The sequence below is a fragment of the Streptomyces sp. NPDC051563 genome, from assembly GCF_044454225.1.
Lineage (GTDB): Bacteria > Actinomycetota > Actinomycetes > Streptomycetales > Streptomycetaceae > Streptomyces.
The window spans coordinates 172,470-230,140 of the sequence record NZ_JBITDL010000008.1; the positions used below are offsets into that span (position 1 = coordinate 172,470).

The following is a 57,671-nucleotide window of genomic DNA, read 5'->3' on the forward strand; positions in this document are numbered from 1 at the left end:
CGGCGTACTGCACCGGCAGCGCCCGCCAGGCGGGGGCCCGGCCGGTGCGCCGCGCCTCGTAGGCCTCGCCCAGGTCCCGCAGCAGCGGGGCGATCGACCAGCCGTCGGTCGCGATGTGGTGGACCAGCAGCACCAGGACCGCGGTGCCGTCCCCCGGCAGGAACAGCCGGGACCGCAGCGGCGGCCGCACCGCGAGGTCGAAGGGCTCCCGGCCGAAGCCCGCGACCAGCCCCTCCACGGCCTGCGGGGAGCACGGCGTCACCTCCAGGGCGGCCGTCTCCAGTGCCTCCCCGTCCACGCCCAGGACCCGCTGGTACGGCTCGCCGCCCTCGGAGCCGTACACGGTGCGCAGCACCTCGTGCCGCCCCGCCACGTCACCCAGCGCCGCCGCCAGCGCCACCCGGTCCGGGACCTCGGCCAGGCGCAGCACCAGCGGTGCGTTGTAGGTCGCGGAGGGGCCCTCGATCCGGTCCAGCAGCCACAGCGCCCGCTGCGCCGCCGACAGCGGGAGCCGCTCCGGCCGGTCCGCGGCGGCCGTCAGCACCGGCCTGCTCGTGGCCGTGCCGCCCAGTTCGGCGAGGCGGCGGTGCAGCGCGGTCGGGGTCGGAGCCAGGAACAGGTCGCGGATGCCGAGTTCCAGGCCGAGCGCCCCCCGGATCCGGTTGACCAGCTTGCTCGCCAGCAGGGAATGGCCCCCCGATTTGAAGAAGTTGGCGTCGGCGCCCTGGGTCTCGCGGCCCAGCACCTCCGCGAACAGCCCGCACAGGATCTCCTCGCGCGGCGACAGGACGTCGCGGCGCACCGGTCCGGCCGGAGCCGGAGCGGCCGCGTCCGGCGCGGCCGCCGCGTGCCGGGCGGCCAGCGCCCGGGATTCCCCGGCCGTCACCAGGTCCAGCTCGCCGAGGAGCCGGTCCGGGTCCTGCGCCGCGGCGGCGAAGGCGCCCAGGGCCCGTACGTACACCTCCAGCAGCAGCCGCGCCGTTTCCTCGTCGAAGAGGTCCACCGCGTACTGGAGGGCGAGGTCGATTCCGTCGGGGGCGCCGTCCGCGGTGTGCCGCTCCGCGCAGTACCAGGTGAGGTCGAACTTGGCCGCGTCCAGGCCGACGTCCTCCAGCCGGCCGTGGATCCCGCCGGCCAGCTCCACCGGTTCGGACGCCCCGGCGCTCGCGTCCACCGTCAGCATCGTCTGGAAGAACGGGTGGTGTCCCAGGGCGCGTTCCGGTGCGAGCCGTTCCACCAGCAGGTCGAAGGGGAGTTCCTGGTGCTCGTAGGCCGCCAGGTCGGCCTCCCGTACCCGGTCCAGCAGTGCGCCGACAGAGGGATCGCCCGACAGGTCCGTGCGCAGGGCGAGGGAGTTGACGAAGAAGCCGACCAGGTCGTACAGGTCCTCGTCGGGCCGCCCCGCGACGGGCGCGCCGATCACGACGTCCTCGCCCGCCCCGGCGGCCGACAGGGCGACCGCCAGTGCGGCGCGCGCCGCCATGGTCAGGCTCGCCCGTTGGCCGCGGGCCAGGGCGAGCAGCCCGCGGTGGCCGGCCGCGTCGAGCCGGGAGGTCACGGTGGCGCCCCGGCCGGAGGGCTCCGCCGGGCGCGGCCGGTCGGCGGGCAGGGCGATGACCTGGGGGGCGCCGGCCAGGACGTCCCGCCAGTGCGCCACCTGCTCGTGGGCGAGGCTGTCGGGGTCGGCGGGGTCGCCGAGCAGCTCGTGCTGCCACTGGCTGTAGTCCGTGTACTGGACCGGCAGCGGCTCCCGGTCCGGTGCCCGGCCCGCCAGGCGGGCCGCGTACGCCTCGGACAGGTCGCGCAGCAGGGGGCGTACGGACCACCCGTCGGTGGCCACGTGATGGATGAGCAGGACGAGTACCGAGGTCCCGTCGCCTGGAAGCAGCAGCCGGGCGCGCAGCGGCGGTTCGGCGGTGATGTCGATCGCCTGCCGGGTGAACGCGGCGACGGCGGCGTCCAGTTCACCGGGCGTGCAGACTCCCGTGGTGAGCCCGGGTACGGCGGAGGCCGCCAGCACCCGCTGGTACGGCTCCGCGTCGGCCCCGGCCGGGAGCACGGTCCGCAGCACCTCGTGCCGCTCCACCACGTCGGCCAGTGCGGCGCCGAGGGCCGCGGTGTCGGGCACCGCGTCCCAGTGCACGACCACGGGGGCGTTGTAGGTGGCGGACGGTCCGTGGAGCCGGCCCAGGAACCACAGCCGGCGCTGGGCGAACGACAACGGGATCTCGGTCATGTCCTGACTGTCCTAACTGTCCTGGCGCGCGGTGGCCGCGTCGGTGCCCGTGTCGGCGGTGGCCGCGACGAGCGTGTCGAGGTGGGAGGCGAGGTCCCGCAGGCGCGGGTTGGCGTAGACCGCCTTCACCGGCAGGGCGACGCCCAGTTCGGCCCGGACCCGCGACACCAGCTTGATGGCGAGGAGCGAATGGCCGCCCAGCTTGAAGAAGTTGTCGTCGGGGCCGATGCGGGAGGCGCCGAGCACGGCCGCCCAGACGCCCGCGATCAGCTCCTGCGAGCGGGTCAGCCCCTCGGCGGCCGGGACGGGCCCGGGGGAGGCGGCGGCCGGGGCGGGCAGCGCGGCCCGGTCCAGCTTGCCGTTGGTGGTGGTCGGGAAGCGGTCCAGGGCGACGAAGGCCGCCGGGAGCATGTAGGCGGGCAGCGCCGCCCCCAGGTGCTCGCGCAAAGCGCCCTCGGTGACAGCGGTGGCTCCGCCGGACGCGGCGCGGTAGTACGCCACCAGCCCGGGCGCCCCGTGCACCTCGTCGAGGAGCACGACGGCAGCCTCCGCGACCCCCTCGACCGCCGTCAGCGCGGCCTCGATCTCCGGGAGCTCGATGCGGTGCCCGCGCAGTTTGACCTGCCCGTCGGCCCGGCCCAGATAGCCGAGCCGGCCGTCGGGCAGCAGCCGGACGAGGTCGCCGGTGCGGTACATCCGCCCGCCGTACGCGGCGTCCGCGCCGGAGTCGGCGGTGAACCGCTCCGCCGTCAGCGCGGGCCGGCGCCGGTAGCCGCGGCCCACGCGCGGGCCGGCCAGGTACAGCTCGCCGCTGCCGCCCTCGGCGACCGGGTTCAGCTGCTCGTCCAGCACCCGCATGCGCAGTCCGGGCAGCACGCTGCCGATGTGGGGCTCGTCGGCGCCGTCGATCCAGCCCGCCGTGGAGTCCACCGTGCACTCGGTGGGACCGTAGAGGTTCACGGTGCGCAGGACGCCCTGCGCCCCCTTCGCCGCGAGGCGCCGCCACAGCTCCAGGCCGACCGCCTCCCCGCCGATGAGGAGCGTCAGCGGGCGGGGTCCGCCGTCCTCGCTCAGCAGGTCGAGCAGCGGCTCGGCGTGCGAGGGGGTGATGTCGAGGTCGGTCAGGGCCTGTTCGTCGACGAACCGGGCCAGCAGCGCCGGGTCGGCGCGGGTCTCCTCGTCGATCATCACCAGGGTGTCGCCGCGGCAGATGCGCACCCACTGCTGCACGGACGCGTCGAAGGAGGGGGAGGCGTTCCAGCCGACCCGGCCGCCTTCGGTGGCCGCGATGCCCGCGCCCTCCAGCTCGGCGAGCAGCGCGGAGGCGGCGGCCCGGCCGATCTCCACGCCCTTGGGGCGGCCGGTCGAACCGGAGGTGTAGATCACGTAGGCGAGGGTGTCGGCGGACACGGCCACCGGGGCGTACGCGGACCCGGCGGTACCGTCCGGCGCGGTCAGCTCGGCCAGGGACAGGTGCGCGGTACCGGCGGCGAGCGGCTCGGAGTCCGGGCCGGCCGTCACGACGAGGTCGGCGCCGGAGTCCTCGACCAGGTAGCGGCGCCGCTCGGCGGGCAGCTTCGGGTCGACCGGAAGGTAGGCGGCGCCCGCGGTCAGGGTGCCGATCAGCGCGGCCACGAGGCCGGCGCCGCGCGGCAGGGCGAGGGCGACCACGCTCTCGGGCCCGATGCCGCGCGCCGTGAGGCGGGAGGCGATCAGCATGGCCTCGGCGCGCAGCGCGCCGAAGGTCAGCTCGCGGTCGGCCGCGACGACGGCGGTCCGCGCGGCGGGGACCAGCGCGAGCCGGTCCATGAGGTCGGCGACGGTGCGCCGGGTGTCCTCCGGCAGGGCGGCGGTGGTACGGGAACGCTCGGGAAGCACGGCGGTCATGGTGGTCACTCCCCGGCGAAAACGGTGGTGGACGGCTGGGTGGCGGGGGCGCAGTCGGCCAGGGCCACCGGCTCTCCCATGGCGACCAGGATCTTGCGGTCGCCCTTGTAGGCCTCGCGGCCGTGGGCGCACAGGATGTTGTCGACCAGCATCAGGTCGCCCTGCTGCCAGGTCTCGCGGACCGTGACGCGGTCGTACACCGCGTTGATCGCGTCGACCTCGGCGTCGGTCAGGCGGGTCCCGTCGCCCAGGTAGGTGTTGAAGGGCAGGCCGTCCTCGCCGTACGTCTCCACGAGCACCTCGCGGATGTCGGGGTCCAGGGTGCGGCTGTTCCAGAAGGCGAAGTGGTTGAACCAGGTCTGCTCGCCGGTGGCGGGGTGGGTGACGATCGCCGAGCGGCGCTGCCGGGTGATCATGGAGTCGTCCTCCTCGACCCACTCGTAGCCGACCGTGTTCTCCTCGCAGTAGGCCTCCGCGACGGCCTTGTCCTCGGTCGCGAACGTCTTGTACCAGGGAAGGCCCGCGAGCTCCGAGTAGTTGCGCACGAGCAGCCAGCCGGCCCGGGCGAACCGCTCCACCAGCTCCGGCGGCAGCAGGCGCAGCGCCTCCCGCATGTCACCGACGGTGGTGGCGCCGCCCTCCTCGGGGGCGATCACGCAGCCGAACAGCAGCACGCCGGGGAAGTCGAGGGTGTAGCTGTTCTCGTTGTGGAGCCGGATGGGCTGCACGGCCGGCAGGTCCGTGGAGGAGAAGACGCCCTCGCCGAAGTCGGTGCGCGGGGTCGCCTTCTCCTTGTAGCCGGCGCGCTGCTGGATCAGCGCGTCGCGGGCGGCGGCGAAGGTCGCCGCGTCCGAGACCGGCAGTCCGCGCAGCAGGACTGCACCCGAGCGGTGCAACTCCGCCTGGATGTCGGCGCGGTGGGCGTTCAGCCAGGCGACGGCCGTCTCCAGGTCGGCGCCGGCCGGGGTCTGGACGACGACGGGCTTGCCCGCCTCGCGGATCGGGCGGATACCGGTGTCGGCCGGGGCGTCTGCGAACGTGGTCATGGAAAGTCCTTAAAGGGGTGCGGAGTTGAAGTCGAGAGGGCTGCGGAGCGAAGGAGGGAGCGGCAGACGGTCAGGCGGCGGAGCCGGCCGTGGCCCGGCCGCCGACGACGGAGCCGGAGCCCGAGCCGAGGACGGGGTCGAGGACGGTGCCGAGGACGGCGAAGAACTCAGCCAGCTGCTCCTGGAAGTAGAAGTGGCCGCCGGGCAGCACGAACGAGGCGAAGGGCTGGTCGGTGATCTGTGCCCAGCGGTCCAGCGAGGCGGCCGGTGCGACCGGGTCGGCGTCCCCGCCGATCACGGTCAGCGGGCAGTCCACGCGGGCCTCGGACTCCTCGCAGCGGTAGACGTCGTCGATCGCGAAGTCGGCGCGGATGGACGGGATGATGATCTCCCGCAGCTCCGGCTCGTCGAGGATGCCGTCGTCGGTGCCCCCGCGTTCCTTGATGGCGGCGACCAGCGCGTCGTCGTCCAGCAGTTCGGGGTGCACCGCGCACGGGTTGGCGAGGAAGGGGGCCCGGCAGGCCGAGGCGACCAGGGCCCGCGGGGTCCGGCCCGCCGCCTGCAGGGCCCGTACCACCTCGAAGGCGACCAGCGAGCCCATGCTGTGCCCGAGCACCACCAGGTCGTCGGTGGTGCCGGCGGGCAGCGAGGCCACGACGGGGCCGGCCAGGTCGGCGATGGTGCGGGGCAGGTCCTCGGCGAAGCGGGCGCCGCGGCCGGGGTACTGGCCGATCAGCAGCCGGACGTCGGCGGGCAGGTACCGGCGCCATTCGGCGTACGCGTGTGCGTTGCCGCCGGCGTGCGGCAGGACCAGCAGCGAGGTCCGCTGCGGGCCCTCGCCCGGGAGGTCCCACACCACGTCGTCGGGCGCGGGCGTGAAGTCCGGGTACGTGTCGTTGCTCATGAGGAACTCCGTTCCTGGTCGGGGGTGCGGCGGCGGAGCGCGGGCCGGGCCCGGCGGGGCGCCGCCGGGGCGGACCGGCGCAGGCTTTCTATGCGCGCGGCGAGGGTGGCGGGTGTCGGGTGCTGGAAGACGTCGCGCAGTGCGAGCGTGACGCCGAGGTCGGCGCCGATCCGGTTGGTGAGGCGGGCGGCCAGCAGGGAGTGGCCGCCGAGGTCGAAGAAGCCGTCGTCGATGGAGAGCGGCGCCGTCGTGTTCAGGGCGTCGGCGAAGTGCGCGAGGACCGTCGCCTCCAGCTCGGTGCGCGGAGCGCGCCCGCCGACGGTGGCGGCCGCCTCGGGGACGGGCAGGGCCCGCTTGTCGATCTTCCCGTTCGGGGTGAGCGGCAGCCGGTCCAGCAGGACCACGAAGGCCGGGACCATGTGGTCCGGCAGCAGCGTGCGCAGCCAGAGCCGGACGTCCTGCCCCGAGAGGCCGGGGGCGGTCGCGACGAGGTAGGCCGTCAGCTGGGGCGTGTTGTGATGGTCGGGGTGGGTCGCGAGGGTGGCCTGGGCGATGTCCGGGTGGCTGGTGAGGACGGTCTCGATCTCCGTCGTCTCGACACGGAAGCCGCGGATCTTGATCTGGGTGTCGGTGCGGCCGCTGTAGTGGAGGTTGCCCTCCGCATCCCAGTGGGCCTGGTCACCGGTGCGGTAGAGGCGGGAGCCGGGAGGGCCGTAGGGGTTGGGCAGGAAGGCGGCCGCGGTGGTGGCGGGCTGGCCGAGGTAGCCGTGTGCCAGGCCGTCGCCGGCCAGGTACAGCTCGCCGGTGGCACCGGGCGGTGCCGGGCGCAGGCGGGCGTCCAGGACGTAGGCCTGCTTGTTGGTGAGCGGCCGGCCGATGGACACGGTCGGAGTCGGACGGTCCGAGACCGGGATGGTGTGGGTGGTGGTGAAGCCCATGGATTCGGCGGGGCCGTAGCCGTTGGTGATGGTCAGCGAGGGGTGGAGGGCGTGGAGCCGGTGGACGTGGGTGGGGGAGGCGGGTTCGCCGCCGGTGTAGACGATCCGGGTGGTGCTGAAGGTGTCCGGGTGCTCGTCGGTGAGGTAGTTGAAGAGGCTGGAGGACAGCTGGAGCATGGTCACGGCGTGGCGCTGCGAGAGCGCGGCGATGGCGGCGGGTTCGGGGCGTTGTCCGGGTTGCAGGACGGTGGTGCCTCCGTGGAGGAGGGCGCCCCAGAATTCGAGGCTGAAGGCGTCCCAGGAGACGGGGGAGCACTGGAGGAAGATCTCGCCCGGGCCGAAGTGGGCGTAGGTCTGGGCGGTGACGGTGGAGACGAGGTTGCGGTGGGAGGACAGGATCCCCTTGGGGCGGCCCGTCGAGCCGGAGGTGAACATCACGCAGGCCGTGTCGGCAGGCGTCAGCCGGACGCCCGGGGCGGTGGCGGGCCGCAGGCCGATGGCCTCGGCTTCGGAGTCCACCAGCACGGAGGTCCACGGCCCGGCCACCCGGGCGTGGTGCCGCGCGTCGGTGACGAGGACACCGATCCCCGCGTCCCGTGCGGTCCCCGCGAGCCGTTCGTCGGGGAACTCGGGGTCCAGGAGGGCGTATCCGGCGCCGGTCTTGAGGACGGCGAGGAGGGCGACGGCGAACTCGGTGCCGCGGTCGAGCAGGATGCCTGCCAAATCGCCGCGTGTCAGGCCGTGTTCGGCGAGGTGGTGGGCGAGCCGGTTTGATTGGGCGTCGAGTTCACCGTAGGTGAGTTCCTCGTCGCCGAAGACCAGGGCGCGGGCTCCGGGGCGGGTACGGACCTGCTCCCCGAAGCGGTCGACGAGGGTGTCCTCCCCGATGTCGGCGCGCCGGCCCGTCCACTCCTCCAGCACCTGACGCCGCTCGGCCTCACCGAGCAACTCCAGCTCCGACACGGGGACGTCCGGGGCGGCCACGACGTGCTCCAGCGCGCGCCGCAGCATGTCCGCCAGCCGCTCCACGGTGCCGTGCTCGTACAGGTCGGAGCTGTACAGCACCGCACCCGTCAACGGTCCGTCCGGCTCGGCCCGCAGCAGGAACTCCAGGTCGAACTTGACCGCCCCCGTCGCCAGCGGCTCCGCGGCCCCGGCCCGCAGGCCCGGCAGGTCCGGGGCGACGGCCGGGCCCGACTCCAGGGCCAGGCAGATCTGGAACAGGGGGTGCCGGGCCAGCGTGCGCGTCGGGTTGACGGCCTCCAGCACCAGGTCGAAGGGGGCGTCCTGATGGGCGAAGGCATCCAGGTCGGCCGCCCGCACCCGGGCCAGCAGCTCGCGGAAGGCGGGATCGCCCGAGGTGTCGGTCCGCAGCACGAGCGTGTTGACGAAGAACCCCACCAGGTCCGACAGGGCCTCGTCCGTCCGTCCCGCGACCGGTGAGCCCAGCGGGATGTCCGTCCCCGCGCCCATCCGGGTCAGGAGGGCGGCCAGCGCCGCCTGCACCACCATGAACGGGGTGCACCGTTCGGCGCGCGCCAGCTCGACGATCCGCTTGTGCAGGCGGCGCCCGAAATCGACGCGCACCGCACCGCCGCGCTGCCCGGCCACCGCGGGCCGCGGCCGGTCGGTGACCAGCCCGAGCTCCTCCGGCAGCCCGGCCAGCGCCTCCTTCCAGTAGGCCAGTTGGCCTTCCAGCACCCCGCCGTCGGCCTGCGCGGCGCGCTGCCAGAGCGCGTAGTCGGCGTAGTCCGCGGGCAGCGGCGCCCAGTCGGGGGCGCGGTGCTCCCGCCGCGCCGCGTACGCGGCCGACAGGTCGTCGAAGAGCGGGCGCAGCGACTGGCCGTCGGTGGCGATGTGGTGCATCAGGACGAGCAGGGTGTAATCGGCCTCCCCGGTCCGCAACAGCGTTGCCCGCAAGGGATGTTCGGCGGCCAGGTCGAAGGAGTACCGGGCGGCGGCCAGCAGTTCGGCGTCCAGCTCGTCCGGGGCCACCGTACGGACCTCGAACACGGCCGGCCCTGCCGGGTCGACGACCTGCCGGGGGTCGCCGTCCACGGCGGTGAACCGGGTCCGCAGCGGCTCGTGCCGGCCGACGAGGTCGCCGAAGGCGGCCCGCAGCGCCGCCACGTCCACCGCGCCGTCCAGCCGGACCGTCATCGGCACGTTGTACGAGGTCCCCTGCTCCTGCAGGCCCGACACCAGCCAGAGCCGCTGCTGGGCGAAGGACAGCGGCAGCCGCTCGGGCCGCACGGCGGCCCGGGCCAGCGGAGGCAGCACGGGCCGGCCCGAGGCGGCCGTGACCTGGCGGGCCAGCGCCGCCGGGGTGGGGTGCTGGAAGACGTCGCGCAGGGTGAGGGTGACGCCGAGGGTGGAGCCGATCCGGTTGACCAGGCGGGCGGCGAGCAGGGAGTGGCCGCCGTGGTCGAAGAACCCGTCGTCGATGGAGAGCGGGGCCGGGGAGCCGAGGACCTCGCTGACCAGGGTCCGGACGATCTCCTCCAGCTCGGTACGGGGCTGGCGGCCACCGGCGGTCAGCGGAAGCTCGACGGCGGGCAGGGCCCGCTTGTCGATCTTCCCGTTCGGGGTGAGCGGCAGCCGGTCCAGCACCGCGAACTGCGCCGGGACCATGTGCTCCGGAAGGCGCTCGCGGAGCCAGCTCTTCAGCGCGGCGGGGGACGGGTCGGGGCTGGGGCCTGCGGCGGATCCCCCGCCGGGTCCGGTGCCGGATCCCGCGCCGGGGACCAGGGTGACGTAGGCCGTCAGGTGGGTGGTGTGCACCACCGTGGCCTGGGCGATCCGGGGATGGCCGGTCAGCACTGTCTCGATCTCGGTGGGTTCCACGCGGAAGCCGCGGATCTTGATCTGGGTGTCGGTGCGGCCGGTGTAGTGGAGGTTGCCTTCGGTGTCCCAGTGGGCTTGGTCGCCGGTGCGGTAGAGGCGGGAGCCGGGAGGTCCGTAGGGGTTGGGCAGGAAGGCGGCCGCGGTGGTGGCGGGCTGGCCGAGGTAGCCGTGTGCCAGGCCGTCGCCGGCCAGGTACAGCTCGCCGGTGGTGCCGGGCGGTGCGGGGTGCAGCCGCGCGTCGAGGACGTAGGCCTGCTTGTTCGTCAGCGGCCGGCCGATGGACACCGTGCCCGTCACTTCGGCCGTGGCCGGGATGGTGTGGGTGGTGGTGAAGCCCATGGATTCGGCGGGGCCGTAGCCGTTGGTGATGGTCAGCCCGGGGTGGAGGGCCTGCAGGCGGTGGACGTGGGTGGGGGAGGCGGGTTCGCCGCCCGTGTAGACGATCCGGGTGGTGGCGAAGGTCTCCGGGTGCTCGTCGGTCAGGAAGTTGAAGAGGCTGGAGGAGAGCTGAAGCATCGTGACGCCCCGGCTCGGGGCCAGCGCGGCGATGGCGGCGGGCTCCGGACGCTGTCCGGGTTGCAGGACGGTGGTGCCTCCGTGGAGGAGGGCGCCCCAGAATTCGAGGCTGAAGGCGTCCCAGGAGACGGGGGAGCACTGGAGGAAGGTCTCGCCCGGGCCGAAGTGGGCGTAGGTCTGGGCGGTGACGGTGGAGACGAGGTTGCGGTGGGAGGAGAGGATCCCCTTGGGGCGTCCGGTCGAGCCGGACGTGAACATCACGCAGGCCGTGTCGGCAGGCGTCAGCCGGACGCCCAGGGGCGCGGACGGCTGCCGGCCGACGGCCCCGCTCCCGGCATCGACCAGCACGGTCGCCCAGGGGCCGGCCACCCGGTCCCGGTGCGTCCCGTCGCTCACCAGCATCCGCAGACCGGCTTCGGCAGCCGTACCCGCGAGCCGTTCATCGGGGAACTCGGGGTCCAGGAGGGCGTATCCGGCGCCGGTCTTGAGGACGGCGAGGAGGGCGATGGCGAACTCGGTGCCGCGGTCGAGCAGGATGCCTGCCAAATCGCCGCGTCCCAGGCCGTGTTCGGAGAGGTGGTGGGCGAGCCGGTTGGATCGGGCGTCGAGTTCACCGTAGGTGAGTTCCTCGTCGCCGAAGACCAGGGCGCGGGCTCCGGGGCGGGTGCGGGCCTGTGCCTCGAAGCGGTCGACGAGGGTGTCCTCCCCGATGTCGGTGCGCCGGCCCGTCCACTCCTCCAGCACCTGACGCCGCTCGGCCTCACCGAGCAACTCCAGCTCGGGCAGCGGTACGTCGAGATCGGAGTCCAGCACCTTCGTCACGAAGCGCAGGAACCGGTCCTGGTGCCCGGCCACTGCGGCGAGGTCGCAGACCTGCGGCGCCGCATCGAAGTCGATCCGGAGCCCTCCCTCGGGCCCCAGGTCGTAGACGCCGACCGCCAGGTCCTCCACGGGGCCGTTGCTCAGATTGTGCTGCGTGGTCGGGAAGCCGCAGAACCGCATCCCGGGGGTGAAGGCCATGATGTTGACCAGCGGAGCCGTGATCCGCCGCTCCGACTCACCGACACCCAGGTCCCGGCACATGTCCTCGTACCGGGTGCGCTGGTGCGCCAGACCCTGCCGGGTCTCCTTGACCACGGCCGCCAGCAGCTCGGCGAGCGTCCCCTCGGGCGCCACCGGCACCCGCAGCGGCACCACGTTCGACATCATCCCCGGCGTGCGCCGGGCCAGTTCGGTCCGCCGGCCCGTCACCGGAAGGCCGAGCACCGGCTCGGAGCTTCCGCTCACCCGGTGCACGTAGGCCGCGACGAGAGCGATCACCAGCATCGCCCACGGTGCCCGATGCGCCCGCGCCACCGCCCGCAGCCGGTCCGCCCGGTCCGGCGGCAGCACCACGGTGCGCCGTACGAAGGGCAGCGCACCCGGCGCCGGTACTCCGCTGCGGCCTTCGCCGAGCCGCGGGGTCTGCGGCAGCCCCGCGAGGTGCCCGGCCCAGTGCGCCCGGTCCGCCGCCGCCTCGGGCGAGGTCCGGTACCCCGCGTCCTCGGCGAGCAGCTCCTCCAGCGTCCCGAACGGACCCGGCCCCCAGGGCTCGCCGGCCGCGGCCCGCTCGTACAGCTCCACCAGCCGCTGGTCCATCAGGGCGATGCCCAGGCCGTCGACGGCCAGGTGGTGGAAGGCGTGGAAGTAGAACCAGCGCCGTTCGCCGCCGGGCGCGGTGCCCGCGTCGATCAGGACGTGCCGGGTCAGCCAGCCGTCCGCGAGGTCGAAGGGCCGCGTCAGTTCCGCGTCCATCCGGTCCCGGGCCGCTCCCGCCGGGTCCGCCTCCCCGCTCAGGTCCAGCAACTCCAGCTGCCGGTCGCCCGGTTCGGCCCGCACCAGCTGCCACAGGGCGCCGTCCTCGTCCGCGCCGGTGCCGCGGATGCGCAGCGCGTCCGCCTCGCGGGCCAGCTGGTACCAGGCCCGGGCGAGCAGCTGCGGATCGAGGTCGCCCAGGATCTCGCGGTACTCCCCGATGTTGTAGCGGCAGCCGGTGGCGTCGAGTCCGTGGGCCATCCAGATGTCGCGTTGCGCCGCCGACAGCGGCAGCCGCGCAGCGACCGGACCGTGCGCGGTGCTGCTCTGTTCAGCGGGCTTGGGGGACATGCCGGTGCTCCTCAAAATGGTCTCCGTGGCGGGCGGTCGAGCGGGGTCCGGACGCCGGTCCGGGTTCTGCCGTGCGGTCCGGCCGTACGCCATCCAACCGGCGGGCTCCCGGGGCGGGCGGCAGTTGCTCCGGCACTCGGCCAGCAGTTCAGGCGGCAGTGGCGGCAGCGGTACGGGGCTGCGCAACGGCGGCCGGGCACGCGGCCCGGACCAGGCCGAGGACCCGGAACCGGGAGCTGCCGCCCTCGTGCGCGGCCCGCACCGCACCGCTGATCAGCAGCTCGCGCAGCAGCCGGCCGGACTCCGCCAGGCCGCCGCCGGTGAGGGCGGTGATCCCGGCCAGCTCGAACTCGTCCCCGGACCGGCCGCACAGCCCCTCCAGCAGCTCCCGCGCGGCGGGCGAGAGCCGCTCCAGTCGGTCGCGCAGCACACCGCGGAAGCCGTCGGCCCCCGGCCGGCCGCCCAGGTGGTCGAGCAGGGCCGCCGGGTCCTCGCCGAGGCTTTGGCACAGCGCGGGCAGATCGCACACGACCAGCCAGGAGGCGGCCGCTGCCAGTGCCCCCGGGTGCCCGTCAAGCCGCCGGCTGATCCACGCCGCCCGCTCCAGGTCGGCCGCCGCCGGGGCGAACTCCGGCCGCACCCGCCGGACATGGTCGAGGAACAGCCTCACCGCGGGGGCCGTCGCGTCCGCCGCCCCGGCGGCGGGCACCTCCAGCGGCGCCAGCAGGAAGATCCGCTCACCGGGCACCTCCCACGGCTGGTCGGAGGTCACCAGCAGCCGCAGGCCCGGGCAGGCCCGCAGCAGGACCGTCAGCCGGTCGCACCGGGCGCCACCCGCCGCGGCTCCGTCGAGCACCAGCAACACCGGCTGGTCGCCGAGCAGTTCGGCCAGGGCATCGACCGCACTCGGTGAGCCTGCGGCGGCCGGGGCCGCCGGGGCGGTCGCCGCCGCGGTCGCCGGTACGGTCGTCGGCGCGAGCAGCTCGGCGACCGCCGCCGCGACCCGGGCCGCGGGCTCGCCGTCCGGGCAGCCCAAGTGGTCGGCCTCCGCACCGGGGAAGGCGTGCCAGAGCACCGGCGTTCCGGCCGCGTGCAGCCGTTCGGCCACCGCCAGCGCCAGCCGGGTCTTGCCCACACCGGCCAGCCCCACCAGGTGGACCAGCCGCTCCGCGCCCGAGGACAGCTCCCGCTCCAGCCCCGCCAGCTCCGCCTCCCGGCCCACCATCGGGTGCAGGGCCGTCGGCGGTGCGGGCGGCTGCTCCCAGCCCGCGCCGGTCGCCCGCCCCCGCTGGACGGCCGCCTCGAGGGAGGCCCGGGCCCGCGGGCCGAGTCTCAGCGCATCGGCCATCAGGCGCAGGGTGTCGGGGCGGGGTCGTCTCGCCTTGCCCTGCTCCAGATCGCGGATGGCGCGGACGCTGATGGTGGACAGATCGGCCAGCTCCCGCTGGGTGAGCCCGATCCGCAGCCGGTGGGCCCTGATGAGGACCCCCAGTCGGGTGGCCTCCTGTGCGAGGGGGACTGCGGCGGCGACGGCCGTGCTGTGCATGTGCGCTCCCGGCGGTGGTGGTGGGGAACGACAGGGCCTGGGGTGATGCGGCCCGGTTCCTGATCCCTATCGTCGGCAGCGCGCTATCGCCCCGGCATCACCGGACGAACCGCCTCCGGTGGGCCGCCCTATCACCGCGCGGACCCGGCGCCACCGCGCCGGGTGCCGCTATCGGCAGGCGGGCCGGCGGCTATCACGGCGCGGGGCGGTCCGTGATAGCGCGGGGATAGGGCCGGGGCCGGTGCGGGGATTCCGGCCCTTCCTAATGTCTGTCCCAGAACGAAGGAAGCGCCCCGGAAGAACCGGAGCGCACCGACGAAGGGACTCAGAAATGACGCTCGCCACCGCCTTCCGCACCGCCCTCGTCACCGTCGCCATCGCCGGAGCCGCGGTGCTCGGTACCCAGGTGGCCCAGGCCGACGGCCCCGTGGCCCCCGCCGCCACGGCCGGCAACCCTGCCCCCCAGGCCACCCCCTCCCCGAGCACCACCACGGACACCAACCCGTGGGACTGACGTCCCCCCGTCGCCCCGGTGTCAGACCCCGGCAGCGGCCCCGCTCGCCGGCGTGTGAGGGGCCACCGCGCCCAGACCGGTCCTCAGGGCCGGGTCGGCAGGAGCGCCACCGGTGACCTGGCCGGGCAGCTGGACCACGACCGGCCTGGCCGGCAGCGCGGCCGAACCCAACAGCCCCATCGCCTCGTCGAGTTCCGCGTCCATCCGCCGCTCGCGGAAGACCCGTACCGAACTCTCCAGCAGCTCCCGCGACCGCGAGCGCTCACCGGCGCCCCCGCTCGCCACCAGCAGCCTCGCCAGATCCAGCCGTACCAGCGCCGCCCCGCCCTGGTCCATGATCTGCTCGCGGACCGACAGCGCCTGCGCGTAGAAACCCCGGGCGGCCTCACCGCGGCCGAGCTCCGCGTGCGCATGACCCAGGTCCCGCAGCAGGTGGCCCTCCCCGATCACGTCCCCGCTGTCCCGGCACAGCTCCAGCACCTCGGTGAACGTGCGCACCGCGCGCTCGTGTTCGCCGCGGGCCTGCGACAGCTGGCCCGCCCTGCGCAGGGTCCGGGCCTGTCCGCCCGTGTACCCCACCGCACGGTAGATGCCGAGCGCCTCGTCCAGCCGGTCCTGCGCGGCCGAGGCCTGGCCGCGCACCATCCAGATCTGCGCGCTCTGCGTCAGGACGATGGCCCGGCCCACCACGTCACCGACCCGGTCGAAATCCCGCAGCGCCCGGTCGTACAGGGTGAGCGCGCGGTCCTCGTTGCCCTGCATCCGCTCCAGCAGGGCCAGGTCGCGGTGGCACAGCGCCAGCCCGTGGGGGTCCCCGAGCTCCTGGAACAGCCCGAGCGCCGAGGTCAGCGCCGCCCGGGACTCCTCCTTCTGGCTGCGCCCGAGGTGCAGTACGCCCATCGAGCTGAGCAGGGCCGCGGTGCCGCGCTTGTTGCCCGCGGCCCGTACGGCCTCCAGCGCCAGCTGGTGCGTGCGCTCCCAGTCGTCGAAGTAGCCCCGGCCCTCGAACAGGGTCGTCAGCGTCGTCGCCAGGTCCCAGCACAGCTCGTCCATCTGCGCCGCCGCCGCGTGCTCGACGGCCTGGACCAGGTTGGCGTGCTCGCTGTCGAGCCACTCCAGCGGATCGACGAGGAGTTCGTCCACGCACGGAGCGGGCGGCTCCCAGCGCGGTGCGCTGCCGTGGAGCACGGTGAAGTCCCCGCCGTAGATGCGCCGGTGGGCCTGTTCGGCCAGCGACAGCCAGCCGCCCAGCATCCGCCCGAGCGCCGCCTTCTGCGCGGCCGGCTCGTCGTGCGCGGCGAGCTGCTCCCGCGCGAACACCCGGATGATCTCGTGGAACCGGTAGCGGAAGCCGCCGGTGGACTCGACCCCGACGACGTCCAGCATCTGTACGTCGACGAGCGGTTCGAGGAGGTCGCAGGGGAAGGGGCGGTCGTCGTCCAGCAGCGCTCCGGCCAGCCAGCCCGGGAGCGTCGGACCCTTCGCGAGGCTCAGCAGCCGCAGCAGCCGCCGGTCCGCCGCGGCCAGTCCGTCGTGCGTGAGCGAGAGGCTCGCCCGCATCGTCATCTCGCCGTGGGTCAGTTCGTCGAGGCGGTGCCGTTCGTTGGCCAGGCGGTGCACCATCGAGGCGAGCGTCCAGTGCGGACGGGCCGCCAGCCGGGCGGCGACGATCCGCAGGGCCAGCGGCAGTCCGCCCACCGTGCGGATCAGGGCCTCGGCGGAGGCCCCCTCGCGCCTGACCCGCTCCTCGCCGATCACCCGTACCAGGAGTTCCAGCGCGTGTTCGGTGCTCATCACGTCGAGCTCCACGCGGTGTGCGCCCGGCAGGCCGGTGAGCCGGACCCTGCTGGTGACGAGCACGGCGCAGCTGCGGCTTCCCGGCAGCAACGGGCGGATCTGGCTCTCCGACGCCGCGTCGTCGAGCACCACCAGCACCCGCCGCGAGGCCATCAGGGTGCGGTACATCTCGGCGCGCTCGTCCTGCGATTCGGGGATCACGGGTCCGGGGATGCCGAGTGCGCGCAGGAACCGGCCGAGCACCTCGGAGGAGGTCGCCGGAGTGCCGGTGCCGCGCAGGTCGCAGTACAACTGGCCGTCGGGGAAGGCGTTCTCGCTGAGCCGGTGGGCGATGTGGGTGGCCAGCGTGGACTTGCCGGTGCCCGGCTTGCCGACGACCACGGCGAGGCCCACGGCCCGGCCGCCCTCGGCGAGCAGCGTCCGCTCGATCGCCTCGATCAGCACCTCGTCCCCGACGAAATCCGAGGTGTCGGCGGGGAGCTGGCGCGGGACCTCCTCCCGGTACGAGGCTGCGCCGGGCGCGGCCGGAAGCGGGGCGGGCCGCTCCGGCACGGGCGCGTCGCCGGTCGTGAGGGACGCCGCGGCCACCGTGCCCGCGACGGCCTCGGCCGGTGCCGCTGCCGGGGGAGCCGCAGCGGCCGGAGCGGTGCCCGTGCCCGTACGCGTACCGGTACCCCGGCCCGGATCTCCGGTGCCGTAGTCGCCGGCCCCGGGCCGGGACGGCGGGGCGACTTCGCCGGCAAGGATGGCTGATTCCAGTGCCCGGAGTTCGGCTCCCGGCTCCAGTCCGAGCTCCTCCACGAGCAGTTCGCGGCCGACCCGGTAGCTCTCCAGTGCCTCCGCCTGCCGACCCGAGCGGTACAGCGCGAGCATCAGCTGCCCGCGCAGCCGCTCCCGCAGCGGGTGCACCCGCACGAACAACTGGATCTCGCCGACGAGCTGGTGGTGCCGGCCCAGTTCCAGCTCCAGGCCGATCCGGGTCTCCGCCACCGTGAGGCGTTCCTCGTCCCACTGCAGGGCCTTGCTCCGCAGGGTGTCGCTCGACACCCCGCTGAGGCAGTCGCCCTGCCACAACGCGGCTGCTGTGCGCAGCAGTTCCGCCGCCTCGCCCAGGGCCCCCTGCTTGGCCAGCGCACGCGCCTCGGCGACCGTGCGGGCGAACAGCGCGGAGTCGACGAGGTCGCCCTCCGTCTTGAGGACGTACCCCGGTGGCCGTGTGGTGATCGCGGCCGGGACCGCCGCCGTGCTGAACAGCTTCCGCAGCCGCGACACGCAGATCTGCACCTGGGTGCGGGCCGTGTCCGGGGGCTCGTCGTCCCAGATCAGATCGACGAGGTAGTCCGTGCTCACCACGCGGTTCGCCTCGAGCAGCAGGGCGGCCAGGATGACCTCCTGCCGACCGGGCGGTATGCGTACGGGACCGCCGAGACCGGTCACTTGTAACGGTCCGAGAATGCGGAACACCACCGAGTCAGGGGTCGGCGGAACCCCGCCGGGCGAAACGGTCATGAGACTCCCAGCTGGGGGCATGCCTGATCCCGCTCACACCGCACGCACGATGCGGTCGAGCCGGGAGGGAAGACGGGTGGAGCGGAGGTCAGTCTTCCCGAACACGTCTGCGGTTGTCCATGGTGTGGAGATTTCGTGGCGGTGAACGGGACGGTGCAGTTCAGGCCATCGAGGCCCGGTCGCGGCGTCGCGGATCCCCGTCCCGGTGATAGGCCGGGGATAGCCCCGAGTTGCGCGACTGGAGGACGGTGTATCCGCCGCCCCCCGGAGGGGAGGCGGCCGTACGAAAGGACCCTCATGACCAGCCGGTACCCGAGGCGGATCCCGCCCAGCCCCGTCATCACCGACTCCGGGGTCGACCACGTCCGCCTCGCGTACCACTACCTCGACAGCGGGGACCTCGACGGCTACGGGTCCCTCCTGCACGCGGGGAGCCTCGGTGCCGAGCTGGAGGCCCCCGGGGGCGCCGGGGCCCGGCACCACATCACCCGGATCGTCGCCGAGGGGGACTGCGTGGTCGCGATGGGCCGCCTCGCCCCTCAACAGCGGGATTTCGTCGACGTGTTCACCCTCTCCGACGAGGGAATGCTCCGCGCCTGCCGGCGCTACTATTCCGCCCGGCCCAGCTGACCGCGGCCGGGCGGGGAGTCAACGGCAGGGCATGCGGGGCCCGTTGTCCGCCGGAGAGTCGTCCTTCCGTGACCTCGCCTACCGGGCCCTGCGGGCGTGCAGGACGTGGGCCTCCAGAGGGAGCGGGGAGTGGCCGAGCAGCTCCAGTCCTGCGTCGGCGAGCAGTCGGGCGTAGTGCTTGGCCCGGCGTTCGCGACCGCCGACGTTGCACATCATGTGAAGGTCCCAGGCCGTGGCCAGCGAGGGCGAACCGTCGGCGGGCAAGAGCCGTTCGACGATCAGCAGGTCGGCGTGGCCGGGCATCGCGCGGGCGCAGTGGCGCAGGATCTCCCGGCACCGGTCGTCGTCCCAGTCGTGCAGGATGCGGGAGAGCACGTACACGTCGCCGCCGGACGGTACGTCCGCGAAGTCCCCGCTGCGGTAGTCGCAGCGGGCGCCGCAGCCCGCGGCGTCGAGCGAACGGCGGGCGGCCTCGACGGCGTGCGGGCGCTCCAGGAGCGTGCCCCGCAGCCCCGGGTGCGCGGTCAGGATGCGCCCGAGCAGCTCGCCGTTGCCTCCAGCGACGTCGACCACGGTCCGCGGGGCGGCCGCCCGGGCCGCCGCGGTGATCACGGGGTGCGCCGGGAGCGGCTGGAACATCCGCGAACTGGCCGCCATGGAGCGGTCGAAGAGGTCCGCGAGTTCGGGGTCGCGGGCGAAGTGGTCGAAGTGGTTCTCGCCGAAGAGGTGGTCGAATCCGGGCTGCCCGGTCCGTACGGTGTGGTCGAGGGCGGCGAAGGACCCGTAGAAGGGTCCCCCGTACATCAGGGCCAGCGGACGCATCGTGTCCGGGGAATCCGCGCGCAGCAGGGCTCCGAGCGGGGTGAGGCGGAAGCTTTCCTCTCCGGCCTCTCCCGGGACCTCCCCGGCGGGCGCGGGCGGCCCGGCGGTCGTGGACTCCTCGGCCACGAGGTCGAGCATCCTGAGGTAGCGCAGGAGCGTGGCGAGGTTCTCGGGCCGGGTGGCGGTGCGCCGGGCGAGCTCCCGGATGCCGGTGGCGGCGTACGGGTCCATGGCGTCGGGCAGGCCCAGGCGCGCGAACGCGGCCAGTGCCTGTGTGGTCCATGCTCCGGTGAGGAGGCGCAGGAGCGTCTCTGCAGACCGGCCGGCGTCCGGGCGCTCCTGCGGGACCGCGCAGAGGTGGTCGCGGAGGGCGTCCCGGTGGTCGCCGGGCGTGTAGAGCTCCAGGCGGCGGTAGCCGCACGCCCCGGCCGCGGGGGTGGTGAAGTAGAGGACCGTGCCGTCCTCGTGCGGGTTGTAGCCGCCGCCGTCGGGGCGGGCACCGTGCCGGGCGAGCACGGCGCACAGGCCGCGCAGCACGAGGGGGTCCGGGTGCTCCAGTTCGAGGGCGAGGTGGGCCTCGTGGCCCCGGGCGCGTTCGTGCACGGCGACCGCTTCGAGGTCCGAGTGCGCGGGCACCGTCAGGGCGAACACCTCCACCGCCCGGCGTTCCCCGGCCGGGCCCTGGACGCGGGGGCGCAGGATCCGGACGTCGAGGTCGGCCAGGTCGCGGCCGTGGCGCCGGGCCAGCCGTTCCCGTACGACGACGCTGGGCTGGGACGGGGTGTCGACGGCGAGCCCGCAGGCGGCGAACCGGCGGAGCAGGTCCTGCTCGTCGGTGGGGAAGAGCAGCAGGCCGGCGTGGGCGAAACGGCAGTGCGGGGCCAGGGACTCCAGTTCCGGACCGGACAGACCGGGCAGCAGGAGGGGCAGCAGGGTGGCGGTGTCGTGTTCCCGTACGAACTCGACGGCCGCGCGCAGGCGGGCCGTGTCGTCCGGCGTCGTGCCGTTGGGGGGCGTGCTGCCGTGGGGAAGCATCGTTTCGCCTCGAAGCGGTGGTACGGCGGGGCGCGTCGCTTCGTCGGGGAGGGTCGTCGTCATCGTGGGAATTCCTCGGGTGGTTCCGGGGCGGGTGCCCCGGCGGGAGCGGGGCAGGACGGACCGGCTGTGCGGTGGGTGGACGAGGGGGACAGTGGGGTGAAGGACGGTGGTCACATGCCGACGTAGTTCTCGGCGAACCAGTCCTGGTGGGTGCGTGAGGTGCGCAGGGAGTCGAGGCGGGCGCGCCGCAGGGAAGCCTGGAAGAACGATCCGCCTGACGGGTCCTCCCGGCCCGGGACCGCGTGCAGCAGCCCGGTCATCCACTGGGTGAACTCCTGCGCGCGCCAGATGTGCGCCAGACACCGCACCGAGTACCGGTCGAGGGCCGCGTCGCCGCCTCCGGTGAGGGTCTCGGTGAGGACCGCGGCCAGGATCTCCGCCTCCAGGACGGCGAGGTTCGCGCCCTTCGCGGCGGCCGGGGCGGTCAGGCTCGCGGCGTCGCCGGCGAGCAGGAGCGACCCGTGGCGCAGCGGTTCGATCACGTCGCAGGCCAGGTCGACGACCCCGCGCTCGATGATCGGCCCCCTGCGCAGCGGACCGTGCTCGGCGGCGCCCATCCGCAGGTCGAGCTCGTCCCAGATCCGCTCCTCGGACCAGGCGCCGGCGGCCGCGCCGCGCCGGTACTGGAGGTAGTACCGCGTGACCTGCGGGCTGCGGGCCATGTGACCGGCGAAGCCGCGGTCGTGGACGGCGTAGCCGACGGCGTCGAGGCTCGGCGGAGCTTCGGCGAGCAGGCCGAGCCAGCTCACTCCATGGTCGTGGTGGTGGCGGACCGTGCCGGGCGGCAGCGAGCGGCGGGCCGCGCCGTGGCGGCCGTCGCAGCCGGCGACGTACCGCGCGTCCCAGCGGGTGGGGCGGCCGTCCGGCTCCCGGGTGGTGACGTGGGGCCGGACTCCGTCGGCCTCGTGCACCGACAGTGCCTCGGTCTCGAAGTGGATCCGGCCGCCCGCGTCGAGGTAGTGCGTCAGGAGGTCCGTGACCAGGTTCTGCTGCGGGTAGACGGTGTGCTGCTCACCCCGGCCCAGGGAGCCGTAGTCGAGCCGGAAGCGGCCGTTTCCGGTGCGGAACTCGCACGTGCCGTGGGTGCGCCCGTGCCGGTGCAGGCCGTCGGCGAGGCCGTGGCGGTCCAGGATCCGTACGGTGTTCGGCGCGAGGAACCCGGCCCGGGCCCGGGTCTGGACGTGCGAGCGGTCGGCGCGTTCGAGAACGACGCAGTCGATCCCGGCGGCGAGCAGGAGGTTGGCGAGCACCAGGCCGGCGGGGCCGGCGCCGAGGACGATCACGTCGGCCGAGGTGCGTAAGGGTCGACAATTCTGACTTTCTGTCATGGCGCGGGAATCATAAGCACGGAAAAACCCGAGGAAGATCACCAATAACCCGTATGCAGCAATAGGGTGAAAATCGGTGTGGCGCGGGAGCCTGCGCGCCGGGTTCCTCCGGTCCGTTCGCGGAGGCTTTTTGCGGCCGCGTGAGGCCTGTAGGGCGTCCGTTCGGGTGGCGTTGACCCTTCACCGGTCGTAAGTGCCGCTGGAAATAAGCCGGTCCGTGCTGTGCTGTGGCCACGACCCGAAGGCGGTCGTACGCGGGCCCGCCCGCTGTTTGCGGCAGGTCCGGCCCCAACAGCGAAGGAGGACTGATGTCGCGCTACCGGAAGGACCGGCCAGGGCGGAGCAGGATCGGTCAACTGCTCTTCTTTGCCACGGTGTTGGCAGTACCGCTTGTGGATGCGACTGGGGCTCATGCCGCCGCGGTCCACTCCAAACAGGGCCCCGACTGGGATGCCATCGCCCGGTGCGAATCCGGGGGAAACTGGCGGGCGAACACCGGCAACGGCCATTACGGCGGATTGCAGTTCACCCAGTCGAGCTGGAATGCGGCAGGAGGCCGCAGGTACGCACCGCGCGCCGACCTCGCCACGAAGGCGGAGCAGATCGCCACGGCGAGGAGGCTCGCGAAGATCCAGGGAATGGGGGCCTGGACCTGCGCACGACGCAGATGACGGACGCGCTCCGACAGGGCGTTCCCGGCGCCCTGTTGGAGCGGCCCGGGCCGGGCGTCCCGCAACGCGGCGGACGTTGATCCGCTGAGGGCCGCGCGCCGCCAATCCCCTTGCGCAACAAGGTGATTCAGCGGGCGAGGCCGTCGATCAGTTCGGCGCCCGGGATCTCCGTGAACAGCCTTCCGGGAGCGATGAGTTTCCCGCGGCGGCGCCCGCTGCCGATCAGTACATACGGCATGTCGCGGACGGCCGGGTCCACCAGCAGCGGCCAGTCGTCCGGGAGCCCCAGAGGGGTGATGCCGCCGTACTCCATGCCCGTCAGCTCCACTGCCGTGTCCATCGGGGCGAAGGAGACCTTGCGCGCCCCCAGATGGCGGCGGACTGCGCCGTTCACGTCGACCCGGGCGGCGGAGGGCACCAGGCAGGCTGCGAGGGTGGTCTCCCCGCCGCGCTTGGCGGCCACCACCACGCAGTTCGCCGACTGGTCCAGCAGTTCCCGGCCGAAGTGCTCCACGAAGGCAGCCGTGTCGGCGATGGCCGGGTCGGTGTCGACATAGAGGATCTGCGCGGCGGGCACGTCTCCCCGCCAGCCGCCGACCGCCCGTGCCACGGGCAAGGTGAGCTCGGCGAGGCAGTCGGGGGCGGGCACGGCGTTGTCGAACGGGCCGATGGGAGTGCGCATGCGGGCACGCTAGCACCGTGCTCCCAGCCCCCCCCCGCGCCCTGGTTGGCGGGGGGCTTTCCAGGCCCCGGCAGGGATGGGCCGGGACGGGTGCGGACCGTACGGGACCGGCCGTTATGCGGCCTTGTCCAACCGGCCGTACACCCAGGCTGACCTGCGGTTTCACTCGGAGACCCCAGGGGTCGGGGGTGCGGTGTGCGGATGCGGGCCCGGGGGCCCTGTGTCAGCTTGGTACGAGTGGGGGCCGGACCAGGGGGCGTCTTCCCCGAAGGGGTGCATCGCAGATGAATCGACTTCTCGCCACGGCGGTGAGCACCACCGCCGCAGCGCTTCTCGTGGCCGGCGGGGCCGCCTCGGCCTTCGCCGCCGCGCCCACCGATGACGCGACCACGAAGCTGTGCAGCAGTCTGACCGAACTCAAGGCCGACAACGCGAAGTTGCGTGCGCTCGACCCGGCGACAGCCACCAAGGACCAGATCAAGGACGCGCACAACGCCGTCCAGGACGACTGGAAGACGGTCGCCGAATCCACCGCGCAGTTCAACGCCGCGCAGAAGGACGCGGTCAAGTCCGCCGCCGACGGCGTGAAGAAGACGTACGAGAGCCTGCCCGGTGACACCACCGGCGCCGAGGTACTCACCAAGCTCACCCCGGATCTGCAGAAGCTCGACACGGCCGTCGCGAGCGCGCAGACCGGTTTGAAGTGCGGCTGACCGATCCGGAGTAGCCCCGGAGCAGATCCGGAGTAGACCAGGACCAGACCCGGACCCACCACCGGGCGGGGTGCGGTACGAGCGCCCCGCCCGGCGTCCTGTCCGGTCCCAGGCCGGCCCGCTCCGCGGCTCCCCGGGGGCCCGCGGGGCACGGGCCCGGTCGCCGGGTCCTCGCGCGGGGACGATACTGAAGGTCACGGTGCGTGGAGGCGACATGCGCGAACCGGAGCATCGTGCCTAGGCGGACCTCGGTGCCCGCCGGCCCCGTCAGCCAGACGGCAGCGGTCGTCCTGGACGACGCGGGCGTGGTCCTCGCGCGGTCGCAAGGGGCCGCGACGCTGCTGGACTGCTCGCCGGGCCGGACCTGTGCCCCCTTGCTGGCCGTGCTGCCGCCACCCGGAACGGACGGACTGCCGGCCGGACAGCTGGTGACCGTTCCGGACGGCGATGACGCGGACCGAACGGTCACGCTGGCCTGTACCGTCGTACGGCTCGCCGCCCGCAGGCCCGGTGCCTCCGGCGCCGAGGCGCAGTGGCTGGTCCTGGTCACCCCCTCGGAGACCGGGGCGCAGGCGGCCGAGCGCGATGCGTCGCGACGCCGCAAGGGTCTGTCCCACGCCGCCGCGGCGGGCATCGGCACCTCCCTGGACGTGACCGAGATGGCAGAGACCCTCGTGAACCTGCTCGTCCCCGATTTCGCCGACCTGGCGACCGTCGACATCGCCGAACAGGTGCTGGTGGGCGACGAGCCCCCGCACCTCGACACCAGCGGCGACGTGCGCCTGCGCCGGATCGCCGCCGCGCAGAGTCCGGAGATATCCGCGGAGAGGCTCCTGGCCGTGGGCGAGGCGCTTCCCCCGGTGGCGGACAGTGAGCTGATGCGGCCCCTCATGGAGGGTGTGCCCGTGCTGGTGCCGGACGTCGCCGTCCTGCACGCGAAGCTCGGCGTGGCTCCGGAGAGCCTGCCGCTGTTCGTTCCGAGCGGGGCGCACTCCTCCGTGGCGGTGCCGCTCTACGCACGTGGTCTGATCCTCGGCTGCGTCACCGTCTGGCGCAGCCAACTGCCCTCCGCCTTCGCCGAGGAGGACGCCGCCCTGCTGCAGGACGTCGTCTCCCGGGCGGCCCTGGGCGTGGACAACGCGCGCCGCTACACCAAGGAACACCGGTCCGTACTGGCCCTGCAGCGAAGCCTGCTGCCGCGCTCGGCCCTGGACTCCGCCGCCGCGGAAACGGTGGGCGTCTACCAGCCGGCGGGCGCCGGGCTGGGAGTGGGCGGGGACTGGTTCGACGTGATCCCCCTGCCGTCCTTGCGCGTCGCGTTCGTGGTCGGCGATGTCGTCGGCCACGGGCTCGATGCCACGGCGGCCATGGCGCGCCTGCGGACCGCGGTGCAGACCCTCGCCGACCTCGATCTGGATCCGGGCGAGCTCCTCACGCACCTGGACGACCTGGTCCTCGGCCTCTCCGGCGAGGAGCCGGCCGGCGCATCCCGCTCCGAGACGGCGGTGCTCGGCGCGACCTGCCTGTACGCCGTCTACGACCCGGTGACGAGGAAGTGCGCGGCGGCCACGGCCGGACATCCGCCGCCGGCCGTGATCGCGCCCAGTGCGCAGCCGGTCTTCGTCGGCACGGTGCCGGGACCGCCCCTGGGCATCGGCGGAATGCCCTTCGAGGTAACGGAGTTCGACGTACGGCCCGGAAGTACGCTTGCGTTCTTCACGGACGGCCTCGTCGAGAGCCGCGGCGGCGACATCGGAGAGGGGATGGAGAGGCTGAGGGACGCACTCACCGGCGCGGACTCGACCCGGAGCCTGGGCGAGATCGGCCAGGGCGTCTTCGACAGCATGCTGCCGCAGGAGACCTCCGACGACGTCGCCCTGCTGCTGGCGCGCCCGCATGTCCTCTCGTCCGATCAGGTCGCCGAGTGGGAGTTTGAAGCGGATCTGTCCCTCGTCGCGCAAGCCCGCGAGCTGGTTGTCGGCCAGCTGGCCGGCTGGGAACTGGACGCCCTCAGCTTCGTGACGGAGCTCGTCGCCAGCGAACTGGTCACCAACGCGATCCGCTACGCCGGGGGACCGGTCGGGCTCCGGCTGATCCGCGACCGCGACCGCGTGCTCGTCTGCGAGGTGTCCGATCCCAGTGGCACGCAGCCGCGCCTGCGGCGCGCACGGGAGTCGGACGAGGGCGGGCGCGGTCTGTTCCTCGTGGCCCAGCTCACCGACCGGTGGGGCTGCCGGTTCACCAGTACCGGGAAGACGATCTGGACGGAGCAGCCGATCGGCGGGCCCCTCGACTAGCTTCCCCCGGCGGCGGCACCCCCGGAGCCCAGGATGCCGGTGGCGCAGACCTCCGTGTCCGGTTCCTCCTCCGGGTCATGACATGCGTCACGGTGGGCAGGCTGCTCCACCCGCCCTCGTAACGTGTTCTTGCGCCTGCATATGTCACCGTATGTGCCTGTTTAGCGATGACATGCCGTACTCCAGCAGGAGCGGAATCCACTGCTCCCCTTTCCTGGCCCCCAACGAGGCCGACGGGGCCGGTTTCTGATGGCGGGCCCGGCCGGTACCGGTCCGTCCGCGACGGGGAATGCACGATCTTGGGGTGGTTTCAAGCGGGCTTCCGGGCGGCCTGAGCGGCCGAGGGGCGCAGGCTTGCCAGGTCGACGGGGGGCTTCTAAGAATGGCGATTCCTCCGGCGCCTTCGCGGTCCGGCGCCGGGAGCTTCGCGATCACCGAGTGAGGTCCCGCATGAAGAAGCACCGTAAACAGACCCGCCACAGGAAGGTGGTCGTCGCCGTCGGGGCACTGGCCCTCGTGGCGATACCCACCACGGCCATGGCCTGCCTCGACCCGCAGGCGGCCGGCCCGGTGCGCTCCGGCGCGGCCGAACAGGGCGCTCCTCCCTGGTACGGCGATTCCCCTGGCGCCCCCGTCGAGATCGCCGCGCCCCCGGCCGCCCAAGCACCGGTCGCCGAGCCTCCGGTCGCCGAGCCCCCGGCAGCCGAGCCCCCGGTCATGGAGGCGCCGGTCGTCCAGCCTCCGGCCGCCGAGCCCCCGGTCGCCGAGCCCCCGGCCGAGCCGGCCCCGACCCCCGCGCCCTCGGGTTCCGCGGCGCCCTCCGGTGCGGCGGCCGAGGTCCTCGCGCTCGTCAACCAGGAGCGCGCCGCGGCCGGTTGTTCCGCCCTGACCGTCAACGCGCAGCTCGCGAAGGCCGCGCAGGATCACAGCGAGGACATGGCCGCCCACTCCACGATGTCCCACACCGGCTCCGACGGATCGGACCCGGGCCAGCGGATCACCCGTGCCGGGTACCAGTGGCGTACGTACGCGGAGAACGTCGCGTACGGCTACGACACCGCCGCCAAGGTGATGGACGGCTGGATGAACAGCCCGGGCCACAAGCGGAACATCCTCGACTGCAACGTCAAGGAGATCGGCATCGGCCTCGCACAGCCCGGCCACTACTGGACGCAGGACTTCGGCGCCACCCGCTGATCTGCCGTCCCGCGCTCCATGGACCCCCGCCGGCCGGCCATCACCGGGCCGGCGGGGGTCGGGGCCGTGGAGGACGCCAGGGGCTGCTCCCGCGACGCATGCAGCCCCTTCCCGCCGCAGACGGGCAGCCCCGCGTGCCCGCCCGCCATTCCGCATGACAGCTGTGGACTCGATGGTCATCTCCTTGTGGCCCGGCATCGCCTTTGAATTAAAGGAGATGGGGCGGTTATTGCCTTCCTAATGTCTGTTAGTGTGCCCGCGCTTGGTGTTCGTCCATCATTCCGTTTCCCCTCGCGCGCGGAGCGTCCGAGGGTTCTTGCGAGGTGTCTTGTACGTGTACAGCGCTCCGTTTTCCCCGGTCGAGGCCAGATCCGCGCGAGCCCGGATGGGGCTGACCGTGACGCAGGTGGCGGCCTCCATGGCGTCCTGTGGCACCCCGGTCGACCCCGAGCTGGTCCTGGCGTGGGAGCGGGGCTCCCGCGCGCCGTCCGACCGGCATCTCTTCGCGCTGGCCGATGTGTTGTGGTGCGACACGGTGACCCTCATGGGTACGGTGCCGGAGACGCTCGTCGAGTTCCGGCTGGCACGGCGGCTCGGCGTGGAGGGGCTGGCGCAGCGCCTGGGCATGGACCCGGAGGAGTACCGCGAGGCCGAGTCGGTGCGGCAGTGGCACGGGGATGCCCGGCAGACGCGGGTTCTGGTGGAGGCCCTGGGGCTGTCCCTGCGCAGACTGACCGGGATCACCGGCCGGGACGCCGAGTTGGAGGAGCATCTGCGGACGGCCATCGACGGACGGTGGAAGGCTCATGTCGATCCGGTGGTGGAGATCGTCGCCGTGGACGCGACGAGCGTGGGTGATGCACTGCGGACGATGCACGCGGAGTTCTCCGAGTTCTCCGAGCGGTACATGGGCAACCTCGTGGCCCGCAACGACGACTCCCGGCTCAAGGAGATCGCGGCGGAGCGCGCGGCGTACCTGCGCCGACTGCCGGACCGGTTCTGGGAGTTGATCGGCGAGGAGACCGGGTCCCCGTCGTACCCCGGTGCGGAAGGCTGACCCGGAAGGCGGCCTACGGGGCGCTCGCGCGCCGCGACAGCGGTCCGGCAGGCGGGGGATCCGCTCCGCTCCGGACCGCTGCCGCGGTCAGCCGGTCAGTGGGCGAATGCGCCACCGGCCGGCCGGGCGGTGCCGGTGTCCTCCACCTCGTCCCAGTCGATGTCCATCGTGCTGCGGCCGGTGAAGACGTTGAACACCAGGTTCAGGGCGATGGCCGTGAGGGCGCCCAGGGTGATCCCGCTGTCGAGCACGGCCCGGACGCTGTCCGGCATCCGGTCGAAGAACGGCGCCACCGTGGTGGGCAGCAGTGCCGCGCCGAGACTGACGGCCAGGATCAGGGTGTTCCGCTCCTCGCGCAGATCGGCCTTCCCCAGGATCTGCACGCCGACCGCGGCGACGATCCCGAACATGGACACCGCCGCGCCGCCCAGTACCGGGTGCGGGATGGAGGCGACCAGACTGCCGGCCTTCGGCAGCAGCCCGAGGGCGATCATGAACACGCCGGCTGCCGCCACTACGTAGCGGCTCATGATCCTGGACATCCGGACCAGGCCGATGTTCTCCGCGAACGCCACGTAGGGGAACGAGTTGAGGATGCCGCCGAGGACCGTGGCCACGCCGTCGGCACGCAGGGCGCGCGCGATGGTGTCGGCGTCGACCCGCTTGCGGGTGATCTCCCCGATGGCGTACACGTCCCCGGTGGTCTCCACCATCGTGATCAGCATGACGACGAGCATCGCGATGATCGGGAACAGCTCGAACCGGGGCATGCCGTAGTGGAACGGCGTGGTGACCCCGAACCAGTCCGCCTGGTCCACCACGCCGAGGTCGACGTCGCCGCAGACCCACGCGACCGTCGTGCCCGCCACGAGCCCGAGCAGGACGGCGAGGCTGCTCAGGAGCGGCTTGCCGACCCGGACGAGGGCCAGGATGAAGAGCAGCGTACCGAGCGCGTACGCGAGGTTCTTCGGGGATCCGTACGCGGGTGTGCCGATGAGGTGCGCGCCGCCGGCCGCGTCCTGGAGGGCCACGGGTATCAGGGTGATGCCGATGATGGTGAGGACGGTGCCGATGACGACCGGCGGGAAGTACTTCACCAGCTTGCTGAAGAGCGGGGCGAACAGGAACGTGGCGATGCCCGCCGTGATCACCGCCCCGTAGACGACGAGCAGGCCCGCGGTCCCGCCGCCCGCCCCCGTGCCGATGGCGATCATGGGGGAGACCGCGGTGAAGGTCACGCCTTGGACCAGCGGCAGCCGGGCGCCGATCTTCCAGACCCCGAGGGCCTGGATGATCGAGGCCACGCCGCAGGTCAGCAGGTCCGCGTTGATGAGGTGGACGAGCTCCTGGCGGGAGAGTCCGAGCGCGTTTCCGAGCAGGACCGGGACGATGACGGCCGCGGCGTAGAACGCCAGCACGTGCTGGAATCCGTACAGGGCGAGCCGGGGGACGGGAAGCAGCTCGTCGACGGGATGCGTCTGCCGCCGGGAGGCGGGCTCCCGGGAGTGCGGCCGGGAGTGCGGCCGGGAGGACTGCCGGGACTGTCGGGGCATTCTTGCCATCTCTGCCTTGCCTTCGCGAGGTAGGTGAATGAGAAAGACCGCCGCCCTCCAGCCCCGGATGGCAGGGCGAGGGCAGGCCGGCTCGCACGGAGCCGACGCCGGACGGTGTTGCCGACAGCACGTCACTCTGCATGCAGATGTGCCCTGAGTTGACAGGGCGGCCTTCGATCGATGGAACGGATCCGTCATTGATCATTGGATCCGAAGGGTTTCCGACCGGAGGGCGCTCACCATAGCCAAAGGCGGGGTTTCCTCGCGAGTAACCGGAGCCTTGCCTCTCGTTTCGCCCGCCGGACCGCGCCCGACCGTGCCCGACGCGAGGCTCCCGGCCGGGGCCCGGGGCCTCGTCCGGCCCGGCTAAGGTGGCGCCTCATGACTGACCACATCAGCCGGACCGGATTCGCGGGCAGGACCGTCCGCATACGTGTGGCCGGCGGGCTGCTGGCCTGTTCGGCGGTACTGCTGGCGGGCTGTACGGGTGGGGGCGATCCGGCGGGCAAGGCGGCGGCCACTCCGGGAGCGTCGCAGGCCGCGTCCGCCTCGTCCTCGCCCTCGTCCCCGGCCTCGCCGACGCCCTCGCTGACGGAGCCCGGCTCTGCGCCGTTCCCGGGGCCCGGAGCCGACGTGCTCATGGCCAAGATCGCCGGGCGGTGGGGCATGGAGGTCCAGCGGCAGGGCCGCTACGGACAGGGGCCGTTGGAGGCGAAGCGGGTCCTGCCGGAGGGCTACACGCTCTGGGTGCGGACGACCGGAGACGACGCGGGCAGGACGCACCGCGTCGAGTGCATGGTCCTGAACTCGACCTCCTCGAAGGCCGCGGCCACCCTGGCGGAGTGCGCGGACATCGCGCTGGACGGAAAGGCGAGCGCGCGGCAGAAGGAGTGGATCTCCGCCCAACTCGCCGTCGCCGACGAGCCGGACGGGCCGAAGGAGGCCGCCGATGTCCTCACCGAGAACGGCTTCGCCATGAGGCTCGTCGCGCGGATCACCGGGAACATCCTGACCATCACCGTCGCCGCGTAGCCGTACCCGCCGAGGGTCTCGCCGTCGGCGGGGTGGCTGGCGGGGCGGGTATCAGAACATGCCGTTGGGGTTGGCGGACCGGGCCGGTACGTCCTGGATGACGTCCCAGTGCTCGACGACCTTGCCGTCCTCCAGGCGGAAGTAGTCGGCAAGGGCGCGGCCGGGCTCGCCGGGTTCGAGGATCAGGTGGGAGTGGGTGACGACCATGTCGCCTTCGGCGATGACGCGCTTGATGTCCAGGCGCAGGTCCGGGTACTCGCCGCGCAGCCAGGTGACGAAGCCGATGAACGCCTCCGGACCGTCGGCCGCGTCCGGGTTGTGCTGGACGTAGCGGTCGCCGAAGTGGTCCTCGACCGCCTTCTGGGGGTTGCCGCCGAAGGCCGTCTGGTAGTAGTCGACGACGATCTGCTTGTTGCGCTCGATGTCAGACATGAAAAAAGCTCCGGTTCCCGGGATGGTGGATTCCCGGAGTGCGGAGCCTTGAACGTGAAGGGCAAGAGCACGCGGCAATGACCGGGAATCCAGGATTTCTCTACTGGATGCGCCCACGCGTCGACAGGGGCGGCCGGGCAGGCTCGCCAACGCTGGTCTTGCTTTCTCTTGCCGTCCCGCACGGGGACGTACGCCAGGATCTGCCGCCATCCGGCGGTGATCTCCTGTCGCACGCTCCACGTTACCCCCGCGGCATGAGACGGGCATGCCGCGAAGGTCCCCCGTCAGGGAGCCGAACGTCCTGCGGCCCGCGCCTACCCGGCCGACCCCGCGGCGGTGAGGGTGAGCGTCTGCTCTGCCGGGGTACGGGCGCCGCCGACCGTGCCTCCCGTGGTGTCGGTCCAGGCGCGGGTGGGGGTGGTCTCGGCGAGGCGGCCGGTCACGCCCGAGAGGCCGATGACGAGTCCGCTGTAGCGGTTCACCAGCCGGTAGGTGCCGGTGGGCCGGCCGTCGGACGTGGTGTTCGGGATGACGAACCACTGCTGCCCCACTGTGGGCCCGCCCTGCGGAGCCTTCGTGACCATGGGCTTGGCCGCCCAGGCGCGCCCCGCGTTCGACTTGGCGTCGACACCGAGGAGTTGACGGGTGGCGGCGTTGGCGATGCGGTAGGAGCCGTCGCCGTTGGGAGTGAACACCCACTGCCCGAGGGTCGATCCGCCGGTGGAGGGGAGGGACGTGGTCGCCGTACCGCCCTGGACCTGGGCGAGGCGGCGGCCGGTGCCGGCGGTGATCGTGTAGGCCTTGCCCGGGTCGACGACCGCGGCGGGAGCGGTCGTGTCGATCACCGTGTCGTAGTACTCGCCGTCGGCGCCCCCGGAGCAGAAGAAGGAACAGTACGACCGGAACTTCCTGCCGACGATGGTGGAGCCCGTCTTGTTCACCGAGTCCAGGACCCAGCGGTACCAGGAGCCGGTGCGGTACGCGCCCGAGTCCCCGGCGAGGCGCCACTTCTGGGTGGCGAGGTCGTCCGTGACGTAGAACCGCTGGGGTTCGCTGCCGTCCTGGTCGACCGCCTCGGGCTGGCCCACGTACATCCCGAGGTAGGCGCTGTAGGCGATGTTCATGGTCAACAGATCGGACTTGGCGGGGAGTTCGCCCGCGGCCTGCTGTTCCTGGACGGTGCCGGGAGTCGACGGGTCGTAGTCCTTCGCCACCGGGGTGTACCCCGTGGTGTGGGTGGCGTCGACGGGCTCCATGTTGCTCTCCAGGCCGCCCTGTCCGGGCTGGGACCAGGAGCCGTCGTACCACTTCTGCCACGAACCGGGCGCCATCTTCCCCGACATGGGGGCGCGGGCGACGTGCGCCCGGCTGCCGGCGGTCCAGGAGCCGGGGACGCCGCCCTTCGGGATGACGCGGGAGTTGTAGTAGACGTAGAAGTAGCCGGAGGCGGTGTCCACGAACAGGCGGGCGTCGCCGTTGCCGTAGTGGTACGTCTCGTGCGGGAAGGCCGCGGTGTCACCCCGGAGCGTGCTGTAGGGCGAGGTGAGCACGTGGTCCTTGATGGTCCAGGTCCTGCCCTGGTTCCTGGACACGGCGTAGTCGATCGCGTCGTAGTGCAGGCCGTCGCCGAAGGGGCCCGGGGTGAACTCGTTGTGGACCAGCCCGTACCAGTCGCCGGTGTCGGGATCCACCCACACGCCCATCAGGTCGCAGTAGTTCTTCTGCGCGTAGTGGGAGGTGTCCGGCGCGTACGTGGCCTCGCGGCCGGTCGGGCTGTTGTTGCAGCGCCAAGTGGTGTCGTCGTTGCGGTCGTTCGCGTTCGCCGGATCGGCCGCGGTGCTCAGCGCGGCGGAGCGGGTGGCGGAGTCGAAGTCCTTGCCGGTGTAGAAGGTCCACTTGCGGGGATCGTTCGCCGCGTACAAGGCGTGCGCCGACTGGTAGTAGAACGCGCCGTTCTTGTCGATGTACGTGGCGGCCGGGGTGTCGTCGGGGTGGGTCCACGGACCCTTCGCGCCGATGGACACGGTGTACGTGGCGGCGGGGGACCGGTCCGACCGGGCCGACGCCGGTGCGGTGGCCAGGGTGCCGAACAGGACCGAGACCGCGGCGGCGAGCGCGATGGCGGTCCTCGTCCCGGGAGGGGCTGACACGGGTACTCCTCTCTCCTCGCAACAGTCACGACAGTCACGACAGTCACGACAGTCACGACAGTCACGACAGTCACAACAGCGGGCCAATTAATTTGAATAGAAGCCGAATTAATCGACGGCTGTCAAGGATCGTCACCGAGATCGCCGAGCTCCGTTGTCAGTGCCCCGGGAGAGGATTCCCTCCATGACGATCCTTTCCGCCGATGAGGCGCCGTTCAGCCTGTCCAGCCGCCCCGACTACGCCGCCGCGCTCCAGCAGTTGCGCGAAGCCTCCCGGGCGTACTACGGGGGCGAGAGCGGCCTGCTCGACGACGCCGCGTACGACCGGTTGCGGCGGTCCGTGCTCGCCTGGGAGGCGGAGCACCCGGACGAGGTCGCCCAGGATTCCCCGACCGGCCTGGTCGGGGACGGCGCCGCCCCCGTCGGCGACATCGCGCACACCACCCGGCTGCTCAGCCTCGACAACGTCTTCGACGCCGACGGCCTGATCGCCTGGGGGGCTTCGCTCCAGCGCCGCCTGGGCCGCGAACTCGCGGGCGGGTTCACCGTCGAGCCGAAGATGGACGGTGCGGCCGTGGCCGCGCGGTACCGCGACGGGCGCCTGGTGCAGATCATCACCCGCGGCGACGGCACGCACGGCGAGGACGTCAGCCACGTCATCGGCACCATGGACGGCCTCCCGGAGCAGCTGCCGTTTCCCGCCACCTTCGAAGTGCGCGGCGAAGTCCTCTTCACGCAGCAGCAGTTCGAGACCGCGAACGAAGTCCGGACCGCGCACGGCGCGCCGGTCTTCGCCAACCCGCGCAACGGCACCGCCGGCACCCTGCGGGCGAAGGACCGGCCGTACCGGCTGGCCATGACGTTCTGGGCGTACGGGGCGGTCGAGCTCGACGGGGTTGCCCTCGCACCCGCCGGGGCCACGCACGCCGAGGTCCTGGCCGCCGTGGCCCGGGCGGGCGTGGGGACCACGGCCGACACGCCCGCCGGGCTCCACGTGGTCGCCACCCTCGCCGAGGCGCAGCAAAAGGTCGACGAGATCGCCGCCATGCGCCCCGGCCTGCCCTTCGGCATCGACGGGGTCGTGATCAAGGCGAACGACGCGGCCGAGCAGGCCGCGGCCGGGTACGGGAGCAGATTCCCGTACTGGGCCATCGCCTTCAAACTGCCGGCCGTCGAACGGCAGACCGTGCTCAGGGACGTGGTCTGGGAGGTCGGCCGCACCGGCGTGCTCGCCCCGACGGCGATCCTCGACCCGGTGGACCTCGACGGATCCACGGTCACGCGGGCCACCCTGCACAACCCCGCCGACATCCGCCGCCGCGACCTCCACCTCGGCGACACCGTGACGGTCTACAAGGCGGGCGACATCATCCCGCGCGTCCAGGCCGCCGTCCCGGGCCTGCGCCCGGACGGCGCGCGCGAGGTGCCGCTGCCCACCGCCTGCCCGCAGTGCGGGGGAGGAATCAACAAGGACCAGGAGCGCTGGCGCTGCGCGCGGGGGACGGCATGCGCGCTGCCCGCGCTGATCGAGTACGCCGCCGGCCGCGACATGCTCGACATCGACGGCCTGGGCAGGACGTACGTCAAGGCCCTGATCGAGTCGGGCGACGTCGCCGACGTCGCCGACCTGTTCACCCTCACCGAGGAGCAGCTCACCGCCGCCTCGGGGAGCGCCAGGCGCGGGGCCAAGCTGGCCGCGCAGATCGAGGCGGCCAAGTCCCGGCCGCTCAGCCGGATCTTCTGCTCGCTGGGCGTCCTCGGCACCGGCCGCAGCATGTCCCGGCGCATCGCCGCGTACTTCGGGACGATGGACGCCATCCGCCGGGCCGACGCCGAACGGATGCAGGAGGTCGACGGCATCGGCGGGGAGAAGGCCCCGGTCATCGTCGAACAGGTCGCCTCCCTTTCCGCGGTCATCGACAAGCTGGTGGCGGCCGGGGTGAACATGCGGGAGCCGCAGCAGCCGGAAGCGACCCGGGAGGGCCCGCTGGCCGGGAAGACCGTCGTCGTCACCGGCAAGATGAGCGGCCCGCTGGCGGGCGCGGGCCGCACGGAGGTGAACGCCCTGATCGAGAAGGCCGGGGGCACGGCGGGCAGCAGCGTCAACTCCAGGACCACCCACCTGGTCTGCGCTCCCTCCGCGAGCGGGAAGCCGAGCTCCAAGGCCGTCAAGGCCACGGAGCTCGGCGTCACGGTCCTCACCCCGGAGGCCTTCGCCGAGCTCGTCGCCGACTACCTGACCGGGAGCTGACGGCCGACGGTCCCCTGTGCGGGCGCCGCCGTCACGGTGCCAGGATGCGGTCCGTGGCGAGCGCGGGGTCGATGAGGATCTTGGCGTGCTCCTCGGGATCGGCGAGCGCGGCGAACGCGCCCGCGACGCCCGCCAGCCCCACCCGTCCGGTCAGGAGCGGGGAGGCGTCCAGGGCGCCGTCGGCGAGTGCGTGCAGGGTTTCGCGGAACTCCAGAGGGGTGTACCCGACGGCGAAGCGCAGGTCGAGCTCCTTGTTCACCGCGAGGGAGGGGCGGAGGATGTCGGCGCCCATGCAGACACCGACGACGACCACGCGCGCGTGCAGGGGCGCGGCGGCCAGGATGCCGTCGAGCATGCCGGGTACGCCGACGCACTCGAACACCACGGGACGCTTGGGCCGGGTCGCACCCATCACCTGCAGGGCGCGCCAGGAGGCCCACCACGGCACCGGGAGCCGGGCCAGGCCCTCGAGGGCGTCGATGCCCGCGTTGTACTCGTCGGGCAGGGTGGTCATGAAGCCGTGTCCGGCGGCGGCGCCTTCCCAGGGCGAGGCGACGGCCGGATCGACCACGACGTCGGCTCCGCACCGTGTCGCCAGCGCCCGGCGCCCCGCCGAGTAGTCGCTCGCGATCACGGTCGCGACCCCGCGGGCCTTGAGCACGGAGACCACCGCGAGGCCCACCGGGCCGCAGCCCAGGACGATCGCGACGTCCTTGCGCCGCACCTCCCCCCGGTTCACTGCGTGCCAGGCGACGGCCATCGGCTCGGTGAGGGCCGCGAGGTCGGCGGGGAGGCCGTTGGGGACGGGCAGGGTCAAGGACTCCTGGACGACGACGAGTTCGGCGAAGCCGCCCGGGGCGTGCGCGGACAGGCCGACACCGTCGACCTGCCGGCCGCGCCGCACCAGGGGGACGGTGACGACCGGTGTGCCGGACGCGAGGGTGCCCGCGCACCACGGGCCGCGGTCGGCCACCTCGCCGTAGATCTCGTGCCCGAGCACCACCTGCTGGGCGGAGCGGGCATAGCGGGGGTAGCCGCACAGGTCGAGGGAGTCGGCCAGCTCGTCGGCGTGCAGCCGGCTGTGCAGGTCGGAGCCGCAGATCCCGCACCGCCCGACCGAGACCAGCAGCTGGCCCGCTCCGGGCCTCGGCTCGGGCAGGTCGACGACCTCCAGCCGCCCCCGGGTCAGGCTCACGGCCCTCATGAGGGGTCCTTGCTCTCGGCGCCCGCGGCCGGCCGGGGCGCCGGTGCGGGGGACCCCGTGGGGGATCCCGCGACGGGCCCCGTGGCGAGGTGGTAGGCCCCGGGCTTCCAGCGGGCCGCCTGGCGGCGGTACCTGAAGGTCCAGTCGGGATAGATGGTGGCGTTGCGCCCGTTGGCGTCCCGGTAGAAGCTCCGGCAACCGCCGAGCTCCCACACCGACTTCGCCAGCTTGCGGTCGAGGCCGGCGTTGTAGGCGTCGTGGGTCCGCCGGTCCACCTCGATGGACGTCGCGCCGGAGAGGTCGAGCGCGCGGACGGCGTTCTTCACGTGCTCCGCCTGGGCCTCGATCATGTAGACCATGGAGCTGTGGCCCAGGCCGGAGTTGGGTCCGAGGAACATGAAGAAGTTCGGGAAGCCGGGGACGGAGACCCCCAGGTACGCGCGCGGAGAGCCCGCCCAGACCGCGCTCAGCAGCTCGCCGTCCCGGCCGCGCACCTGCTCGGCGAAGGGGATGTCGGTGACGTGGAAGCCGGTGCCGAAGATGATGGTGTCCACCTGCCTCTCGACCCCGTCCGCGTCGATCACGCTGTGCTCGCGGACCTCCCGCAGCGCCCGGGGAACGAGCTCGACGTTCTCCTTCTGCAGGGCGGGATACCAGGTGTTGGACGGCACGATGCGTTTGCAGCCCAGGGTGAAATCGGGCGTCAGGGCCCGCCGCAGGGCCGGGTCCGCAACCTGCTGTGCCAGGTGCCGCCGTGCCAGGCCTTCGATCAGGCGCATCAGCCGGGGACGCTTGGCGAGGCCGAGCACCAGCAGCTCCTTGGCCGCGTACGCCTTGACGCGCTCGGCCCGCTGCCGGCCGGGCCGGGCCCGGAACCGTTCGCGCTCGGCCTCGGTGATCGCCCGCTTGTCGTGCGGGGTGATCCAGGGGGCGGTGCGCTGGAACACGTACAGCCTGCCGACCCGGTCGGCTATCTCGGGGACGTACTGGACGGCCGAGGCTCCCGTGCCGATCGACGCGACGCGTTCGCCGGCGAGCTCGTGGGCGTGGTCCCACCGCGCCGAATGCATGATCGTGCCGCGGAACCGGTCGATGCCCGGCACGTCGGGGAGCTTCGGTTCCGTGAGCGGGCCCACCGCGCTCACGAGGACCTGCGCCGTCCACGGGCCGTCGCTGGTCTCCACGTGCCAGAGCTGGTCCTGCTCGTCCCACCGCGCCTCCTGCACCTCCACGCCGGTGCGCAGGTGCGGCCGCAGCCTGAACCGGTCGAGGCAGCGCCCGAGGTAGTCGCGGATCTCCGGCTGCGGGGAGTACGTCGAGGTCCAGTCCGGGTTGGGCGCGAAGGAGAACGAGTACAGGTGGGAGGGTACGTCGCACCGGCAGCCGGGATAGGTGTTGGACTGCCAGACGCCGCCGGGCTCGGGGGCCCGTTCGAAGAGGAGGAAGTCGGAGAACCGTGACGCGAGCAGCGCCCGCCCGAGTCCGATTCCGGAGAAGCCGCTGCCGACGATGAGGACCCGGACGTGCTGGATCACGGAGGCCGTCCCTTCTGGGTGTGCGGGTGAGGTGTCTGTGGGGGCTGCCGGCACCCCGGTCAGGGCGCCGGCGCGAGCATCGCTTCGCGGTCGCCCCGGACGGATCCCGCGGCGAGCAGCATGCCGATGGCCGCGACCCCGAACGCGAGCGGAACCGTGACCGTCAGGGCGGTCCGCAGGCCCTGGGCCGACGCGAGGGACGCGGACTGCGCACCGCCGGCCAGTGCGTCGGAGACCATGCCGACCAGTACGGGGCCGCCCGCTCCTCCGAGCAGGTAGCCGACGGCGAACAGCAGGCCCAGGGCGCCGGAGCGCTGCTCGGGCCGGATGACGTCGGAGACCACGGGCACGGCCGCCGCGAGGTAGACGATGCCGAGCAGGTAGCCCACGCTCAGGAACACCACGAGCTGCCACAACGCCCCCCGCCCCGCGCTGAGTCCGGCGAGGGAGAACGCAGCGGCGCCGAGGAGGCAGAAGGCCGAGACCCGGACCCGCGCCTCGGGCGATCTGCGGGCCGCCCGGTCGAGCAGCCTGCCTCCGGCGACCAGGCCGACGAGCCCGGTCAGGCCGACCACGATGCCGCCCACGAGACCGGCGCCGACGAGGGAGAGCCCGTGGTAGCGCTGGAGGACGGGAGTGAGGAAGGTGCCGATCGCGTACGCCGCGAAGTTGTACCCGGCGAACGCGAGGAGCATGCCGTACATCGAACGCACCTTCAGCAGCGCACGCAGCGTACTGCCGCGCCGCCCGCCGGGGACGGAATCCCGGGAGCGGGCCGGGCCGGCGGCCGGACGGTCGGCGGGAGGGCGGTGGTCGGGCGCCCCGTCGGCGGCACCGTCGGCAGCCCCGTCGGCGGCACCCGGTTCGGCCGCGCCCCGCCGGGGCTCGCGGATGCGCAGGACGAGGAGGGCGACGGCGAAGCCGGGTACCGCCGCGATGAGGAACGGTGCCCGCCAGCTGTCGAAGGCGACGGCGAGCCCGCCGGCCGTGAGGAAGGCGAGCAGGGTGCCGATCGGGAAGCCGAGCATGAACAGCGAGTGGGCCCGGGACCGGCGCTCGCTCGGATAGAGGTCCGACAGCAGGGAGCCGGTGGCGGGCGCGTAGCTGGCCTCGCCCACGCCGACGCCGACGCGGGAGCCGAAGAAGCCCCAGAAGCTGGTCAGCGCTCCGCCGGCCGCGGTGAAGGCGCTCCACACGAACAGCCCCCAGCCCGCGACGGCCGCGCGCGGAACGCGGTCGGCCAGCCGCCCCAGCGGGACCCCCGCGAGCGCGGCCACGAGGACGAACGCCGATGCCAGGATCCCGACTTGGGTGTCGTCGAGACCGAACTCCTCCTTGATCGGCTCCAGTACGACCGAAGGCAGGGCCCGGTCGTAGAAGTTGAGCAGATTGCCCACGAAGAGGAGCCCCAGCACGTAGCCCGCCGGGGAAGGCGCTGCGGTCGGACGGCCAGAGGACTCGGGCCGGGTGAGGGAGCGTGCCACAGGAGAGGTTCCTTCGACGGTGAAGAGCGCCCGGTTTGGCCGGCCGGACAAGGCCGCCGCGAGCTCCGCCACAGTGTCGCCCCGGTACGTGCGGCGGGCTACGGAACCCGCACCAGCATCGGAGCGCCGAGATTGTTCCCGGGAACAAGGTCCGCGGATACCCTGCCGGCATGGACCCCGAGACACCCACGGCCTGGCCGGTGCGACGCCGGATGCCGGACCTCGCGACCCTCGACGATGTGACGCGCGCGGCCGTGGCCGCCGCCGTCACCCGCCTGGGCACCCTGCACGAGGTCTTCGCCGAACGGTTCCTGGCGTCGGTGCGCAGCCACGTCCCCGGCTACGCGGTCCTCTCCGACGAGGAGATCAGGGCCTCCGCCCGGAGGTTCATGGACATCCTCGTCTCGGAGCTGACCTCGCTGCGGATCCCCGACGCGGCGCTGCGCGAGATGCTCGGGGAGTACGCCGTCGAGCGCGCCGCCCGCGGGGTTCCCCTCGACGTGCTCGCCGTCGGCTACCAGCTGGGTTCGCGGGAGATGCTCGCCCTGCTGGACGAGGTCGCCGCCGAAGTGGCCCTGCCCGCCGACCTCTTGCTCGCGGTGCACGACAGCACCTGGGAGTTCTCCAACGAGGCGTCCGCGGTGTTCGCCCGGGTCCAGCACGATCTCGCCGTGGAAAGGGCCCACTTCGACGCCGAACGCCGCTCGGCCTTCGCCGCCGGCGTGCTCGGCGGCGGCTTCCCGGCGGAGCGCATCAACCGGGACGCACACCTCTACGGGCTCGTCCCGCAGGCCCGCCACGTGGCGCTCGCGGCACGCGCCCGGTCCGCCGACGACGCCGACGCCGTCCGGCGCGCCGTCGCCTCGGCGGTCCGCGTCCCCGCCGACCGCCTGCTGCTCGCCCAGGTCGGCCCGGACCTCGGCTTCATCGTGCCGAGGGCGCCGGAATCCGTCGCCGGCCATCTGGTGGCCGTCGGCCCGCCCCTTCCCCTCGACCGGCTCGACGCCGGCTTCGAGGAGGCGGCCCTGGCACTGGAGACCGCCCTGCGGTTCGCCATGTCGGGAGTCGTGCGCCTTGCCGACCTCGGCCCGCGGCCGCTCGTGCTCTGCGGCGCCCACACCGCCGAAGGCCTGGCCGTACGCCACTTGACCGCGCTCGAGGCCACGGGCCGCTCCAGCACCGACATCGAGGAGACCGCGCGGGCCTATCTCGCCTGCGACCAGAACGTCCGCGAAGTCGCCCGGCTGCTCGCCGTGCACCCGAACACCGTCCGGTACCGGGTGAACCGCTTCCAGCAGCTCACCGAGCTGGACCTGCGGCGCACCGAGGACCTCGTGACCGCCTGGTGGCTGTTGAACCGGCGACAGGGCTGAGGCGGCGCGGGCGCGGCCTGGGCTCGGCGCGGGCGCGGCGCGCGCTCGGCATGGGCTCGGCACGGCCTCGGCACGGGCTTAAGGGTCCATTAAGGCGCTGCTGTGCATGCTCGTCGCCTCTCCGCGGCCAGCATCGCTCGACGCACACCGGCCGGCCGCTCCTTCGCCTCCGACCGATCCAGGACCTCCCCTCATGATGCGTTCGCTCAAGCGCCGTGCGCACGGTGCCTCCTCCTCCCGGCGGGCCGGTACCGCGGCGGCCGCGCTGGTGCTGACCGCCCTCACCGGTTGCTCCTCGCTCACCGGCGTCGTCTCACCGGCCGGCGTCCGCGCCGCGGCGGCCCACTCCGGCGTCGAGCGGGCCGCCGGGCAGGTGGACTGCACCGTCGCCAAGTGCGTCGCCCTCACCTTCGACGGCGGCCCGAGCGAACCGACCCCGCACCTGCTCGACTTCCTGAAGGAGGAGAAGGTCAGGGCCACGTTCTTCCTCCAGGGGAAGGGGCACACCGACACCTATCCCGACACCGTGCGCCGCATGGCCGCCGAGGGGCACGAGACGGCGAACCACACCTGGTCGCACGAGAACCTCACCGAGCTCACCCCCGACGGCATACGGGCCGAGATCGAGCCGGTCCAGCGGGACATAGAGAAGGCGACGGGCCGGGCGCCCACCCTCATGCGCCCTCCGGGCGGCGCCACCGACGACGAGGTGTCGAAGGTGATGAAGGAGCTCGGCCTCGCGCAGGTCCTGTGGAGCGTCACCGCGAAGGACTACGCGACCACCGACACCGCGCTCATCGTGCGGCGCGTCCTCGACCAGACCGAGCGGGACGGCATCATCCTGCTCCACGAGCGGTACGCCGGAACCATCCCCGCCGTCCCCACGATCGTCCGCGAGCTCCGCAACCGCGGGTACACCTTCGTGACCGTCTCCGAACTCCTCTCGCCGGCCAGCCCCCGGCCGGGGAAGGTCTACCGGCCGTGAGCCCGCGTGCAGCGCGGGCTCCCCGCTACCGGGGCAGTCGCAGGAGGAAGGCCGCTCCCCGGCCGGCCGGGACGACGGCCAGGGTTCCTCCGTGGTGGCGGGCGAGGTCCCGGGCGATGGCGAGACCGAGTCCGCTGCCGCCGGTGTCACGGGTGCGTGCTTCGTCGAGGCGGGTGAAGCGGTCGAAGACGCGCTCGCGGTCCGCTTCGGCGATCGGGGCTCCGTCGTTGTGGACGGTGCACTCCACCCATCCGGGCTCCTGGACGAGCGTCACGGTGACCCGGCTGTCGGCGTGGCGGGCCGCGTTGTCGAGGAGGTTGCGCAGCAGGCGCCGCAGCTGGTCCCGGTCGCCGTGCAGGGTCACGGGCTCCGCGGGGGCGTCGAGGACGAGGTCCGCGGTGGCTCCGGGCCGGGTGTGGGGCAGTTCCAGGAGGAGTTCCCGGACGAGCTCGGTGAAGTCCACCGGCGCCCGGTCGGGGCTCGCTCCGGGGGCGTTGTCCAGTCGGGCGAGGGTCAGCAGGTCGTCGACGAGGTACTGCAGTCTCGTCGTGGCCTGAAGGGCGTCGTTCAGGGCGGCGGGCCGCCCGGGATGGGCCACGGCGATCTCCAGGACGGTGCGCAGGCCCGTGACCGGGCTGCGCAGTTCGTGGGCCGCGTCGGCGATGAACCGCTGCTGGCGGCGGGCGTGGGCGTCGAGGAGGTCGAGGGTGTGGTTGGTCGTGCGGGCGAGCCGGGTGATCTCGTCCTCGGCCACGGGGACGGGGACGCGGGTTCCGGAGCCGGGCTGGTCGACGGTGGCGAGGCGGGTGCGGATGGCTTCGACCGGCCGCAGGGCGCGCGCGGTCGCCACCCAGGCGCTGAGGGCGACGAGCAGGGCGGCCAGCGGCACCGCGCCGGCCAGGGCCGGTACGAGGGCATCGGCGGCCCGGGCCGCGTCCGCCGGGTCGACGGCCATGTAGACGGTGTAGCGCCCGGGCGGGGGCGCCGAGGGGCTGGGGGCCGCGGGGGAGTGGACCTCGATGCTGGTGCCGGCCATGTCGACGGTCCGCCCGGCCAGGGCCGCCGCCTGGGAGAGGCAGCCGGGGACGGGCTGTCCGTTGGACGTACGGGAGGGGTCCCGCCGGCAGGAGGGGGCCGGTTCGCCGAGGCGGACCGAACGGACCGACGCCCATGCGGGCCGGGCATCCGCCGGCGCGGGCGGGAGCTGCGCCACGGCCCCGGGGAACGCTTCGGGAAGCCAGGAGGCGAACGGGCCGTCGGGGCCGATGATCAGGACCGGGGAGTCGGCGAGGATGTCGCCGGTGGCCTCCCGGTCCCTGGCCCGGATACCGGCGAACTCCAGGGCGATGGCGCGGGACTGGGCCAGGGCACGGCCCCGTGCCACGTCCGTCTCGGTCGTGTACACGTGGTGCCGCAGCCACCAGGCGCCCGCCCCGGAGAGGAGCAGGGCGGCCGTCCCCGCGGCAAGAGCCGTACGGGCGCGGGTGGTCAGGCGCCGCCACCGGGCCGGCATCCGCGCGGGGCGGGCGGGGCGGGCGGTGCTGCGGGGAGCCGCCTCAGGCATGCGAATCGTCCAGCCGGTAGCCGCGTCCCCTGACGGTCACGATGCTCCGGGTGCCGTAGGGCTGGTCGATCTTGCGGCGCAGGAAGCTGATGTAGACCTCCACGATGCTCGCCGCCCCCCGGTAGGCGATGTCCCACGCCTCCCCGAGGATGGCCTCCTTCGACAGCACCCGGCCCGGCTCGCGCAGCAGGCACTCCAGTACCGCGAACTCCTGGCCGGTGACCTCGATGCGCTCGTCGCCCCGCCCGCAGGTCCGCGCCTGCGGGTCGAGCCACAGGTCGCCGGCCCGCAGCACGTCCTGTGCGGTGGACCCGGCGGCCTCGCGGGAGCTGCGGCGGATCAGCGCGCGCAGGTGTGCGGTGAGCACGAGCAGGGAGAAGGGCTTCGTCAGGTAGTCGTCCGCCCCGGTGTCCAGGCCGTGTGCCTCGTCGAGTTCGCCGTCCCGGGCGGTCAGCATCAGTACGGGGGTGTCGACACCGAGGGCCCGGAGCCGTCCGCACACGGCGAACCCGTCCAGGGACGGCAGCATGACGTCCAGGACGATCGCGGCGAACGCGCCCGTGGCGCCGAGCTCCACGGCGGACAGGCCGTCCGAGGTCAGGGTGACCGCGTACCCCTCGCCCTCCAGGCCCTCCCGCACCGCGGCGGCGATCACCGGATCGTCCTCCACCAGCAAAATGTCCACGATGTCAGCATGCCATCCGGGAGCCCCTGCCCCGTGCGAACCGGCCTTCAGGAACGGTTAAGCATGATCTGCGCACAGTGGGGGACGACCGCAGTGGGCCCGGCCCCCCGGACCCGGCCCCCCCGGACCCGGCCCCCCCGGACCCGGCCCCCCTGACCCAGGCCCCTCACCGCCCCCGCTCGCCGACCCGACCTGCCCCCGCCACCGAAAGGCCAGGCGCCGCATGCGCATCTCCTTCCTGCTCCACAACGCCTACGGCATCGGCGGCACCATCAGGTCGACGTTCAACCTCGCCGCGGCGCTCGCGGAACACCACGACGTGGAGGTCGTCTCGGTATTCCGCAACCGTGGCGTGCCGGTCATGGGCGCGCCGCCCCGGGTCAGCCTGACGCCCCTGGTCGATCTGCGCCCGGACTCCCCGGACTACGACGGTGAGGACCCGCGTCACGCGCTGCCCGCCGCGGTGTTCCCCCGCGCGGACGGCCGGCACCGGCAGTACAGCCGGCTCACCGACGAACGCATCGGGCGGTACCTGTCGACTCTGGACGCCGACGTCGTCGTGGGGACCAGGCCGGGCCTGAACGTGCAGATCGCCCGGCAGGCGCACCGCGCCGCCGTCCGCGTCGGACAGGAACACCTCGCGCTCTCGCACCACGGCCTGCGCGTACGCCACGAGATACGCCACCGCTATCCGCTCCTGGACGCCCTCACCACCGTCACCGAGGCCGACGCCCGCGCCTACCGCAGGTTCGGCCCGTCCGCGATGAGGGTGGAGGCCATACCGAACGGCGTTCCCGCCGCTTCAGTGGAGCCGTCCGACGGCACCGGCAAGGTGGTCGTGGCAGCGGGCCGGCTCACTCCGGCGAAGCGCTACGACCTTCTCGTACGGGCCTTCGCGCAGGTCGTCGCCGAGCATCCGGACTGGGAGCTGCGCATCTTCGGCAGCGGTGACGCCACCGGCAACGAGAGGGCGGGCCTGTCCGCGCTGATCGGCGAGCTTGGCCTGAGCGGCCGGGTCCGTCTCATGGGTGATGCGGACCCGTTGGAGCCGGAGTGGGCCAAGGGATCCATCGCGGCTTCCACGTCCGACCGGGAGTCCTTCGGCATGACCATCGTCGAAGCGATGCGCTGCGGCCTCCCCGTCGTCTCCACCGACTGTCCGGTGGGACCGCGCGAGATCATCCAGGACGAGGTCGACGGGCGCCTGGTCCGCCCGGGCGACACCGACGGCATCGCCGCCGCCCTGCTGGAGCTCGTGGCCGACGAGGGGCTGCGGCGGCGGATGGGCGGAGCCGCGCTGAGGAACTCGGCCCGCTTCGATCCTGCGCACCTCGCCGAACGGCATCTCGACCTCTACCGGGAGCTCCTGCGCCGCGGCCCCGGCCGGCGCTCGCTCGGCCCCGTACGGGAGGCCGCGCACCGCACGCGGGTCGGCGCGATCGACGCGGCACACGCCGTGCGCTCCACCGCCCGCCGAGCCCTCGGGACGTAGCCGACGCGGAGCCCCGCGGCCGGGAACCGCGGCCGCGGGGCACTCGTACGGTCGGCGCGGTCGGGGCCGGCCGGTGTGCGGGGAGGGTGTGCGGGGAGGGTGTCAGCTTCCGGCGGACACGTTGCCCGACAGGACCGGGATGTTGTCCAGGATGTGCGAGAGGGCTTCGTCGCCCTTGGCCTGGGTGGAGTTCTCGGTGCACTGCTGGTTCTGCGGGTTGGACAGGACGTTGACGTCCTGGACGCCCACGTTCGCGATGATGGCGACGAGCGACTGCGCGTTGATCTTGGCCGGCAGGCCGATGCAGGGCTTGTTCGCCGTGCCCTGGATCACGGAGAGCTGCGGGCTCTTCTCGCCGTGCGTCTTCTGGTTGCCGTACGCCTGGACGGCACCGTTGCCGTTGACGGTGTTGACCCCGTTGTCATTGCCGATGGCCATGGCCGGAGCTGCCACGGCGCCGCCGGCGCCGATCGCGGCAGCGGTGGTGACAGCGGTGATCATCATCTTCTTCAGCATTGCCTGGTGATCCTTCGTTGGGGCGGGTGGTACCCGTCGGGTCTTCCGCCCTGGCAACGGCTGCGAGCGGCACACGTGGCGGTAAGTCACCCGTTTGCCGGACGGGTCCGCTCAGAACCGGCAGCTCGCCGTCGTCGGGGTGCCGGCGCGCCGGGCTTCCATCCAGGCGATCGCATCGTCCAGCGGGGCGTCGCCGATGGTGTGGCCCTCGTCGGGGTAGTACGCGAACTCCAGGTCGGTGCCCTTGTCGCAGAGCTCCCGTGCCAGTGTCTGGTTGAGGTTGCTCAGCACGTCGTTCCCGCCCTGCGGCAGCAGCACCGGGACCTTGACGGCGACCTCGCCGGTGGCGCTCGCTTTGAGAGCGGCATTGAGCGGTGCCAGGTCGGCGCCGGGCCGCAGGATGTCCGCGGCGGCCGGGAGACCGGGGTCGGCGGCCATGCAGGGCTGCGTCCAGATGCGCTCCGCGGCGGCCAGGCCGGCCGGGGTGAGCAGCTCGGCGGGTCTGACCGCGGGGTCGGCCGCGGCGGCCCCGTCGATCAGCAGCAGCAGGATCCCGGTGTAGGCGGTGGCCATCGCGTCCTGCTGGGCGAACAGGGCGGGCATCCACTCGAATCCGACCGCGGGGGCGTTGGCGACCACGCCCTTGAGGTCGATGTCGGGGGCGTACGAGGCGGCGTGGTGCGCGCTCCACAGTGCGGCGTGGCCGCCCTGCGATCCGCCGTAGACGAGCGTGGTCGCGCCCGCCCCCGGGTCGATGGCGCGGGCGGCGCGGACGATGTCGAGGGTGGCGTACGCGGCGGACTCCCCGTTCAGGTACGGGTGCCTGATCCCGGTCACGCCGAGGCCGACGTAATCGGGCTGTACGACGACGAACCCGCGCGCGAGCAGCTTTCCGACCGGACTCGCGTCCTGCAGCCCGGCGAAGGCCGGGATGCGGGACGGGGCGCACGCCGAACCGATGCCCATGGTGCCGTGGTCCACGGCGGCGACGGGCCGGCCGCCGGCGGGTGCGGGCCCCTCCGGTACCGTCACCAGCCCGCTCGCGGCCACCGGCCTGCCGTCCGTCCCGGTGCTCAGGTACATCACGAGGAAGGTGTGCGACGGCAGCGTCAGCACCGCCTCCGGCGGCGTGTACGGGCGTTGGCGGATCACCGTGCCGGGCTTGCCCGCGGGCAGCGGGCTCGGCGGGTCGAAGAACGCGTCGCCCTCGGGTACCGGCGCGGACGCCGTCCGCCCCTCCGGGCTCCGGTCCGCACCGCCGCGGGTGCAGCCCGACAGCGTCAGTGCCGCGGCGATCACCGCGACGGCCGCCCAGCGGGCCGCCCAGCGGGCCGGCCTGCCGGGGAGGCGGTGGCTCTGTCCGTGCGACAAGGAGGAACTCCTCTGCGTACGCGGCCGACGTGCGGCGCCGCCGGATGGAGGCGCGCGAAAGGCTAGGCGAGTCGCCTTTCGACGTCTACGCTTCCGGCGGTCCGATCGGTCCCGCCGCCGCCGCACGCACCCAACCCTCCCCGGGGAGGGGGAGGGCCGGGTGGCGGGTGAGCGATACGGGATCAGGAGGCGAAGCAGAGGGACTGGCCGGTGCCGAAGCCGTAGCAGTCGATGCGGCGCGAAGCGGTCGCCGACAGACCGGAGTTGTCGGTCACCGTCAGCTCGGCGGTGTAGCTGCGCTGTCCGGCCGGGTAGCGGTGGGCGACGGTGGCGCCGGTGCCCGTCGCGGAGTCGCCGAACTTCCACTTGTACGAGGCGATCGAGCCGTCGGAGTCCTTGGAGGCCGAGGCGTCGAAGGAGCAGTCCTGGTACCAGCAGGACACCGAGAACGCGGCGGTCGGCGGGGTGCCGGCCGGGGGCTGCGTCGTACCGGCGGTGACGGGCTTGGTGACGGTGGCCGTGCGGCCGGAGTCGTCGGTGACGGTCAGCTTGACCGAGTAGGTCCCGGCGGCGGCGTAGTCGTGCGACGGCTTGACGCCCTCGCCCTTCGTACCGTCGCCGAACTCCCAGGCGTACGAGGCGATCGAGCCGTCCGGATCCTTGGACGCCGAGGCGTCGAAGGCGCAGGAGGCGGCCGACGCCGAGCACTGCGCGGTGAAGTCCGCGACCGGCTCACCGGGCTGCGTGGGAGCGCCGAGCTTCGTCACGTTCAGGAACTTGTTGGGGGAGCCCGAACCGGCCCCGGTCACCACACCCGACTGCGCGTTGTCCACCAGCGCGTCGCGCACCTGCTGGGGAGTGGCGTCGGGATGCGCCGAGAGGTAGAGCGCCGCAGCTCCCGTCGTGTGCGGAGTGGCCATCGAGGTGCCGCTCATCGTCTGCGTACCGCCGCCCATCTTGGTGGACACGATGGAGCCGCCGGGAGCGAACAGGTCGAGGCAGGAACCGTAGTTGGAGAAGCTGGAGCGGGCGTCGTTGCTGTCCGTGGAGCCGAGGGTGATGGCCGCGGGCAGGCGCGCCGGGCTGGTGTTGCACGCGTCCTTGCTGTCGTTGCCCGCCGCGACGGCCACCGGGATGCCCGCGTTGATGACCCCGGCCACGGCGTCGTCGAGCGCCCGGTCGGCGCTGCCGCCCAGGGACATGTTGACGACGGCCGGCTTCTTCGCGTTCTTCGCGATCCAGTCCATCCCGGCCGCGATCTGCTCCGTGGAGCCGGAACCCTGGCAGTCGAGCACCCGCACCCCGACCAGCTTGACGTTCTTCGCGACGCCGTACGTGGCGCCGCCGACGGTCCCCGACACGTGGGTGCCGTGACCGTGGCAGTCGGCGGAGTCCGCGTCGTTGTCGATGAAGTCGTAACCCGAGGAGGCGCGGGAGCCGAAGTCCGTGTGCTGCCGGTACAGGCCGGTGTCCGCGATGTACGCGGTCACTCCGCTGCCGTCGTTCGGGTAGGCGTACGAGCCGTCCTTCGCCCCGTCGATGCGGTCGATGCCCCAGGAGGGCGGGTTCGGCTGGGTCCCGGATCCGTCGACACGAAAGACGGTGTCGGCCTGGACGTAGCGGACGCCCGGCGCGGCCGCCAGGCGGCGGGCCTGCTCCGGGGTCGCCTTCACGGAGAACCCCTTGAGGGCGGCGGTGTAGAGCTGACGGACCGCCCCTCCGTGGCGGTCCGTCAGCGTCTTCGCCTCCCCGGCGGTTTCGGCCGTGGCGGCGGCGCGCAGGGAGGGCGCGCCGTCGAGGACCACGAGGTACCGGCCGCTCACCGTGTCCGCCCCGCCCTCGCCGAGGACCCGGCCCTCCGCGGGTCCGGCATGGGCCTGGGCGACCGTGCCGAACAGGCCGAGGACGGTCGCGGTGGCGGCACCGAGACATATGGCCCCGAGCCGGGTGCTTCTTGCCGCACGCTGTGCACGCATCCAACTGCTCCTACTGATCGGGTTCCTGGAGGCCCCGGCGTGGGGGCCGGGGCACGGGGATCACCCTCGTGACACCCGGGGGAGCAGGGCAATCCGTATCCGGGTCCGTAGGAGTACCTATTCGCCGCCGCCGCGCGGGTCCCGCCCGCTACGGAGTACGTACCTCCGTACGGCTGCTGACCTTCAGTTTCCGCAGCACCTTCGCCACGTGCTGTTCCACCGTGCGCGGCGAGAGGAACAGCAGCTCGGCGATCTCCCGGTTGGTGCGGCCCGAGGCCACCAGCCGGGCCACGTCCGCCTCCCGCGGCGACAGCCCCTCGCCGTACCCGCCCCGGCCGCGCCGGGGCGCCGTCGCGTGCCCGCTCCCGCGCAGCGCCCGCCGGCACCGCGCCGCCTCCCAGGTGGCCCCGATCCGCTCGAACTCGGCGGCCAGACAGGCCAGTTCGGCAGCATCGGGGACGCATTCCAGAGCTGCCTGCACGGCCTGGGCCGCACTGTGCGGCCGGCGCAGCGCGGTGAAGGCGTCCGCCGCCCGGCGGTAGTGCGCCGAGGCCTCCTGAGGCCGTCCCGCGGACCGGGCCACCGCCGCCCGGCACAGGGGCAGCGCCGCCAGCGCCAGGGGATGGTCGCGCCCGGCGATGGCCTCGGCGTACTCCCCGGTCAGCCGCCCCGCGTCGGCCGGCCGGCCCGCCCGTACGTACGCGTCCGCTCCGGCCGCCGCCAGGTCGGCGGCCCACCCCCAGAGCCCCTTGTGCCGGACCAGCGCGAGTCCCCGGTCGGCCTCGGCGCAGGCCGCGGCGGCCCGGCCCCGCGCCAGGTGGATGCGTACCGCCGCGGCGCCCGCGGCCGCCAGGACGGGCGAGGCCGCGTTCTCCGGATCACCCAGGGCGGCCGCCGCGAGGTGCTCCCCGGCCTCCTCCCACTCCCCGTGCGCGGCGCCGAGGAGCCCCAGCACGAGGCGGGCCTCCGACTCGATCCCGGACGCGCCCTGAGCCGCCTCCCACACCTGCCGGGCCCGCTCGCCGAGCCCCTCCCAGCGCCCCTGGCTCCACTCCAGGCGCAGCACCGTCGCGTCGATGATCCCGCGCAGGTACGGGGCTCCGCACGCGGCGGCCATCCGGTCGCCCTCCCGGCGGAACAGCTCGGCCTCCGGGTCCTTGCCCAGCCAGGCCGCGGCGTCCGCGAGGTTCCCGCACATCCGCGCCAGCTCCAGGCGCCCCGCCCGGTCCGCCGCGCCGGCGGCCAGCAGGGCCTCGGCCTCGCCGCGGACCGCCTCCTCGCCGAGGGTCATCCGCAGGACGAGGTGGTTGCCGCGCACCGCGAGCCGCAGGGCCTCGTCCCCGTGCACGGCGGCGATCCGCTCGGCCCGGGCGATCCACTCCAGGTAGACCGGGTACGGTTCCCCGCCCCAGGTCGGCATCGCGAGCCCGGCCATGCCCCGGGCGGCGCGGGCCGGCCGCTCGTGCAGCTCGGCGACGGCGCGGGCGGTGTCCAGCCGGCCCTGGCGGTGGTCTCCGGCCTGGTTGTTCAGCAGCAGCCCCAGATTCAGCCGGATGTCCCCGCGCACCGCGTCCGGCAGCGCCGCGCCGTCGTCGACGACCCGGCGCAGCAGCCGTGCGGTGCGCCGGTGGGTGAGCCCGATCGTGGCCGCGCGGCTGAGCCGCAGGGCGAGGCGGGCGCAGTCCCCGGGGGGCAGCGCGGGGTCGTCGAGGAGCCCTTCGAGGAGTTCCACGGCGAGCGCCGTGTCACCGATCTCCCGGGCGTGCTCGGCGGCGTCCTCCGCGTACCGGCGCCACTCCATCACCGCCCCGGCCTGCCGGGCGTGGTAGGCGAGCCGCACGAGCGGCGGCGCGGGAAGCGCCGCCAGCGCGGTGACGGCCCGCAGGTGCAGGCGCCGCCGCTCGGGGCCCAGCAGGGCCTCGTGCACGGCCTGCTGGGCCAGCCCGTGGCGGAACCCGTACCGGTCCTCGCCCCAGTCGTGGAGCACCCCGGCCCGCAGGGCGGCCCCCACGGCCCGGGCACCGGCCTCCTCGTCGAGCCCGGCCACGGCGGTGACCAGGGCCTCCTGCGCCGGATCGCGCAGCACCGCGGCCGCGTGCACGACGGCCAGGGCGGACGCCTCCAGACCGGCGGTCCGGTCGGCCATCGCCTCCTGGAGCAGGGCGGGCACGGCCGCGGGAGCGCCCGGTGCGCGGACGAACTCCTCCAGCACGAAGGGGATCCCGGCCGTCCGCGCGTGCAACTCGCCCGCCAGCCGGGCCGATACGGGTCCGCCGGTGAGCGCGGCCGCCAGGACGCGCACCTCGTCCGCGTCCAGCGCCTCCAGCCGCATCAGGAGCGACTCGCGGCCGGCCGCCCGCCGATAGGCCCGCCCCAGCGGCAACCCCGGTGCGGGCAGGTCCTCCCGACGGTACGTCAGGACCACGGCGAGGCCCGGCGGCGGATCCTCGATCAGGAACCGGATCAGGTCCCGGGTGCCGTCGTCGGCCCAGTGCAGGTCCTCCACGACGAGTACGGCCGGGCACACGGCGGCCAGCAGCGCACCCACCGCCCGGAAGATCCGGTGCGTGGCGGCCGCCGGGTCGTGCAACGGCTCACAGGGCGGCGGCAGCCGCTCGGCGAGCTCCGGCAGGTACGGACGCAGCGCCCCGCACACCGGGCTGAGCCCCGCCGGAACGGCGTGCGCGAGGGTGCGCAGCACGTCGAAGAGCGGCCCGTACGGGAACGGCTCGCGCAGCGGCGGGCAACTCCCCGACAGCACCCGCGCAGCGCGGTCCGGGAGGTGCGCGAGCACCTCCCGCACGAGCCGCGTCTTGCCGATCCCGGCCTCGCCCTCGATCAGCACCACGGCGGGCGGCCGGGCCAGCGCGGAACGCATCGCCCGAATCTCCGCATCCCGTCCGACCAGCACCGATGCGCCCGTCCCCGCACTCATGCGGGTGGAGTCTACGCAGCACCGCACACCCCCGGTAGGGGTCCCGGCCCTGCCGCGGCGGGCCCGGGACACCCGGGGCGGCGGTACGCGCCGTGCGTCATTGCTCCTGGGGCGGTTTGCCCTCCGCCGCGGACACCTCCACGAACTCCACCTGCCCCTTGGCGTTGAGGCGCAGGACGGGGACGGCCTTGTTGCGCGGATTGCCGTTGTTCTGGAAGGAGATGAACCCGCTGGCCCCGGCCACCTGCTGGGTGCCGTCCATCTGGTGGAACATCCGCGCCACGGCGTCGCCGACGACCTGGCCCTGCCAGCGCGCGGCCATCTGGATGCCGTGGGCCGCCGCGAGGACCGCGTCGTGACCCATCAGGGCCCCGCCGTCCTCGCGGGTGTCGTTCGGGAACCACTGCTCCAGGATCCCGCCCGGCTGGAAGTTCTTCGCCGAGGGCGCGGACACCGCCTGCGGCGCCGCCCGGTACATGTCGGGATGGGCGAGGCCGGTGTACAGCACCTCGATCCCCGTCTCGGCCGCCCGGGCGAGCTGTGCGGGGCTCAGGTTGGTCGTGTCGTCCCCGGTGAAGACGGTGAACTGCTGGTCGGTGCAGCTGCGGTTGGCGAGCGCGTCGAGGAACCGGGTGAGGTGCAGTCCGCGGCCGGCGAAGTAGACGAGTTGCGGGCGCTGCTGACACAACTGCCCCGGCATGTATCGCAGTTCGTTCTGCCAGGCGCTGCTGACCGAGGAGTCGTAGGTCATGCGCTCGGCCACGAGCTTGTGCGCGCCGTCCTGGAACGCCTTGGTGAAGGCGCTCCCGAGGGTGGCGGAGTAGAGGTCCCCCTCCGCCACGTCCTGGATGACGATGCCGGTGGTGACTCCGCGCCGCTTGAGGTAGGCGGCGCCCGCGAACGCCTCGTCCTCGTTGGTGGGGGCGATCCGGACGAAGCCGTTGATGTCCTTGATGGTCGAGGCGGTCATGGTGGCGCCGACCATGGCGATCCCGTTGTCGGAGAGGCGGCGTATGGCGGCCAGGTTCTCGTCCGTGCTGGGACCGAGTCCGGCCACCGCGACCAGCCGGTCCGGGGAGTCCTTGCGGGCGATCAGCTCGTCGACGGTGTGCTTCCACTGCGTGGACTTGCTGCCCGGATTGGCTATCAGCAGCCGGATCTTGGGCGTGGCGGCCAAGTCGCCCTGGTTGTGGCGGTACTGGGCGAGGTAGGCGCCCTGGAGCTCGTGCCGTACCCCCTCGGCGGAATTGCTGTCGGAGGCGGTGGTGGTGAAGGAGGTGAAGTACGCGACGCTGACGTACGGCTCCTTGGCCGCGTTGGCGACCACCCGGCGGTTCTCCTCCTCGATCTTCGCGCTGACGGCGTCGAGGTGCGGAGCGAAGACGTAGGAGCCGTCGCTCACTCCCACGCACTCGTCGTCCGGCCCCTGCTCGACGACCCCGTCGGCGCACCTGGCCTGGCGCTCCTGGAGCCAGCCCACGCCCAGCCAGAGGGCCGCGACGAGGGTGACGGCAGCCGCGGCGGCCAGCGCGACGCGGCGTACGACGTGCAGCGGCCATTCGAGTCTGGGCACGCGCTCAGCCCTCCCAGCCCGCGGTCTGGGGATCGCGCCAATGCCGGTACCGTTCGGCCTCGTTGAACAGGGCCACGATGTCGTTCCTCCGCAGTTGGGACAGCTGGGTGTAGCCGTCGGCGATCAGGTTCCCCACCCGCATGGCGGGGTCGGCGAGCGGATCGCTCCACACCCAGCGGGTGGTCACCAGGGTGTGGATCACGGACTCGGTGTCCATCACGCGCCCGGGCCGGCGCGGGACGAGCCCGGAAAGGAGCTCCAGGGGGCCGCTGTCGGCGGGGAGCCGGTTCGGAGCGGTGGTGATCGCGTCGAACTCGGAGATCCACTGCGCGGCCGGCACCGCGGTGAAGCGCCGGGTCAGATGGGCGGTGACCTCCTCGGTCCGCCCGCGGGCGAGCTGGTGGTACATCTCCTGCACCGGCTTGCCCTCGCCGCGGTAGTACTCCGCGAGCAGCTCGTGCGCGGCGTCCCACCCGTCGGGCCGGGCCGCCAGCCGCCACAGGAGCAGCCGGCGCAGCCACGGGTGGAGCACGGGGACCATGGCGACGGGCCCGGTCAGCAGCCAGCGGGCCCGGACCTCGCCGAACAGGGAATCGTCGGGACTGAGCAGCCGCGTGGCCACGGAGAAGTCCCGGGTGGCTGCGCATTCGGCGAGCGCCGCACGCTGGGACCCGTCGAAGTCGCGCAGGAGGTGGCCGAGGGCGGTGTCGGCGAGCGTCGCGGAGTGCTCCCCGGTGCGCAGCGGCCGGTCGGGCAGGGTGCGCAGCCAACGGTCCTGCTGCGGGCCGGAGTCGGGGAGCGACCCGGACTGGCGCAGTACGTCGAGCACCTGGTGGACGGCGCGCGGCAGCCCGCCGGTGAGCCGGTGCACGAAGGGGGTGAGACGGGTCAGCGGGGCCAGGTCGCTGTTCCCGCCGAGCTGGAGCTCTATCCGGATGCGCACCTCGTCCAGATTGAGATCGCGCAGGCGCAGCGGGTACCACCAGCTGTCCTCGCTGTCGCGGGGCGGCCGGTGGGCGTGCCAGTCGGCCAGGGAGGCCCGGTCGGGGCCGCGCAGCTGCCAGGGCCAGGAGTCCCCGGTGGCCGGACCCCAGCGGGGCAGCCATCGGTTGGAGCTGGCGACCACGGTCAGCGGATCGCTGGCGTGCCCGGCCACGACAGTCTGGTCGTGCCGGGAGCGCAGTAACAGGTCGAGGAAGTGGCGCCCGTACTCGGTATGGGCGTTGTCCAGGAGGAGCAGGTAGGAGCGGGGCATGAAATTGCGGGCCGTATTGCGCCTGAGGTCTTCGAGGAAGGCCGAGAAGAGCACGAGGTCGAGCCGCTCCTGCTCGTTCTCGTCGCCCTCGTGGCGCCACAGGTTGAGCTCCACGAGGGCTTCCATGGGGTCCGCGCTGCGGGTCATGGGGTGGCGTCCGTACCAGTGGGCCCCGGTCGTCAGCCTGCTGCCCAGCTTCCCGGCGAACAGACCGGGCACGGTGCGGCGACCGCGCCGCAGGGCGTCCTGGAAGAGGGCCAGCGCGGCGCTGGAGGCGCCCTCGGGCATGCCGACCGCGCCCATGCCCACTTCGAAGAAGGCCGCCAGATAGTCCCCGTGCCGGGCCTCGTTCTCCTCCTGGAAACGGTCCAGTTGACGCTGTACCGCGCGCCGGCCCTCCGCGAGGTTACGCATGCGCAGCTCCTGGTCGGAGGCGAGCAGGCCGAGGCTGAGCAGCGGGAAGTGGGAGCGGCCGTAGCGGGGCAGCTTGCGTTCGAGCTGGCGGGCCAGGAGCCCGAGGGCGTAGCGCGGCAACAGGGACTGCGCCCCGCCGAAGTTGACGAAGGCGAAGGGGTAGTCGGGCCCGAAGCGCTCCATGAGCGCGCTGTGCGCCTCACTGGCCCCGCTGCCGGCCGGGCCGAGGAGCATGGTCACGGGCCGTTCCGCGGCAGGGCTCTCCTTCAGGCAGGAGTCGACCAGCGACAGGATGCCGCTGCGGCCCCGCAGGCCCATGCCCGTACCCGGCTCCATCACGTGATCCCCCCCCAGGACGTGCTCCGAGGAGTAGAGCCTGCCATCCGGAGCCGGAGTCAGACAGTGGTTTCCGCTCCTTGATTCGATTCCGCAACCTCGTCGGCTCCGGCCACCGACTCCGACGCGGCGATGCGCCGCTTGACGACGACGGTTGCCGCGACCGCGCTGACGGCGAAGGCCGCCACGATGACGGCGGGACGGTCGAGCCGGTGCCGGCTGACGTGGTCGAGGGAGATGCGCCCCGGCCCCGTGACCCCGAGCCCGGCGGCGACCGTACCGAGCAGCGCCGGGTACTCGAAGCCGCCTCCCTGGGCGAAGAAGCCGGCCGGAGCGTGGACCGCGACCGCGCCGGCCATCGCGCCGGCCGCGGCGGCGCCCGCCGCGGGCGTGGCGAGCCCCAGCGCGAGCAGCGCACCGCCGCCGGCCTCGCCGAGCCCGGCGGCGAGGGCGCTGCGCCGGCCCGGGACGAAGCCCATGTGCTCCATCGCCCGGGCCGTGCCCTCGATCCCACCGCCGCCGAACCAGCCGAAGAGCTTCTGCGTGCCGTGCGCCATCAGGACACCGCCTGCCGCGAGTCGCAGGGAGAGCAGTCCGATGTCCTTGCGGAGCGTGAAGTGCATGGGGCGGCCTTTCGACGGGGGGAATCAGCGGAATGTGTACCACGCCGGACTACTCCTACTCCTGCTCCTCTACTCCTGCTCCTCGATTCCGATGGCCTCATCCAGTTCCCGGTGCGCCTGTCGCCGTGATCCGTTGTGATCCTCCAGCAGGGCCTTGGCAATGGCGTCCAGCTTGCGCTGGATCGCGTGCTCGGCCCGGCGTTCGGAGTTCTTGAGGAGGGCGAGCAGCAGCAGGGACACCGCGGCCATGGCGTCACCGGCGAGGAGCTGCCATTCCACCGGCAGGTGGAGGAGGTGGACGATGACGAAGCCCGCCACCAGGAGGACGCACAGGACGGAGAAGAGTGCCGAACTCGTGAAATTGGACGCGAGCTCCGCCAGTTTTTCGAAGCGGCCGAGCCGCCCGGGTCGGCCTTTTTCTGCCGGATGCTCCAAGGTCATGCCCGGCGCCTGCCCGGCGAGATCGAGTCGAACCCTCCGCCAGGCCGCCCGGCGGGCGATCGGCCGGTGCCGTTCGCGGCATATGCCACGAATGAAGGTTTCGCCTCCCCTCAG

The 57,671-nt window shown here is 73.3% G+C and carries 38 protein-coding genes (1 of these 38 only partly in view); 12 read left to right on the forward strand and 26 right to left on the reverse strand.

Features of this window, described 5'->3' with window-relative positions; all coding sequences use genetic code 11:
- The 6 genes from ACIA8F_RS12255 to ACIA8F_RS12280 all read right to left on the reverse strand — a co-directional run.
- On the reverse strand, positions 1–2,236 hold the 5' end (the start) of the coding sequence (locus ACIA8F_RS12255) for a condensation domain-containing protein (protein WP_399378217.1). 3,242 nt of this gene lie to the left of the window's left edge; 2,236 of the gene's 5,478 nt are visible here — the first part of the coding sequence; the start codon lies at positions 2,234–2,236; the stop codon falls past the left edge of the window.
- Positions 2,237–2,248: 12 nt separating this feature from the next.
- On the reverse strand, positions 2,249–4,123 hold the full coding sequence (locus ACIA8F_RS12260) for an amino acid adenylation domain-containing protein (RefSeq protein ID WP_399378218.1): 1,875 nt from the start codon (positions 4,121–4,123) through the stop codon (positions 2,249–2,251).
- A 5-nt stretch (positions 4,124–4,128) separates the two neighbouring features.
- Entirely contained in the window at positions 4,129–5,169 is a 1,041-nt protein-coding gene (locus ACIA8F_RS12265) for a TauD/TfdA family dioxygenase (RefSeq protein WP_399378219.1), read from the reverse strand.
- Between the two features lie 70 nt (positions 5,170–5,239).
- Positions 5,240–6,073: a thioesterase II family protein gene (locus ACIA8F_RS12270; RefSeq protein ID WP_399378220.1), complete on the reverse strand. Its 834-nt coding sequence runs from the start codon at positions 6,071–6,073 to the stop codon at positions 5,240–5,242.
- Positions 6,070–12,516, reverse strand: a complete 6,447-nt coding sequence (locus ACIA8F_RS12275) for an amino acid adenylation domain-containing protein (protein ID WP_399378221.1) — start codon at positions 12,514–12,516, stop codon at positions 6,070–6,072. The genes ACIA8F_RS12270 and ACIA8F_RS12275 overlap by 4 nt, the downstream gene beginning before the upstream one ends.
- Before the next feature lie 148 nt (positions 12,517–12,664).
- On the reverse strand, positions 12,665–14,062 hold the full coding sequence (locus tag ACIA8F_RS12280; RefSeq protein WP_399378222.1) for an AAA family ATPase: 1,398 nt from the start codon (positions 14,060–14,062) through the stop codon (positions 12,665–12,667).
- A gap of 331 nt (positions 14,063–14,393) precedes the next feature.
- On the opposite strand from ACIA8F_RS12280, the gene ACIA8F_RS12285 reads away from it, so the two are divergent.
- On the forward strand, positions 14,394–14,576 hold the full coding sequence (locus tag ACIA8F_RS12285) for a hypothetical protein (RefSeq protein WP_399378223.1): 183 nt from the start codon (positions 14,394–14,396) through the stop codon (positions 14,574–14,576).
- 21 nt (positions 14,577–14,597) lie between these two features.
- Here the strand turns inward: ACIA8F_RS12285 and ACIA8F_RS12290 are convergent, their stop codons facing one another.
- A complete protein-coding gene (locus ACIA8F_RS12290; RefSeq protein ID WP_399378224.1) occupies positions 14,598–17,882 on the reverse strand; it encodes an AfsR/SARP family transcriptional regulator in 3,285 nt (1,094 codons plus the stop codon).
- 297 nt (positions 17,883–18,179) lie between these two features.
- Between ACIA8F_RS12290 and ACIA8F_RS12295 the strand changes: the two genes are divergently transcribed.
- The gene (locus tag ACIA8F_RS12295; protein WP_399378225.1) at positions 18,180–18,512 is read left to right on the forward strand and encodes a nuclear transport factor 2 family protein; all 333 of its coding nucleotides are present in this window, start codon (positions 18,180–18,182) and stop codon (positions 18,510–18,512) included.
- Between the two features lie 78 nt (positions 18,513–18,590).
- Here the strand turns inward: ACIA8F_RS12295 and ACIA8F_RS12300 are convergent, their stop codons facing one another.
- The gene (locus ACIA8F_RS12300) at positions 18,591–20,432 is read right to left on the reverse strand and encodes a methyltransferase (protein ID WP_399378226.1); all 1,842 of its coding nucleotides are present in this window, start codon (positions 20,430–20,432) and stop codon (positions 18,591–18,593) included.
- 110 nt (positions 20,433–20,542) lie between these two features.
- Positions 20,543–21,760, reverse strand: coding sequence for a 4-hydroxybenzoate 3-monooxygenase (locus ACIA8F_RS12305; protein ID WP_399378227.1), 1,218 nt, complete (start codon positions 21,758–21,760; stop codon positions 20,543–20,545).
- A gap of 308 nt (positions 21,761–22,068) precedes the next feature.
- On the opposite strand from ACIA8F_RS12305, the gene ACIA8F_RS12310 reads away from it, so the two are divergent.
- Entirely contained in the window at positions 22,069–22,431 is a 363-nt protein-coding gene (locus tag ACIA8F_RS12310; protein WP_399378228.1) for a transglycosylase family protein, read from the forward strand.
- A gap of 127 nt (positions 22,432–22,558) precedes the next feature.
- Here the strand turns inward: ACIA8F_RS12310 and ACIA8F_RS12315 are convergent, their stop codons facing one another.
- Entirely contained in the window at positions 22,559–23,113 is a 555-nt protein-coding gene (locus tag ACIA8F_RS12315; protein WP_399378229.1) for a YbaK/EbsC family protein, read from the reverse strand.
- Between the two features lie 284 nt (positions 23,114–23,397).
- Between ACIA8F_RS12315 and ACIA8F_RS12320 the strand changes: the two genes are divergently transcribed.
- The 4 genes from ACIA8F_RS12320 (at position 23,398) to ACIA8F_RS12335 (ending at position 28,377) form a co-directional block, all read left to right on the forward strand.
- Positions 23,398–23,826, forward strand: a complete 429-nt coding sequence (locus ACIA8F_RS12320; RefSeq protein ID WP_399378230.1) for a hypothetical protein — start codon at positions 23,398–23,400, stop codon at positions 23,824–23,826.
- Positions 23,827–24,077: 251 nt separating this feature from the next.
- Entirely contained in the window at positions 24,078–26,123 is a 2,046-nt protein-coding gene (locus ACIA8F_RS12325) for a SpoIIE family protein phosphatase (protein WP_399378231.1), read from the forward strand.
- A gap of 450 nt (positions 26,124–26,573) precedes the next feature.
- Entirely contained in the window at positions 26,574–27,320 is a 747-nt protein-coding gene (locus ACIA8F_RS12330; RefSeq protein WP_399378232.1) for a CAP domain-containing protein, read from the forward strand.
- 397 nt (positions 27,321–27,717) lie between these two features.
- Positions 27,718–28,377: a transcriptional regulator gene (locus ACIA8F_RS12335; protein WP_399378233.1), complete on the forward strand. Its 660-nt coding sequence runs from the start codon at positions 27,718–27,720 to the stop codon at positions 28,375–28,377.
- Between the two features lie 95 nt (positions 28,378–28,472).
- Here the strand turns inward: ACIA8F_RS12335 and ACIA8F_RS12340 are convergent, their stop codons facing one another.
- Positions 28,473–29,930 carry a nucleobase:cation symporter-2 family protein gene (locus ACIA8F_RS12340; RefSeq protein WP_399378234.1) on the reverse strand — a complete coding sequence of 486 codons (1,458 nt, stop codon included), beginning with the start codon at positions 29,928–29,930 and terminating at the stop codon, positions 28,473–28,475.
- Positions 29,931–30,311: 381 nt separating this feature from the next.
- On the opposite strand from ACIA8F_RS12340, the gene ACIA8F_RS12345 reads away from it, so the two are divergent.
- Positions 30,312–30,962 (forward strand): hypothetical protein, encoded by a 651-nt coding sequence (locus ACIA8F_RS12345; protein WP_399378235.1) that lies wholly within the window; start codon positions 30,312–30,314, stop codon positions 30,960–30,962.
- Positions 30,963–31,013: 51 nt separating this feature from the next.
- Here ACIA8F_RS12345 and ACIA8F_RS12350 read toward each other — a convergent pair whose 3' ends face one another.
- Together ACIA8F_RS12350 and ACIA8F_RS12355 are read right to left on the reverse strand one after the other, a co-directional pair.
- Positions 31,014–31,394 carry an ester cyclase gene (locus ACIA8F_RS12350; RefSeq protein ID WP_399378236.1) on the reverse strand — a complete coding sequence of 127 codons (381 nt, stop codon included), beginning with the start codon at positions 31,392–31,394 and terminating at the stop codon, positions 31,014–31,016.
- 314 nt (positions 31,395–31,708) lie between these two features.
- Positions 31,709–33,544, reverse strand: coding sequence for an RICIN domain-containing protein (locus ACIA8F_RS12355; RefSeq protein ID WP_399378237.1), 1,836 nt, complete (start codon positions 33,542–33,544; stop codon positions 31,709–31,711).
- A gap of 184 nt (positions 33,545–33,728) precedes the next feature.
- Here ACIA8F_RS12355 and ligA point away from each other — a divergent pair, with 184 nt between their 5' ends.
- On the forward strand, positions 33,729–35,795 hold the full coding sequence (gene ligA / locus ACIA8F_RS12360) for an NAD-dependent DNA ligase LigA (protein WP_399378238.1): 2,067 nt from the start codon (positions 33,729–33,731) through the stop codon (positions 35,793–35,795).
- A 31-nt stretch (positions 35,796–35,826) separates the two neighbouring features.
- Here the strand turns inward: ligA and ACIA8F_RS12365 are convergent, their stop codons facing one another.
- The 3 genes from ACIA8F_RS12365 to ACIA8F_RS12375 are packed head-to-tail and all read right to left on the reverse strand — an operon-like array spanning position 35,827 to position 40,018.
- The gene (locus ACIA8F_RS12365) at positions 35,827–36,999 is read right to left on the reverse strand and encodes a zinc-binding dehydrogenase (RefSeq protein WP_399378239.1); all 1,173 of its coding nucleotides are present in this window, start codon (positions 36,997–36,999) and stop codon (positions 35,827–35,829) included.
- On the reverse strand, positions 36,996–38,534 hold the full coding sequence (locus tag ACIA8F_RS12370) for a flavin-containing monooxygenase (protein WP_399378240.1): 1,539 nt from the start codon (positions 38,532–38,534) through the stop codon (positions 36,996–36,998). The genes ACIA8F_RS12365 and ACIA8F_RS12370 overlap by 4 nt, the downstream gene beginning before the upstream one ends.
- Before the next feature lie 59 nt (positions 38,535–38,593).
- Entirely contained in the window at positions 38,594–40,018 is a 1,425-nt protein-coding gene (locus ACIA8F_RS12375; protein WP_399378241.1) for a spinster family MFS transporter, read from the reverse strand.
- 170 nt (positions 40,019–40,188) lie between these two features.
- Here ACIA8F_RS12375 and ACIA8F_RS12380 point away from each other — a divergent pair, with 170 nt between their 5' ends.
- Both ACIA8F_RS12380 and ACIA8F_RS12385 read left to right on the forward strand, forming a co-directional pair.
- A complete protein-coding gene (locus tag ACIA8F_RS12380; protein WP_399378242.1) occupies positions 40,189–41,391 on the forward strand; it encodes a PucR family transcriptional regulator in 1,203 nt (400 codons plus the stop codon).
- Positions 41,392–41,587: 196 nt separating this feature from the next.
- Positions 41,588–42,376, forward strand: coding sequence for a polysaccharide deacetylase family protein (locus ACIA8F_RS12385; RefSeq protein ID WP_399378294.1), 789 nt, complete (start codon positions 41,588–41,590; stop codon positions 42,374–42,376).
- 25 nt (positions 42,377–42,401) lie between these two features.
- Here ACIA8F_RS12385 and ACIA8F_RS12390 read toward each other — a convergent pair whose 3' ends face one another.
- Complete coding sequence (locus ACIA8F_RS12390) at positions 42,402–43,940, reverse strand: sensor histidine kinase (RefSeq protein WP_399378243.1); 1,539 nt, start codon at positions 43,938–43,940, stop codon at positions 42,402–42,404.
- Positions 43,933–44,625 (reverse strand): response regulator transcription factor, encoded by a 693-nt coding sequence (locus ACIA8F_RS12395; RefSeq protein ID WP_399378244.1) that lies wholly within the window; start codon positions 44,623–44,625, stop codon positions 43,933–43,935. Before ACIA8F_RS12395 ends, ACIA8F_RS12390 begins: the two co-directional genes overlap by 8 nt.
- A 223-nt stretch (positions 44,626–44,848) precedes the next feature.
- Here ACIA8F_RS12395 and ACIA8F_RS12400 point away from each other — a divergent pair, with 223 nt between their 5' ends.
- Complete coding sequence (locus tag ACIA8F_RS12400; protein ID WP_399378245.1) at positions 44,849–46,117, forward strand: glycosyltransferase family 4 protein; 1,269 nt, start codon at positions 44,849–44,851, stop codon at positions 46,115–46,117.
- Positions 46,118–46,219: 102 nt separating this feature from the next.
- Here ACIA8F_RS12400 and ACIA8F_RS12405 read toward each other — a convergent pair whose 3' ends face one another.
- The 8 genes from ACIA8F_RS12405 to ACIA8F_RS12440 all read right to left on the reverse strand — a co-directional run bounded on the left by ACIA8F_RS12405 (position 46,220) and on the right by ACIA8F_RS12440 (position 57,557).
- On the reverse strand, positions 46,220–46,633 hold the full coding sequence (locus tag ACIA8F_RS12405) for a rodlin (RefSeq protein ID WP_399378246.1): 414 nt from the start codon (positions 46,631–46,633) through the stop codon (positions 46,220–46,222).
- Between the two features lie 111 nt (positions 46,634–46,744).
- Positions 46,745–48,004: a lipase family protein gene (locus ACIA8F_RS12410; protein WP_399378247.1), complete on the reverse strand. Its 1,260-nt coding sequence runs from the start codon at positions 48,002–48,004 to the stop codon at positions 46,745–46,747.
- A gap of 182 nt (positions 48,005–48,186) precedes the next feature.
- A complete protein-coding gene (locus tag ACIA8F_RS12415) occupies positions 48,187–49,980 on the reverse strand; it encodes a S8 family serine peptidase (protein ID WP_399378248.1) in 1,794 nt (597 codons plus the stop codon).
- A gap of 148 nt (positions 49,981–50,128) precedes the next feature.
- Complete coding sequence (locus ACIA8F_RS12420; protein ID WP_399378249.1) at positions 50,129–52,915, reverse strand: ATP-binding protein; 2,787 nt, start codon at positions 52,913–52,915, stop codon at positions 50,129–50,131.
- 97 nt (positions 52,916–53,012) lie between these two features.
- Complete coding sequence (locus tag ACIA8F_RS12425; RefSeq protein WP_399378250.1) at positions 53,013–54,488, reverse strand: ABC transporter substrate-binding protein; 1,476 nt, start codon at positions 54,486–54,488, stop codon at positions 53,013–53,015.
- Positions 54,489–54,492: 4 nt separating this feature from the next.
- Positions 54,493–56,493: a hypothetical protein gene (locus ACIA8F_RS12430; RefSeq protein WP_399378251.1), complete on the reverse strand. Its 2,001-nt coding sequence runs from the start codon at positions 56,491–56,493 to the stop codon at positions 54,493–54,495.
- A 59-nt stretch (positions 56,494–56,552) separates the two neighbouring features.
- On the reverse strand, positions 56,553–57,116 hold the full coding sequence (locus ACIA8F_RS12435) for a DoxX family protein (protein WP_399378252.1): 564 nt from the start codon (positions 57,114–57,116) through the stop codon (positions 56,553–56,555).
- Between the two features lie 69 nt (positions 57,117–57,185).
- On the reverse strand, positions 57,186–57,557 hold the full coding sequence (locus ACIA8F_RS12440; protein ID WP_399378253.1) for a low affinity iron permease family protein: 372 nt from the start codon (positions 57,555–57,557) through the stop codon (positions 57,186–57,188).
- Positions 57,558–57,671 lie beyond the last annotated feature (114 nt).

Excerpts from the sequence above, each read along its gene's own strand:
- ACIA8F_RS12260 (WP_399378218.1), bottom strand. The coding sequence starts at position 4,123 with ATGACCGCCGTGCTTCCCGAGCGTTCCCGTACCACCGCCGCCCTGCCG.
- ACIA8F_RS12265 (WP_399378219.1), bottom strand. The coding sequence starts at position 5,169 with ATGACCACGTTCGCAGACGCCCCGGCCGACACCGGTATCCGCCCGATC.
- ACIA8F_RS12270 (WP_399378220.1), bottom strand. The coding sequence starts at position 6,073 with ATGAGCAACGACACGTACCCGGACTTCACGCCCGCGCCCGACGACGTG.
- ACIA8F_RS12275 (WP_399378221.1), bottom strand. The coding sequence starts at position 12,516 with ATGTCCCCCAAGCCCGCTGAACAGAGCAGCACCGCGCACGGTCCGGTC.
- ACIA8F_RS12280 (WP_399378222.1), bottom strand. The coding sequence starts at position 14,062 with ATGCACAGCACGGCCGTCGCCGCCGCAGTCCCCCTCGCACAGGAGGCC.
- ACIA8F_RS12285 (WP_399378223.1), top strand. The coding sequence starts at position 14,394 with ATGACGCTCGCCACCGCCTTCCGCACCGCCCTCGTCACCGTCGCCATC.
- ACIA8F_RS12290 (WP_399378224.1), bottom strand. The coding sequence starts at position 17,882 with ATGACCGTTTCGCCCGGCGGGGTTCCGCCGACCCCTGACTCGGTGGTG.
- ACIA8F_RS12295 (WP_399378225.1), top strand. The coding sequence starts at position 18,180 with ATGACCAGCCGGTACCCGAGGCGGATCCCGCCCAGCCCCGTCATCACC.
- ACIA8F_RS12300 (WP_399378226.1), bottom strand. The coding sequence starts at position 20,432 with ATGACGACGACCCTCCCCGACGAAGCGACGCGCCCCGCCGTACCACCG.
- ACIA8F_RS12305 (WP_399378227.1), bottom strand. The coding sequence starts at position 21,760 with ATGACAGAAAGTCAGAATTGTCGACCCTTACGCACCTCGGCCGACGTG.
- ACIA8F_RS12310 (WP_399378228.1), top strand. The coding sequence starts at position 22,069 with ATGTCGCGCTACCGGAAGGACCGGCCAGGGCGGAGCAGGATCGGTCAA.
- ACIA8F_RS12315 (WP_399378229.1), bottom strand. The coding sequence starts at position 23,113 with ATGCGCACTCCCATCGGCCCGTTCGACAACGCCGTGCCCGCCCCCGAC.
- ACIA8F_RS12320 (WP_399378230.1), top strand. The coding sequence starts at position 23,398 with ATGAATCGACTTCTCGCCACGGCGGTGAGCACCACCGCCGCAGCGCTT.
- ACIA8F_RS12330 (WP_399378232.1), top strand. The coding sequence starts at position 26,574 with ATGAAGAAGCACCGTAAACAGACCCGCCACAGGAAGGTGGTCGTCGCC.
- ACIA8F_RS12340 (WP_399378234.1), bottom strand. The coding sequence starts at position 29,930 with ATGCCCCGACAGTCCCGGCAGTCCTCCCGGCCGCACTCCCGGCCGCAC.
- ACIA8F_RS12345 (WP_399378235.1), top strand. The coding sequence starts at position 30,312 with ATGACTGACCACATCAGCCGGACCGGATTCGCGGGCAGGACCGTCCGC.
- ACIA8F_RS12350 (WP_399378236.1), bottom strand. The coding sequence starts at position 31,394 with ATGTCTGACATCGAGCGCAACAAGCAGATCGTCGTCGACTACTACCAG.
- ligA (WP_399378238.1), top strand. The coding sequence starts at position 33,729 with ATGACGATCCTTTCCGCCGATGAGGCGCCGTTCAGCCTGTCCAGCCGC.
- ACIA8F_RS12365 (WP_399378239.1), bottom strand. The coding sequence starts at position 36,999 with ATGAGGGCCGTGAGCCTGACCCGGGGGCGGCTGGAGGTCGTCGACCTG.
- ACIA8F_RS12380 (WP_399378242.1), top strand. The coding sequence starts at position 40,189 with ATGGACCCCGAGACACCCACGGCCTGGCCGGTGCGACGCCGGATGCCG.
- ACIA8F_RS12385 (WP_399378294.1), top strand. The coding sequence starts at position 41,588 with ATGCGTTCGCTCAAGCGCCGTGCGCACGGTGCCTCCTCCTCCCGGCGG.
- ACIA8F_RS12390 (WP_399378243.1), bottom strand. The coding sequence starts at position 43,940 with ATGCCTGAGGCGGCTCCCCGCAGCACCGCCCGCCCCGCCCGCCCCGCG.
- ACIA8F_RS12400 (WP_399378245.1), top strand. The coding sequence starts at position 44,849 with ATGCGCATCTCCTTCCTGCTCCACAACGCCTACGGCATCGGCGGCACC.
- ACIA8F_RS12405 (WP_399378246.1), bottom strand. The coding sequence starts at position 46,633 with ATGCTGAAGAAGATGATGATCACCGCTGTCACCACCGCTGCCGCGATC.
- ACIA8F_RS12415 (WP_399378248.1), bottom strand. The coding sequence starts at position 49,980 with ATGCGTGCACAGCGTGCGGCAAGAAGCACCCGGCTCGGGGCCATATGT.
- ACIA8F_RS12420 (WP_399378249.1), bottom strand. The coding sequence starts at position 52,915 with ATGAGTGCGGGGACGGGCGCATCGGTGCTGGTCGGACGGGATGCGGAG.
- ACIA8F_RS12430 (WP_399378251.1), bottom strand. The coding sequence starts at position 56,493 with ATGGAGCCGGGTACGGGCATGGGCCTGCGGGGCCGCAGCGGCATCCTG.
- ACIA8F_RS12435 (WP_399378252.1), bottom strand. The coding sequence starts at position 57,116 with ATGCACTTCACGCTCCGCAAGGACATCGGACTGCTCTCCCTGCGACTC.
- ACIA8F_RS12440 (WP_399378253.1), bottom strand. The coding sequence starts at position 57,557 with ATGACCTTGGAGCATCCGGCAGAAAAAGGCCGACCCGGGCGGCTCGGC.